At 35.5% G+C, this 57,671-nt stretch carries 62 protein-coding genes (2 of these 62 running past the window's edge); 17 read left to right on the top strand and 45 right to left on the bottom strand.

What is annotated here, in order from left to right:
- From sbcB to cysS, 3 genes are all read right to left on the bottom strand, one after another.
- On the bottom strand, positions 1 to 368 hold the 5' portion of the coding sequence (sbcB, locus tag A6A10_RS03180) for an exodeoxyribonuclease I (RefSeq protein ID WP_121122053.1). Its footprint begins 1,183 nt before the window's first position; the window shows 368 of its 1,551 coding nt (coding positions 1-368); it begins with the start codon at positions 366 to 368; its stop codon lies off the left edge, out of view.
- A 46-nt stretch (positions 369 to 414) separates the two neighbouring features.
- Positions 415 to 891 carry a low molecular weight protein-tyrosine-phosphatase gene (locus tag A6A10_RS03175; protein ID WP_121122055.1) on the bottom strand — a complete coding sequence of 159 codons (477 nt, stop codon included), beginning with the start codon at positions 889 to 891 and terminating at the stop codon, positions 415 to 417.
- 117 nt (positions 892 to 1,008) lie between these two features.
- Positions 1,009 to 2,388: a cysteine--tRNA ligase gene (cysS, locus tag A6A10_RS03170; protein ID WP_121122057.1), complete on the bottom strand. Its 1,380-nt coding sequence runs from the start codon at positions 2,386 to 2,388 to the stop codon at positions 1,009 to 1,011.
- Between the two features lie 142 nt (positions 2,389 to 2,530).
- On the opposite strand from cysS, the gene A6A10_RS03165 reads away from it, so the two are divergent.
- Positions 2,531 to 3,022, top strand: a complete 492-nt coding sequence (locus tag A6A10_RS03165) for a peptidylprolyl isomerase (protein WP_121122059.1) — start codon at positions 2,531 to 2,533, stop codon at positions 3,020 to 3,022.
- A gap of 78 nt (positions 3,023 to 3,100) precedes the next feature.
- On the opposite strand, the gene cpdB is transcribed toward A6A10_RS03165, so the two are convergent.
- The 3 genes from cpdB to gdhA form a co-directional block, all read right to left on the bottom strand.
- Positions 3,101 to 5,080 carry a 2',3'-cyclic-nucleotide 2'-phosphodiesterase gene (gene cpdB, locus A6A10_RS03160; protein ID WP_121122061.1) on the bottom strand — a complete coding sequence of 660 codons (1,980 nt, stop codon included), beginning with the start codon at positions 5,078 to 5,080 and terminating at the stop codon, positions 3,101 to 3,103.
- A gap of 63 nt (positions 5,081 to 5,143) precedes the next feature.
- On the bottom strand, positions 5,144 to 5,608 hold the full coding sequence (locus tag A6A10_RS03155) for a pyridoxamine 5'-phosphate oxidase family protein (RefSeq protein ID WP_121122063.1): 465 nt from the start codon (positions 5,606 to 5,608) through the stop codon (positions 5,144 to 5,146).
- Between the two features lie 163 nt (positions 5,609 to 5,771).
- Positions 5,772 to 7,109, bottom strand: coding sequence for an NADP-specific glutamate dehydrogenase (gene gdhA, locus A6A10_RS03150; RefSeq protein ID WP_121122065.1), 1,338 nt, complete (start codon positions 7,107 to 7,109; stop codon positions 5,772 to 5,774).
- A 288-nt stretch (positions 7,110 to 7,397) separates the two neighbouring features.
- Between gdhA and ubiG the strand changes: the two genes are divergently transcribed.
- Entirely contained in the window at positions 7,398 to 8,120 is a 723-nt protein-coding gene (gene ubiG / locus A6A10_RS03145) for a bifunctional 2-polyprenyl-6-hydroxyphenol methylase/3-demethylubiquinol 3-O-methyltransferase UbiG (protein WP_121122067.1), read from the top strand.
- Here ubiG and A6A10_RS03140 read toward each other — a convergent pair.
- Complete coding sequence (locus tag A6A10_RS03140; protein ID WP_121122069.1) at positions 8,101 to 8,334, bottom strand: YceK/YidQ family lipoprotein; 234 nt, start codon at positions 8,332 to 8,334, stop codon at positions 8,101 to 8,103. The genes ubiG and A6A10_RS03140 overlap by 20 nt on opposite strands.
- Before the next feature lie 142 nt (positions 8,335 to 8,476).
- Between A6A10_RS03140 and leuB the strand changes: the two genes are divergently transcribed.
- Positions 8,477 to 9,556 carry a 3-isopropylmalate dehydrogenase gene (gene leuB / locus A6A10_RS03135; protein ID WP_121122071.1) on the top strand — a complete coding sequence of 360 codons (1,080 nt, stop codon included), beginning with the start codon at positions 8,477 to 8,479 and terminating at the stop codon, positions 9,554 to 9,556.
- A 94-nt stretch (positions 9,557 to 9,650) separates the two neighbouring features.
- Here the strand turns inward: leuB and fadD are convergent, their stop codons facing one another.
- From fadD to A6A10_RS03085, 10 genes are all read right to left on the bottom strand, one after another.
- Entirely contained in the window at positions 9,651 to 11,348 is a 1,698-nt protein-coding gene (gene fadD / locus A6A10_RS03130) for a long-chain-fatty-acid--CoA ligase FadD (RefSeq protein ID WP_121122073.1), read from the bottom strand.
- 11 nt (positions 11,349 to 11,359) lie between these two features.
- Complete coding sequence (locus tag A6A10_RS03125; RefSeq protein WP_121122075.1) at positions 11,360 to 11,788, bottom strand: SoxR reducing system RseC family protein; 429 nt, start codon at positions 11,786 to 11,788, stop codon at positions 11,360 to 11,362.
- Positions 11,788 to 12,762, bottom strand: coding sequence for a MucB/RseB C-terminal domain-containing protein (locus A6A10_RS03120; RefSeq protein ID WP_229583615.1), 975 nt, complete (start codon positions 12,760 to 12,762; stop codon positions 11,788 to 11,790). Before A6A10_RS03120 ends, A6A10_RS03125 begins: the two co-directional genes overlap by 1 nt.
- 83 nt (positions 12,763 to 12,845) lie before the next feature.
- Positions 12,846 to 13,229 (bottom strand): hypothetical protein, encoded by a 384-nt coding sequence (locus tag A6A10_RS03115; protein WP_121122077.1) that lies wholly within the window; start codon positions 13,227 to 13,229, stop codon positions 12,846 to 12,848.
- A 27-nt stretch (positions 13,230 to 13,256) separates the two neighbouring features.
- On the bottom strand, positions 13,257 to 14,006 hold the full coding sequence (locus A6A10_RS03110; RefSeq protein WP_121122079.1) for a copper homeostasis protein CutC: 750 nt from the start codon (positions 14,004 to 14,006) through the stop codon (positions 13,257 to 13,259).
- Positions 13,999 to 16,884: a bifunctional [glutamate--ammonia ligase]-adenylyl-L-tyrosine phosphorylase/[glutamate--ammonia-ligase] adenylyltransferase gene (glnE, locus tag A6A10_RS03105; RefSeq protein WP_121122081.1), complete on the bottom strand. Its 2,886-nt coding sequence runs from the start codon at positions 16,882 to 16,884 to the stop codon at positions 13,999 to 14,001. Before glnE ends, A6A10_RS03110 begins: the two co-directional genes overlap by 8 nt.
- 86 nt (positions 16,885 to 16,970) lie before the next feature.
- Positions 16,971 to 17,267: a YciI family protein gene (locus tag A6A10_RS03100; protein WP_121122304.1), complete on the bottom strand. Its 297-nt coding sequence runs from the start codon at positions 17,265 to 17,267 to the stop codon at positions 16,971 to 16,973.
- A gap of 12 nt (positions 17,268 to 17,279) precedes the next feature.
- Entirely contained in the window at positions 17,280 to 17,735 is a 456-nt protein-coding gene (gene yciA / locus A6A10_RS03095) for an acyl-CoA thioester hydrolase YciA (RefSeq protein WP_121122083.1), read from the bottom strand.
- The gene (locus A6A10_RS03090) at positions 17,725 to 18,273 is read right to left on the bottom strand and encodes a septation protein A (protein ID WP_121122085.1); all 549 of its coding nucleotides are present in this window, start codon (positions 18,271 to 18,273) and stop codon (positions 17,725 to 17,727) included. Before A6A10_RS03090 ends, yciA begins: the two co-directional genes overlap by 11 nt.
- Complete coding sequence (locus A6A10_RS03085) at positions 18,270 to 19,025, bottom strand: hypothetical protein (protein ID WP_154399692.1); 756 nt, start codon at positions 19,023 to 19,025, stop codon at positions 18,270 to 18,272. The genes A6A10_RS03090 and A6A10_RS03085 overlap by 4 nt, the downstream gene beginning before the upstream one ends.
- Positions 19,026 to 19,185: 160 nt before the next feature.
- Between A6A10_RS03085 and yfbV the strand changes: the two genes are divergently transcribed.
- Entirely contained in the window at positions 19,186 to 19,623 is a 438-nt protein-coding gene (gene yfbV, locus A6A10_RS03080) for a terminus macrodomain insulation protein YfbV (protein ID WP_121122089.1), read from the top strand.
- 176 nt (positions 19,624 to 19,799) lie between these two features.
- Here the strand turns inward: yfbV and A6A10_RS03075 are convergent, their stop codons facing one another.
- Genes A6A10_RS03075 through pheS form a run of 4 tightly spaced genes read right to left on the bottom strand, consistent with a single transcriptional unit; the run spans position 19,800 to position 24,056 of the window.
- Positions 19,800 to 20,327, bottom strand: a complete 528-nt coding sequence (locus A6A10_RS03075; RefSeq protein WP_121122091.1) for an NlpC/P60 family protein — start codon at positions 20,325 to 20,327, stop codon at positions 19,800 to 19,802.
- Positions 20,328 to 20,351: 24 nt separating this feature from the next.
- Positions 20,352 to 20,639, bottom strand: coding sequence for an integration host factor subunit alpha (locus A6A10_RS03070; RefSeq protein WP_121122092.1), 288 nt, complete (start codon positions 20,637 to 20,639; stop codon positions 20,352 to 20,354).
- Between the two features lie 21 nt (positions 20,640 to 20,660).
- Entirely contained in the window at positions 20,661 to 23,048 is a 2,388-nt protein-coding gene (gene pheT / locus A6A10_RS03065; protein ID WP_121122094.1) for a phenylalanine--tRNA ligase subunit beta, read from the bottom strand.
- A gap of 24 nt (positions 23,049 to 23,072) precedes the next feature.
- Positions 23,073 to 24,056, bottom strand: a complete 984-nt coding sequence (gene pheS / locus A6A10_RS03060) for a phenylalanine--tRNA ligase subunit alpha (protein WP_121122096.1) — start codon at positions 24,054 to 24,056, stop codon at positions 23,073 to 23,075.
- Between the two features lie 310 nt (positions 24,057 to 24,366).
- On the opposite strand from pheS, the gene A6A10_RS03055 reads away from it, so the two are divergent.
- The 3 genes from A6A10_RS03055 to A6A10_RS03045 all read left to right on the top strand — a co-directional run bounded on the left by A6A10_RS03055 (position 24,367) and on the right by A6A10_RS03045 (position 26,998).
- Positions 24,367 to 25,047, top strand: a complete 681-nt coding sequence (locus A6A10_RS03055; RefSeq protein ID WP_121122098.1) for a TIGR00153 family protein — start codon at positions 24,367 to 24,369, stop codon at positions 25,045 to 25,047.
- 15 nt (positions 25,048 to 25,062) lie between these two features.
- Positions 25,063 to 26,325 (top strand): inorganic phosphate transporter, encoded by a 1,263-nt coding sequence (locus A6A10_RS03050; RefSeq protein ID WP_121122100.1) that lies wholly within the window; start codon positions 25,063 to 25,065, stop codon positions 26,323 to 26,325.
- A 67-nt stretch (positions 26,326 to 26,392) separates the two neighbouring features.
- Positions 26,393 to 26,998, top strand: a complete 606-nt coding sequence (locus A6A10_RS03045) for a TIGR04211 family SH3 domain-containing protein (RefSeq protein WP_121122102.1) — start codon at positions 26,393 to 26,395, stop codon at positions 26,996 to 26,998.
- Between the two features lie 44 nt (positions 26,999 to 27,042).
- Here the strand turns inward: A6A10_RS03045 and iscX are convergent, their stop codons facing one another.
- The 10 genes from iscX to A6A10_RS02995 all read right to left on the bottom strand — a co-directional run bounded on the left by iscX (position 27,043) and on the right by A6A10_RS02995 (position 33,660).
- Positions 27,043 to 27,237 carry a Fe-S cluster assembly protein IscX gene (gene iscX, locus A6A10_RS03040; RefSeq protein ID WP_121122104.1) on the bottom strand — a complete coding sequence of 65 codons (195 nt, stop codon included), beginning with the start codon at positions 27,235 to 27,237 and terminating at the stop codon, positions 27,043 to 27,045.
- On the bottom strand, positions 27,237 to 27,578 hold the full coding sequence (fdx, locus tag A6A10_RS03035) for an ISC system 2Fe-2S type ferredoxin (RefSeq protein ID WP_121122106.1): 342 nt from the start codon (positions 27,576 to 27,578) through the stop codon (positions 27,237 to 27,239). The genes iscX and fdx overlap by 1 nt, the downstream gene beginning before the upstream one ends.
- Positions 27,579 to 27,586: 8 nt before the next feature.
- Positions 27,587 to 29,443, bottom strand: coding sequence for a Fe-S protein assembly chaperone HscA (gene hscA, locus A6A10_RS03030; protein WP_121122108.1), 1,857 nt, complete (start codon positions 29,441 to 29,443; stop codon positions 27,587 to 27,589).
- Between the two features lie 22 nt (positions 29,444 to 29,465).
- A complete protein-coding gene (locus A6A10_RS03025) occupies positions 29,466 to 30,110 on the bottom strand; it encodes a DUF2625 family protein (RefSeq protein WP_121122110.1) in 645 nt (214 codons plus the stop codon).
- Between the two features lie 30 nt (positions 30,111 to 30,140).
- Positions 30,141 to 30,662: a Fe-S protein assembly co-chaperone HscB gene (gene hscB / locus A6A10_RS03020; RefSeq protein ID WP_121122112.1), complete on the bottom strand. Its 522-nt coding sequence runs from the start codon at positions 30,660 to 30,662 to the stop codon at positions 30,141 to 30,143.
- 11 nt (positions 30,663 to 30,673) lie between these two features.
- Complete coding sequence (gene iscA, locus A6A10_RS03015) at positions 30,674 to 30,997, bottom strand: iron-sulfur cluster assembly protein IscA (protein WP_121122114.1); 324 nt, start codon at positions 30,995 to 30,997, stop codon at positions 30,674 to 30,676.
- Positions 30,998 to 31,092: 95 nt separating this feature from the next.
- A complete protein-coding gene (iscU, locus tag A6A10_RS03010; protein ID WP_121122116.1) occupies positions 31,093 to 31,476 on the bottom strand; it encodes a Fe-S cluster assembly scaffold IscU in 384 nt (127 codons plus the stop codon).
- Positions 31,477 to 31,497: 21 nt separating this feature from the next.
- The gene (locus tag A6A10_RS03005) at positions 31,498 to 32,718 is read right to left on the bottom strand and encodes an IscS subfamily cysteine desulfurase (protein WP_121122118.1); all 1,221 of its coding nucleotides are present in this window, start codon (positions 32,716 to 32,718) and stop codon (positions 31,498 to 31,500) included.
- Between the two features lie 50 nt (positions 32,719 to 32,768).
- Positions 32,769 to 33,215 carry an Rrf2 family transcriptional regulator gene (locus tag A6A10_RS03000; RefSeq protein WP_121122120.1) on the bottom strand — a complete coding sequence of 149 codons (447 nt, stop codon included), beginning with the start codon at positions 33,213 to 33,215 and terminating at the stop codon, positions 32,769 to 32,771.
- Positions 33,216 to 33,375: 160 nt separating this feature from the next.
- Complete coding sequence (locus A6A10_RS02995; RefSeq protein WP_121122121.1) at positions 33,376 to 33,660, bottom strand: YfcZ/YiiS family protein; 285 nt, start codon at positions 33,658 to 33,660, stop codon at positions 33,376 to 33,378.
- A 235-nt stretch (positions 33,661 to 33,895) separates the two neighbouring features.
- Between A6A10_RS02995 and A6A10_RS02990 the strand changes: the two genes are divergently transcribed.
- On the top strand, positions 33,896 to 35,338 hold the full coding sequence (locus A6A10_RS02990; protein WP_121122123.1) for a porin: 1,443 nt from the start codon (positions 33,896 to 33,898) through the stop codon (positions 35,336 to 35,338).
- Positions 35,339 to 35,420: 82 nt separating this feature from the next.
- On the opposite strand, the gene A6A10_RS02985 is transcribed toward A6A10_RS02990, so the two are convergent.
- The 5 genes from A6A10_RS02985 to A6A10_RS02965 form a co-directional block, all read right to left on the bottom strand.
- Entirely contained in the window at positions 35,421 to 36,785 is a 1,365-nt protein-coding gene (locus tag A6A10_RS02985) for a sodium-dependent transporter (RefSeq protein ID WP_121122126.1), read from the bottom strand.
- A 29-nt stretch (positions 36,786 to 36,814) separates the two neighbouring features.
- Positions 36,815 to 37,639, bottom strand: a complete 825-nt coding sequence (locus A6A10_RS02980) for a Dam family site-specific DNA-(adenine-N6)-methyltransferase (RefSeq protein ID WP_121122128.1) — start codon at positions 37,637 to 37,639, stop codon at positions 36,815 to 36,817.
- 10 nt (positions 37,640 to 37,649) lie between these two features.
- Positions 37,650 to 38,735 carry a 3-dehydroquinate synthase gene (aroB, locus tag A6A10_RS02975; RefSeq protein ID WP_121122130.1) on the bottom strand — a complete coding sequence of 362 codons (1,086 nt, stop codon included), beginning with the start codon at positions 38,733 to 38,735 and terminating at the stop codon, positions 37,650 to 37,652.
- A 22-nt stretch (positions 38,736 to 38,757) separates the two neighbouring features.
- Positions 38,758 to 39,279 carry a shikimate kinase AroK gene (gene aroK / locus A6A10_RS02970; RefSeq protein ID WP_121122132.1) on the bottom strand — a complete coding sequence of 174 codons (522 nt, stop codon included), beginning with the start codon at positions 39,277 to 39,279 and terminating at the stop codon, positions 38,758 to 38,760.
- A gap of 237 nt (positions 39,280 to 39,516) precedes the next feature.
- Complete coding sequence (locus A6A10_RS02965; RefSeq protein WP_121122134.1) at positions 39,517 to 42,090, bottom strand: penicillin-binding protein 1A; 2,574 nt, start codon at positions 42,088 to 42,090, stop codon at positions 39,517 to 39,519.
- 302 nt (positions 42,091 to 42,392) lie between these two features.
- Here A6A10_RS02965 and A6A10_RS02960 point away from each other — a divergent pair, with 302 nt between their 5' ends.
- The 9 genes from A6A10_RS02960 to A6A10_RS02920 all read left to right on the top strand — a co-directional run bounded on the left by A6A10_RS02960 (position 42,393) and on the right by A6A10_RS02920 (position 48,268).
- Positions 42,393 to 42,938: a type IV pilus biogenesis protein PilM gene (locus tag A6A10_RS02960; RefSeq protein ID WP_147404742.1), complete on the top strand. Its 546-nt coding sequence runs from the start codon at positions 42,393 to 42,395 to the stop codon at positions 42,936 to 42,938.
- A complete protein-coding gene (locus tag A6A10_RS02955; RefSeq protein WP_147404743.1) occupies positions 42,920 to 43,426 on the top strand; it encodes a hypothetical protein in 507 nt (168 codons plus the stop codon). The genes A6A10_RS02960 and A6A10_RS02955 overlap by 19 nt, the downstream gene beginning before the upstream one ends.
- Before the next feature lie 9 nt (positions 43,427 to 43,435).
- Entirely contained in the window at positions 43,436 to 43,954 is a 519-nt protein-coding gene (locus A6A10_RS02950) for a hypothetical protein (RefSeq protein WP_121122141.1), read from the top strand.
- A 9-nt stretch (positions 43,955 to 43,963) separates the two neighbouring features.
- Positions 43,964 to 44,374 (top strand): hypothetical protein, encoded by a 411-nt coding sequence (locus A6A10_RS02945; protein WP_121122144.1) that lies wholly within the window; start codon positions 43,964 to 43,966, stop codon positions 44,372 to 44,374.
- 13 nt (positions 44,375 to 44,387) lie between these two features.
- A complete protein-coding gene (gene pilQ / locus A6A10_RS02940) occupies positions 44,388 to 45,692 on the top strand; it encodes a type IV pilus secretin PilQ (protein ID WP_121122146.1) in 1,305 nt (434 codons plus the stop codon).
- A 78-nt stretch (positions 45,693 to 45,770) separates the two neighbouring features.
- A complete protein-coding gene (nusB, locus tag A6A10_RS02935; RefSeq protein WP_121122148.1) occupies positions 45,771 to 46,187 on the top strand; it encodes a transcription antitermination factor NusB in 417 nt (138 codons plus the stop codon).
- Positions 46,188 to 46,196: 9 nt separating this feature from the next.
- A complete protein-coding gene (thiL, locus tag A6A10_RS02930; RefSeq protein ID WP_121122150.1) occupies positions 46,197 to 47,171 on the top strand; it encodes a thiamine-phosphate kinase in 975 nt (324 codons plus the stop codon).
- 2 nt (positions 47,172 to 47,173) lie between these two features.
- Complete coding sequence (locus tag A6A10_RS02925) at positions 47,174 to 47,644, top strand: phosphatidylglycerophosphatase A family protein (RefSeq protein WP_121122151.1); 471 nt, start codon at positions 47,174 to 47,176, stop codon at positions 47,642 to 47,644.
- Entirely contained in the window at positions 47,645 to 48,268 is a 624-nt protein-coding gene (locus A6A10_RS02920) for a LysE family transporter (protein ID WP_121122152.1), read from the top strand.
- A 79-nt stretch (positions 48,269 to 48,347) separates the two neighbouring features.
- Here the strand turns inward: A6A10_RS02920 and lpxC are convergent, their stop codons facing one another.
- The 9 genes from lpxC to murD form a co-directional block, all read right to left on the bottom strand.
- On the bottom strand, positions 48,348 to 49,268 hold the full coding sequence (gene lpxC / locus A6A10_RS02915; RefSeq protein WP_121122153.1) for a UDP-3-O-acyl-N-acetylglucosamine deacetylase: 921 nt from the start codon (positions 49,266 to 49,268) through the stop codon (positions 48,348 to 48,350).
- A 24-nt stretch (positions 49,269 to 49,292) separates the two neighbouring features.
- Positions 49,293 to 50,555 carry a cell division protein FtsZ gene (gene ftsZ / locus A6A10_RS02910; protein WP_121122155.1) on the bottom strand — a complete coding sequence of 421 codons (1,263 nt, stop codon included), beginning with the start codon at positions 50,553 to 50,555 and terminating at the stop codon, positions 49,293 to 49,295.
- A gap of 42 nt (positions 50,556 to 50,597) precedes the next feature.
- Positions 50,598 to 51,857, bottom strand: a complete 1,260-nt coding sequence (gene ftsA / locus A6A10_RS02905; RefSeq protein ID WP_121122158.1) for a cell division protein FtsA — start codon at positions 51,855 to 51,857, stop codon at positions 50,598 to 50,600.
- Between the two features lie 27 nt (positions 51,858 to 51,884).
- Entirely contained in the window at positions 51,885 to 52,664 is a 780-nt protein-coding gene (locus A6A10_RS02900) for a cell division protein FtsQ/DivIB (protein ID WP_121122160.1), read from the bottom strand.
- Entirely contained in the window at positions 52,664 to 53,575 is a 912-nt protein-coding gene (locus A6A10_RS02895; protein WP_121122162.1) for a D-alanine--D-alanine ligase, read from the bottom strand. The genes A6A10_RS02900 and A6A10_RS02895 overlap by 1 nt, the downstream gene beginning before the upstream one ends.
- Before the next feature lie 45 nt (positions 53,576 to 53,620).
- On the bottom strand, positions 53,621 to 55,048 hold the full coding sequence (gene murC, locus A6A10_RS02890; protein ID WP_121122163.1) for a UDP-N-acetylmuramate--L-alanine ligase: 1,428 nt from the start codon (positions 55,046 to 55,048) through the stop codon (positions 53,621 to 53,623).
- A 96-nt stretch (positions 55,049 to 55,144) separates the two neighbouring features.
- Entirely contained in the window at positions 55,145 to 56,212 is a 1,068-nt protein-coding gene (gene murG, locus A6A10_RS02885; protein ID WP_121122306.1) for an undecaprenyldiphospho-muramoylpentapeptide beta-N-acetylglucosaminyltransferase, read from the bottom strand.
- A gap of 28 nt (positions 56,213 to 56,240) precedes the next feature.
- Complete coding sequence (gene ftsW / locus A6A10_RS02880; protein WP_121122165.1) at positions 56,241 to 57,422, bottom strand: putative lipid II flippase FtsW; 1,182 nt, start codon at positions 57,420 to 57,422, stop codon at positions 56,241 to 56,243.
- Positions 57,422 to 57,671: the 3' portion of a UDP-N-acetylmuramoyl-L-alanine--D-glutamate ligase gene (gene murD / locus A6A10_RS02875; protein WP_121122167.1), read on the bottom strand. The gene runs 1,055 nt beyond the window's last position; 250 of the gene's 1,305 nt are visible here — the last part of the coding sequence; its start codon lies off the right edge, out of view; its stop codon occupies positions 57,422 to 57,424. Before murD ends, ftsW begins: the two co-directional genes overlap by 1 nt.

Here is a 57,671-nt window from a genome sequence, read left to right as displayed (position 1 = left end):
TAACTATACTCATAAGGATCAAAGAAATTACGGAAGAAAGTATAGCGAGTCATTTCGTCATCATAACGAATGCTGTTATAACCCATAATACAGGTATTGGGTTGTGAAAATTCAGCATGAATACGTGCCGCAAATTCAGGCTCAGAAATGCCTTCTTTATTACAAAGTTGAGGAGTAATCCCCGTAACCATTACTGCTTCTGGTGAAGGTAAATAATCAGGCGTTTGTTTGCAATAGAACATCACTGGTTCGCCGACAATATTAAAATCACTATCGGTACGAATCCCCGCAAACTGTGCAGGACGGTCTGAAGCGGGGTTAATTCCAAAACTTTCGTAATCGTAAATAAAGAAGGTTGGCTTATTCATTGGCTATATTGTGGAGTAAATAAGCCCGATTGTAGCATATTGTGCATTAGAGATGATGAGTTTGTTTGATTTTCACCAATAAACTCTCACAACATTTATCTAATAAAGCGTAAGTTTCATCAAAATTGTTGGTGTACCAAGGGTCGGGAATATGATCATATGGTAAATCAGACCGTAGCGTAGTAATTTGGAATAATTTTTCAGATGATTTTCCAAAAAGTTTTTCTAAATCACGCAAATTACTGTCATCCATCGCAATAATATAATCAAACTGATCCCAATCTGATTTTTTGATAGGACGACTGCTAAAACCTTTATTATCAATTTGATGTTGAGCTAATACTTTGGCAGTACCCCGATGCATATCTTCCCCTTCATGCCATCCTGCTGTGCCAGCACTATCAGTAAAAATCAGATTATCTAAGTGTGCCTGTTTGATTTTGTCTCGCATCACATACTCTGCCATTGGTGAACGACAAATATTGCCTAAGCAGACAAATAAGATATTAATTTGTGGTTTCATATTTCCTCGAAAAATCGTATTACATAAAGTAAATAAGCGGTCACTTCCGATCAATATTTTGCAATATTTTTAGAGAAAGTGACCGCTTATCATTCACATTAGAGCTAAATTGAAAAATTACGCTTTACGCCACGTCGTACCATTTGGACCGTCTTCCAAAATAATGCCCATTTCAGTTAATTTATTACGGGCTTCATCAGCAACCGCCCAATTCTTACTTGCACGAGCGTCATTACGCTGTTTGATTAGGGCTTCAATTTCCGCTACTTCATCATTATTCGCATCGCCTTGTAAAAAGACTTCTGGATCTTGTTCAAGTAAACCTAACACGCCCGCAAGTTGTTTTAGACGAGATGCTAATTTATCTGCTTCTGCTTGATTTTCTGCTTTGAGTTTATTGATTTCTCTCGCTAATTCAAATAAAACAGCTAATGCACCCGGAGTGTTAAAGTCATCATTCATTGACTCTTTAAAACTCTCAACATATTGATCGTCTTCTGGCAATGAAATATCTGTTTTACAGCCTCTTAAAGCAGTGTATAAACGCTCTAAGGCTTTACGAGCCAAGCCGATATTTTCTTCACTATAATCTAACAAACTACGATATTGCGCAGTTAAAAAGAAATAACGCACACTTTCGCTGTCGTATTTATTTAAGATATCTCGAATAGTGAAGAAATTGTTTAACGATTTAGACATTTTCTCTTCGTTAATCGTTAACATTCCCGTGTGTAGCCAATAATTGACATACTGATCACCGTGCGCGCAGCAAGATTGTGCAATTTCATTTTCGTGGTGTGGGAACATTAAATCTGAACCACCGCCGTGAATATCAAAGTGATTGCCTAATTCTTTACTGTTCATTGCAGAACACTCGATATGCCAACCAGGGCGACCTTTCCCCCAAGGAGAATCCCAGCTTGGTTCATTCTCTTTCGACATTTTCCACAACACGAAATCCATTGGGTTACGTTTTACGCTTTTCACTTCAATTCTTGCACCTGCTTGAAGTTGCTCTAAGTTCTGACGTGAAAGTGAGCCGTATTTTGGGAAAGTATCAACTTGGAACATCACATCACCATCTTCCGCCACATAGGCATGACCATTGTTGATGAGGGTTTCGACTAACTCAATAATCTCCGCAATATGTTGGGTCGCTCTTGGCTCAACATCTGGACGTAAAATATTCAACGCATCAAAATCTTTGTGCATTTCAGCGATCATACGATCCACAAGCTGATCGGTGGTTTCATTATTCTCGATCGCACGCTTAATGATTTTATCGTCCACATCAGTAATATTACGCACATAGCGAAGGTTATAACCTAAATAACGTAAATAACGGGTAATCACATCAAAAGAAACAAAGGTACGACCATGCCCAAAGTGACAGAGATCATAAACCGTTACTCCACACACATACATACCGACTTGGTTAGGATTGATTGGCTTAAATTCTTCTTTCTCACGTTTTAAGGTGTTATAAATTTTGAGCATAGTTCCTCTATTTTCATTTAGTTGTAAAAATCGCGACAAATATAGCAAATAAGCGGTCAGATTGTGAGATTTTTTTGCAATTTTGGCTAAACTTTTTAATAATACCGCCTTTGTATCTCCCTCTAACTAACAAGGAAACAACATGATTACATTACACACTAACTTTGGTGACATTAAAATTGCATTAAATGCGGAAAAAGCACCAGTAACAGCAGAAAACTTTAAAACTTACTGTAAAGACGGTTTCTATAACAACACAATTTTCCACCGTGTGATTGATGGTTTTATGATTCAAGGTGGTGGTATGGAAGCGGGCATGAAGGAAAAACAAACTCGTGCGCCAATCAAAAATGAAGCAAACAATGGCTTAAGCAACAAACGTGGCACAATCGCAATGGCTCGTACTTCTGATCCGCATTCAGCATCTGCACAATTCTTTATCAATGTTGCAGACAACACATTCTTAGACTTTAAATCAGAAACTATGCAAGGCTGGGGCTATGCGGTGTTCGGTGAAGTTGTAGAGGGTATGGACGTAGTTGATAAAATCAAAGGCGTGAAAACTGGTAACTACGGTTTCCACCAAGATGTACCAAAAGAAGAGGTGATTATTACCTCAGTCACTGTTGAATAATTTACGATAATTAGAACAAGCGGTCAGATTTTACATAATTTTTGTGAAATCTGACCGCTTGTTATCTATCTATAGAATTTATTTACTTAAATCCACGCTATACACCGCAAATCCAACTTCATCATTTTTGATAAATTTCATCGGATATTGTGCTTTTTCTTTGATAAAAGCTTTCGCTTTTTCAGTTGGAGAAGTCTCCACACGAATATCCAATTTCACATCACTAGTAATTGGTGCAATACGCCAGTTTTTATCTGCGCTTGGACTGACTTGTCCATCTTCTTGGCTTTTTGCAGTAATGTAATTAGCAAGAATTTGACGGTTTTCATCTGGTGCAGCAAATACAATATGATCACTACCAGTACCAGGGAATTTATTACCGTAAGCACGATAATTATTGGTTGCAACCAAGAATTCAGCTTTTGGATCTACTGGTTCACCTTGATAAGTTAAACTGATAACACGATGAGATTCTTCATTAATTAAATTACAATCGCCATCATAGCGTGCTAGTTGAGTAATATCATACTGATATTCCACGCCATCAATAACATCAAAGTTATAGGTTCTAAAGCCTGTCCAATCAAGTAAATATTGTGTTTCTTTCTTCGCTGGATCAATTTGATTAAACATTCCCGCGCTACATTCTAACCACTCTTTTAACTCTTCCCCTGTCACTTTAACAATGACTAATGTATTTGGATAGAGATATAAATCAGCAGCATTACGGAAGGTTAAATCACCTTTATCGACTTCGGTATAGCCTGTTGGATCATTTTTACGTCCACCTGCTTTAAATGGTGCACCTGCACTTAATACAGGTAATCCTGCTAATTTTGGTAAACTTTTCACGACATTTTCTGCATAGGCTTTTTGTGCTTGATTGACAATTTGTACCGTTGGATCATCTTGCATTAAAGCTAAATAGCTATACATATTATCGCTTGCTTTACCAATAGGCTGTGAAACAAAAGCTCGAGTTGCTTCATGAACAGGAAATAGTAATGCCGCAACGCCTGGATGATTTTCTACTGTCGAAGCTTTTTTCTCTACATCATAAATTGGACGTAATGCAGCTTGTCCATCTGTCACCACCCATTTATCATTTTCTTTCGCTAACGTCAGATCAACAACACTAATGTTATTCCCCCAATAACCCGCCATACTTTCAGGGACGCCTTTCATTGTACCCTTTTCAATATCAGCATTTGGGGATTCTGAGAACTCTTTATTCGGGAACAAACGATGCGCGTGTCCAAAAATAACAGCATCAATGCCTTCTACATCGGCAAGATAAAACGCTGCATTTTCTGCGCCTTCTTCATAAGGTTCATCTGATGGTCCAGTATGCGCTAATGCGACAATAATATCTGCCCCTTTACCTTTTAAAACAGGAATAAATCGCTCTGCAGTTTTTACAATGTCTCTAGCATCAACTTTTCCATCTAAATTAGCTTTATCCCAAACCATAATTTGTGGAGGAACAAATCCGATATAGCCAATTTTAACAATTTGTTCATTACCTGATTCATCAATAACTGTTTTTTCTTGGATGAAATAAGGTTGATAAACTGGCACATCTGTACCAGGTTTTACGACATTTGCATTGATAATTGGAAAATTAGCCTGCTTAATGGCTGCATTGAGGTATTCCAATCCATAATTAAATTCATGGTTACCTAGCGTACCTACATCGTACTTCATGAAATTCAATACATCAATAGCGGGATTAGATTTACCTTCTTTATAGCCAACGGCAGCTTGATAATCGGCAATAGGATTTCCTTGAATTAAATCGCCATTATCCACTAAGACGCTATTTTTGACTTCCTTCCTTGCTTGCTCAATCAGAGTTGCTGTGCGGGTAAAACCAAATTTATCTGTCGGGGCATCTTTGTAATAATCAAAATCGGTTAAAAAACTATGTACATCTGTAGTCGCAATGACACGTAATTTTACGGCATTTTCCATAGCAGGTAATGCCCAACTGTACCGCTGTGTGCCAAGAACTAGCATTGCACTTGCACCAATTTGAATAAAGCGTCTTCTGTTTATCATTTTATTACTCCAATTAAATGAACTTGCAAACTTTTTATAAAACCCACCGCTTGCAAAATAGGGCTAAATATTTATCTCTTCTATTTCTGATTCTAAATCTGTATCTTCATCTTCAATACGCCATTCTATTGAATTAAAAAAACCTAAAGAATGATCAATCATTCGAATGTATTCCAGTGATATCTCCCAAACAGGTAACTCATCAATTAATCTATGATCATAAAGCGCTTTATACAATTTTCGACCTAATTGAGCTTCATCACCTTCAAGCATAGCTGTTCGCCCAGTAAATTGAATACCTTGTAAAGAAGCATGAAAACGTGTTGGGGTAAATATGGTTCCTGCTACAATTGGATTTTTAAATACAGTTTGAGCATGATGGGTTCTATCACTTGTAACATAAATTAAACGCTTTCGTTCTTCATCAAAAACATAATAATGTGCTGTTGCCCAAGGGATATCATTATGTGTACAAGAAAGGGTAAATAAATACATTTTTTTAATGTAAGAAGCCATCCGCTTTTGCATATTAAGCCTCCTAATATTAAGTAGAATATAGTTAATGACCTTGTGCTTGATAAGCCTTTTAATTCTAACGTAATTAGACTAAATTCTAAAGAATAAAAATGCAGAAGATATAAATATCTTCTGCATAATAAATAAACATTGACTTAAATTATATAAGTAAAGGCTATAACACACCTTGCTCTAACATAGCTGTTGCAACTTTCTTAAATCCTGCAATATTTGCACCATTCACATAGTTTACAAAACCATTTTCTGAGCCATGTTCAACACAGTTTTCATGAATATTTTTCATAATGTCAAATAGGCGTTGATCTACTTCTTCAGTACTCCAAGATAAACGAATTGCATTTTGGCTCATTTCTAAACCAGATGTTGCAACACCACCTGCGTTTGATGCTTTACCTGGTGCATAAAGAATTTTTGCATCAATGAATACATTTACTGCACCTAATGTAGATGGCATGTTCGCCCCTTCCGCCACACAGATACACCCATTTTTAAGTAATGTTTTTGCATCTTCTGTGTCTAATTCATTTTGTGTTGCACAAGGTAATGCCACATCACAAGCGACACCCCAAGGTTTTTGGTCTGCAAAATATTGTAAGCCTTGTTCTTTCGCATATACAGATAAACGTTCACGACGCTCATTTTTCAGTACTAATAAATCTGCTAATTGTTTTTCAGTCATACCATTTTCTGGGAATAACACATAACCATTAGAGTCAGAAACCGTTAATACTTTTGCACCTTTTTGAATTGATTTTTCTGCTGCATATTGTGATACGTTACCCGAACCAGAAATAACAACACGTTTACCTTCAAAACTTTCGCCACGAGTATTTAACATACTTTCAGCAAAATAAACTGTACCGTAACCCGTTGCTTCAGGACGAATTAAGCTACCGCCCCAAGTTAATCCTTTACCTGTTAATACAGAAGAAAATTCGTTGCGTAATTTTTTATATTGACCATATAAGAAACCGATTTCACGACCACCCACACCAATATCACCCGCAGGAACATCTGTATCAGCACCGATATGACGGAATAATTCACTCATGAATGCTTGACAGAAACGCATTACTTCAGCATCAGATTTACCTTTAGGATCGAAATCTGAACCACCTTTACCCCCCCCCATTGGCAATGTAGTTAGAGCATTTTTGAAGACTTGTTCAAACGCTAAGAATTTTAAAACACCTAAATCTACAGTTGGGTGGAAACGTAAACCACCTTTATAAGGACCAATTGCAGAGTTCATTTGTACACGATAACCACGGTTCACTTGTACTTGACCATTATCATCTACCCAAGTTACGCGGAAACTTACAACACGCTCAGGTTCTACGATACGCTCAAGTAAACCGTATTTAGTATATTGTGGATTTTTTGCTAAGAATGGTGCAAGACTACCAAAAACTTCTTCTACTGCTTGGTGGAATGGTGCTTGATTCGGATCACGTTGTTTGATTGCTTGGAAGAGTGCATTTAAGTCGCTCATTGTATACTCCTGTTTTTTTATAATTAGAAATTATTGTGTTTTTTGAATGTAATTAAGTCTATCAATTCAAGTTAAATTTGCAACAATAAATTAGAAAAATTAATACATAAAATTAAAAAAACTAAGCTTAAATGCATATTTTTCACTCAAAGACAAACCTAAAAGACCTTAATCTTGCAATATTTTATAAATTTATTGATAAAAATTAGCAAAATCGCCCTCATTACTAGAAATATAGAGTAAAATTCTTATTACGAATGAGTAGAAATATTTATCATAGGTTTTTTTATGAGTAATGTAGATCAACAAGAATTAGCAAAATTTGAAAAAATGGCAAAAAGTTGGTGGGATCCACAAGGTGATTTTAAACCAATCCACTTACTGAATCCTCTTCGTCTTGCCTATATCAATGAAAAGTCTGAAGGGTTATTCGGAAAAAAAGTTCTTGATGTCGGCTGCGGAGGCGGAATTTTAAGTGAAAGTATGGCAAAAGCTGGTGCTAATGTCACAGGCATTGATATGACAACACATCCATTAGAGATCGCCAAACAACATGCTCAAGAAAATCAACTCAAAATCGACTATCAGCGAATTACTGTTGAAGACTTTCTCGCAAAACATCTAGAAACACAGGCAGAAAAATATGATGTCATCACATGTATGGAAATGCTAGAACATGTGCCTGATCCATTATCAGTAATTAGCAGTTGCCAAAAATTACTTAAACCGAATGGCGTACTTTTTCTTTCTACCATTAATCGTACATTAAAAGCCTATGCCTTAGTGATTATCGGTGCAGAATATGTATTGAAAATGTTACCTAAAGGTACTCATGAATTTGATAAATTTATAAAACCCGCAGAATTACTCTATTGGTGTGACAAGGCAGACTTAGATTGTATTGATATGGTTGGCTATCATTTTAATCCACTTTTAGAAAAATTCTGGATAAATAAGGATGTAAGCTGTAATTATATTGCTACATTAAAACCTATTTCTGACTCAATGTAACAGGTAAAAATAACGTATCTAAAACTAGACTGAGGGGTAAATCGACGACGGCAACCACACTGACAATGCCCCCTTCTTGAATGAACGAAAAATCACGACTTACTCCTGCATAAGGGGTATAGTCGTTTGCCGTAAAACTCAAAATTGTGCCACATCCAGACAAAGATAATACACCCAAAATTACTACCATTAGCCTGTAAGCATTTATTTTCATTTATTCATTCTCCCATCTGCCAATTATCATAACTGAAATAACAGAAAATATGCAAAAAATCTCGGATTTTGTTGTAAAAATGTTTTATATTGTCTTTTTCTTTCATTAATTAAACTAAACACAATAATAAAAGAGGAATGATATGCAAACTTACAATGTAGCAGTCTTAAGTGGTGATGGTATTGGTCCAGAAATTATGGCTCAAGCCATTAAAGTGCTTGATGCTGTCCAACAAAAATATCAGTTTAAATTAAACTACCATCCCTATGATATTGGTGGGATAGCCATTGATAATCATGGTAAAGCCCTACCTGATACGACGCTGAAAGGATGTGAAACTGCCGATGCGATTTTATTTGGCTCAGTAGGTGGACCAAAATGGGAACATCTGCCAGCCAATGAACAACCTGAACGAGGTGCATTACTCCCTCTACGCAAACATTTTTCGCTATTCTGCAATTTACGCCCTGCAACTTTATACAAAGGATTAGAAAAATTCTGCCCACTTCGTGCTGATATTGCCGAAAAAGGTTTTGACATGGTAACAGTGCGTGAATTGACAGGAGGAATCTACTTTGGTCAACCTAAAGGTCGTGAAGGCGAAGGTGCAAACGAAAAAGCGTTTGATACCGAAGTCTATCATCGCTATGAAATTGAGCGTATTGCTCGAGTTGCGTTTGAAACCGCAATGAAACGTAATAAGCATGTCACGTCTGTAGATAAAGCGAATGTATTGATCAGTTCTATTTTATGGCGAGAAGTGGTAACTGAAATTGCCAAAGAATATCCCGAAGTGAAGTTAGATCATATTTATATCGATAATGCGACAATGCAACTTATCAAACAACCTGACTTTTTTGACGTATTACTTTGCTCGAATATCTTTGGAGATATTATTTCTGATGAATGTGCCATGATTACAGGTTCAATGGGAATGTTACCTTCTGCAAGTTTGAATGAGCAAGGATTTGGTTTATACGAACCAGCTGGTGGCTCCGCGCCAGATATTGCAGGAAAAAACATTGCTAATCCAATCGCACAAATTCTTTCTGCTGCAATGATGCTACGTTATAGTTTTAACTTAGACAATGCAGCAAATGCTATCGAATCAGCGGTTCAAAGTGTATTAGCACAAGGTATTCGTACGACAGATTTAGCGGATCAATCAACACCAATTTCAACGAGTGAAATGGGTGATCTTATTGCTCAAGCTATCAAATAATCCTAACAAGCGGTCACTTTACCACTAAAATTTGTAACAAAAAATGCCATTACTGTACGAATTAGTAATGGCATTTTACTCTGGTATGGATTAATTATTTCGCATTTAATTGCTTTTTAATTCTCTCCATCTCTTCATCCCTCAAGACTCGGCGAAGAATTTTTCCAACGTTGCTTTTGGGCAACTCTTCTCTAAACTCAATTTCTCTAGGAATTTTGTAACCTGTTAAATGTTGTTTACAGTATTTACGTAATTCTTCCCGAGTTAATGTTTCATCTTTTTTTGTCGCAAAAACTTTAATACATTCCCCTGATTTTTCATTTGGAATACCGACAACAACGACCTCATTGACTTTAGGATGAGAGGAAATTACCTCTTCAATTTCATTTGGATAAACATTAAAGCCAGAAACGATGATCATATCTTTTTTTCGATCGACAATTCGTAAATTAAGATCTTGCCCCATTTCAACGATATCACCTGTTGCCATCCATCCATCTTTCATAACATCGGCAGTATCTTCTTCTCGTTGCCAGTAGCCTTGCATCACTTGAGGGCCCTTGACCCATAGTTCACCACGTTCACCTAAAGGAACGTCATTCCCAGCATCATCCACAATACGAATATCTGTATTAGGCACGGGGATACCAATAGAGCCTGAATATTCAGTGGAATCACTACGCGTTGCGGCAATCAATGGGGAACACTCAGTCATACCATATCCTTCGATAATATGATTTCCAGTTGCTGCATGCCAACGTTCTGCAACTGAACGTTGTACCGCAGCACCACCACCTACAGTCATTTTCATCCGAGAAAAATTCACTTCCTTGAAGTGCTCATTATTCAACAATGCGTTAAATAATGTATTGACCCCTGTTATCACTGAAACTCGATATTTTTTTAATTCTTTAATGAATCCAGGTATATCTCGCGGATTACTAATTAATAATCCTGTCAAACCTAATTCAATAAATAGTAAGCAATTCACGGTCAATGCAAACACGTGATACATTGGCAAAGCAATAACACCGATTTTACCTTCTCCATTCAGGATTAATGGATCAGCCACCCATTTTGCTTGTATTATATTTGCCACAATACTGCGATGCGTTAGCATTGCTCCTTTTGCCACTCCTGTTGTTCCACCTGTATATTGAAGAAAAGCAAGATCATCAGGCAATAATTCAGGTTTAACATATTGACGCAATTTACCGATACTTAAAGCTTCACGGAAACTTGCTGCATGGGGAAGTTTATATTTAGGTACTAATTTTTTAACATACTTCACCACAAAATTGACTAATGTACGTTTACCAAAAGAAAGCTGATCCCCCATTCTGGTTAAAATTACGTGTTTTACTTCAGTGTTAAATACCACTTTTTCCAGTGTTGCTGCAAAGTTTGAAACCACAACAATTGCCTTTGCACCACTATCATTTAATTGATGCTCTAATTCTCTGGGGGTATAAAGAGGGTTTACATTAACCACAACTAATCCAGCCCGTAATGCACCAAATAACGCAATAGGATATTGCAATAAATTTGGCATCATTAATGCAATACGCTCACCCTTTTCTAGGCATAATTCATTTTGTAAATAAGCAGCAAATGCTCGGCTACGCTCTTCTAACTTACGATACGTAAGCACTTTTCCCATATTAATATAGGCTGGAATATCTGGATGGCGACGTACTGCTTTTTCAAACATTTCAACTAAAGAACTATATTGATTTGGATTAATAGTTGTTGGTGCCCCATCTGGATAGTTTTTCAACCAAATTTTGTCCACGGGATTTCTCCTTAAATTTTTCTCAAAAAAACAGGGATAAATTGTCCCATTGATTTTTTTTGTAATACTTTTTTCATTCCAGCAAACAAGCCTGCTGTACTCATAAACATAATAAGTGCAACCACTAATTCATTATCTATCCATTGTGAAAATAGTAATGCACTCCCGATAAATACAATAAGAGGGATGCCATACATCCCAAAAACACCCAATAATAAATTTCGTTCAGTTAGACCAATTTCAATCTTATCACCAATTGATAAAGTTTCACTTACCTTCAATTCAAATTCTAATGCGGATTTTTCTCCTGCCAAAGCAGATAAAGTACGAGTGCCACAAGCACCACTACTGACACAACTGCCACATCCTACTTTTGGGTCACACACTACGGTTGCAATACCCTTGGAATAATTCACAACCGTTGCATATTCAACCATCATTATTTAGGTTCCCCAATTAATTGGTTTTGCTGAATATCTTGTACAATATGGCGTGCAGAAACTAAAGGTATTTCACCAACAATGACAACGTCCTTATCCCCAAATGTTTGGCTATAAATACTCAATTTTCCTTGTCGCCAAAATTGCTCATTAAAAATGACACCCTTATTCTGTACTAAATATATGGTAAAAGATGCTAACCCATCACTATATAATTGGCTTTCAATTTGCTCATTTTCCATTAATACACCAGATAAATTCTGTGTTCCTGATTTAATTTTTTTAAATCCTCTTGGAATCCATTTTGGATCCCAACTTAGTAATGGAGAATTTTTTTGCTCATCAACAATAACACTCGGTAAAATTAGAGAAGAAATAGGCTCAACGATATATATAAACTGGTCATCAACCGTCGGCTTAAGCACTTTAAATTGTTCTAAAATATTACCATCCCGATCCAATAAATCAGCTCTGAGTAATAAATAATTTTCCTCATCAATCCACACTTCATGTTGATAACGAAAATCATCTTTTGGAACGATTCTAATCACTCTAGCTAAACGATTTGCGATTCTTTCTCTACCGACATCAATAAAATTATATCCATCTAACTGATCAAAATCAGTATATAAAAGTACAGGTAAATTATCTAAAATATGATCACTAGCTAGACTAAATGGCTGAAATTCTCCAAAATAGCTTACTCGATCATCCCTTAAAATAATCTCTTCCCTTGCTTTATCTAGTTGCAATAATTGTGCGTATTCTTTGCCTAAATAATTCGCATGGCGATATCTTAGGGAATCAACTTGCTCTCCCTGCTGCACAAAGTAAAATAACTCATAATTCAGCATTTTATGAGCTATTGTCATTGCATTCAAATAGGCTACGGGTGTTTTAGCAACTTCTGCGAATCCCATAACCGATAGTCCAAATGAAAGTAAGAGTGTAACTACTTTATAAATTTTCATCATTTTCTATTTTATAAAATTAAAGCGGTAAGATTGTAACAAAATTTTGCAAAATTACCTGACAAATTCACTAATTGAGCAGAGAATTACCAACAAGCGTAGCAAAAACGACCGAATCCAAATCCACGCCAATCATCATAATAATGCATTCTCATCCACTCTAACTTTTCTTCAGCAACATGATTCTGTAATGCCAATTTATAACAAGCTTGGAACATTGGATTATTGACCTTTTCTAAATACTGTTTCTCAAAGGCTTTTTGTTCTTCTTCTGTGCGATCAAGAGGTGGATTAAATTTCTCATGCATTAATTCTGCCGTTTGCATATCACATTGTTTGGCTAAATTTACTTGCAATGCTTGCTCTGCTCTAAGTCTTTTTGCATCTCGTATTGCTTGTTGTTCTGGTGTAAGGCTACAAGCGGTAAGACTCACAACAGCCAATCCTAATAAGATGGTTGCTTTGTTCATACTCTATCTCCTATTTGCTGTGCAATTCTATGTTCTATTCGATGTTCTTATTTGATGTAGTATTGCGGATAATTTCTGATGATCTAAGACAGTTAATTTTCTATCTTGTTCTGAATTATCATTTCCCATACTTACTTGATTAGACTGCCTCATTGTACTCCAACGTTCACCTTTTGCCGAAAAATGAATTTGTGGCACTTGAGTGCGTTGGATTATTTCAGACACATTGTCTGCATTAATACCACAGCCCGCCATAATTTGAATCTGATTTTGAGCTTTATTAACTAATTGTTGCAATAAAGGAATACCCTCAAAAGCCGTTTTTGCTTGTCCTGAAGTTAAAATACGATCACACCCAAGATCAATTAATTGAGATAATGCGACAAAAGGGTCATCACAGAGATCAAATGCCCGATGAAAGGTAACTTTCATTCCTTGAGCAACAATTAACAAACGTTTGATGGTTTGAATATCGACTTGTGCTGAAGGAGTTAAAGCCCCAATCACAATATTTTTTATGCCACAAGCCAATGCCATTTCAATATCAGTGATCATGGCTTGAATTTCAGATTCACTAAAAATAAAATCTCCTGCTCTAGGGCGAATCATCACTGCAATAGGAATATTTGATATAGCTACCGCTTGTTTTAATAAACCGTAATTTGGTGTAATTCCCCCCACCGATAATGCTGAGCAAAGCTCAATACGATCAATAGGATATTGATTTGCTGTAATCACGGATTCTAAATTATCAACACAAACTTCGATTTTAGGCATTCACTTCTCGCTGAAATAATCTTTTCCATGTTGATTTGACATAACTACTCTCACGTTCAAATTCTTCACTATCAACAATGGCAGTTTGATTCAAAAGATTAAGATGATGAATTTTATTGCGTAAAGTTGTATAGCAATATTTAAGTTGCTCACTTTCTTCTAGGGAAAGGATACCACTTTCTGCACAGCTTTCAAAAATACGGACATTATCTGACCATACAGCTACTTGTGGTGAAGCATTAGCATAATTCAAGACAAGGTATTGTGCGATAAACTCAATATCTGTAATTCCGCCAAGATCGGTTTTTAAGTGAAAACGCCCATTTTCAGTATGACTTAAATGTGAATACATTTTTGCACGCATATTGCAAATATCTTCCACTAACTGACTGCTTGTTCTTGCTATGCCTAATACATTTTGACGGATGGTTTCAAATCGTTGACGAAGTAAAGATGAACCATAAACCGCCCTTGCTCGCACTAATGCTTGAGATTCCCATGTCCATGCTTCATTTTTTTGATAGTCTTCGTAAGCATCAAAGGTACTGACTAATAAACCCGATTCACCCGATGGTCGTAATCGCATATCGATTTCATACAGCACACCCGCACTGGTATTGAGATTAAAAATACTGTTAATTTTTTGCGCCAGTTTTAAATAAAATTGGTGGCTAGAAATGCTCTTTTTACCCCCAACTGTTTGGCTATTTTCTGGTGCATTATGTAGGAAAACTAAATCCAAATCGGAATTATATCCCAACTCAATTCCACCTAATTTACCATAACCAATCACCATAAAATCTTGTTCATTTTCAGCTAAATGTTCTGGGACACCAAAGCGTTTTGATACTTGCTTCCACGCTAAATTCACCACTGCACCTAAAATAGCTTCCGCTAAATAAGTTAAGTGATCACTAATTTTCATCACCGGCAATACACCTAAAATATCTGCTGAGGCAATATGTAATGTCTGGCTTTGCTTAAACTGACGAAGGGCATCAATTAATGCTTCCTCATCCTCTTCGGGAATACGTATTAAATATTCTTGTAATGTGATTGCATACTCTTCCAAAGGAATGACTTGGGTTAAAGAATTTTGCACAATCAATTCATCTAGCAACATGGGATGACGAGCAATCTGTTCAGCAATCATCACCGATTGACTACATAGGGTAAATAGTTGCGGTAAGATTTGCTCTTTCTCGAGTAACAATTCTAAGTAGGTCGTACGAGTATTGATCTTATCAATAATATTTAAAATTCGAGGTAACAGTGTCAGGTAGTTATTTTGTTGAAAAACTTGATCCACGATCACAGGCAGTAATCTTCTCAATACTTCTCGCCCTCTCACACCAATCGGACGTTTGATCCACTCTTGAAAAGTCGATGAAAAAATCTGAAAAATAGGAGAATAATCCTCTGGTGCTACAGGATATGCAACCAAATTTGTTGCAACATCCTCTTGCGTAATTTGATAATTCAAAATATCTCGCCACATACTTAATTGAAGTGATTGCGAATGATCATCTTCTGAACATTCCTGTTCATCATCTTCGCCAATTAACTCATTAAATATATTTCTAATCTGTAGTTGATAATGTTGCAACTGAATCAAAAATGCTTGCCAATTTTCACACCCACAAATAAAGGCAATACGTTGCTGATCTTGGGGATCCATTGGTAAGGTTTGAGTTTGTTGATCATTGATCGCTTGAAGGGTATTTTCAACTTGTCTTAAAAATAAATAGCCGTCTTTTAAGAGTTCAATTTGCTGTGGAGTTAATAAATTTAATGTGGCTAAATGCGGTAAAACGCTAAGTAAACTACGTTGTTGTAAAATTTTATCTCTGCCACCTCGGATCATTTGAAACGTTTGTACGATAAACTCAACTTCTCGAATACCGCCCGCCCCTAGCTTAATATTATCTTCTAGCCCTCTGCGTAGCACTTCTCTGCTAATTTTTTGCTTCATCTCCCGTAAGGATTGAATAGCACTAAAATCAAGGTAACGACGATAAACAAACGGACGCAGCATCTGCTTTAAATATTTGTGATTGATATTGGTAAGATCTTCACCCAGAATTTTTGCCTTGATCATCGCATAGCGTTCCCAATCTCGCCCTTGCTCTTGGTAATAGTCCTCCATCGCTGAAAAACTCAGTACCAAAGCCCCACTATCGCCAAAGGGGCGTAATCGCATATCGGTACGATATACAAAGCCATCTAAGGTAATTTCATCTAACGCACGAATGAGTTTCTGTCCAAGCCGAGTAAAAAATTTACTGTTATCAATTGATTTTCTTGCTCCAACCGTTTCACCCACATCAGGATAAGTAAAAATTAAATCTATATCAGAAGAAAAATTAAGCTCTCTTCCACCTAATTTTCCCATCCCTAAAATTAGTAATTCTTGTTGTTCGCCGAGTTCATTCATTGGCGTACCGTAATCTTGGCACAAACGCTCAAACAACCAATCTCTTGTAGCTAAAATAATGGTTTCGGCAAGATCGGATAAGGTTTCAAAAATTTGTTGAGGAGTCGCTAAATGATTAGATTGTAAAAAACTTAATTTTGCCATTTCTCTATGGCGATATTGACGTAATATTTTATGCAAACTTTCTTCACCATCAACCGCCTGTAATTTTTGTGATAATTCATTTTTGTATTGTTCTACATTACTTAGGGTTGGAATATTTTGCACCCACTCTATCAATAAATCGGGCTGTTTTTGCAGTTGCTGAAAGACAAAATCAGACATTGCAATTGCAGTGACAAGCGGTTGGATCATCGCTGTTTTTTGCAAATTTTCTGATATCTGATGAAGTGAAAACAACTCTGCCAGTTTTTGCTCTGCGGATAGGAAAAGTGTCGTTTGCATACGAAACCTAAAATTAAGCTAGAAAGGAAGTAAAGGTAGGTTTACAGCATTTATAACCTACCTGTCGCAATATGTTTTAGTGTGATTTAAAACACCTTTTTGAAAGGTTTAATGATAACCTCTCCATAAACACCCGCTTCAACATAAGGATCTTCACTCGCCCACTGCTTCGCCGCTGCTAAAGAATCAAACTGAGCAATCACTGTTGAGCCTGTAAAACCTGCTTCTCCAGGATTTTCATCATCAACCGCTGGATTAGGGCCAGCTGTTAATAAACGCCCTTCACTTTGAAGTTGAGATAAACGCGCTAAGTGTTGCTCTCTCACCGCTAAACGTTGTGCTAACGTATCTGGTAAATCTTGTGCAAAAATCACATAATACATCATACTCTTCTCCTATGAATCTTGAGTAGATAATTCCGCTAAAACAACATCTAATTCCGGATTATTCTCTGTTGGAATCGGTCTTGGGCGACCTTCTTTATCAACAGCAACAAAAGTAAATAACGCTTCCGTCACACAAAAACGATCTCTTGAATTTTCTATTACTTTCTTAATCCAAACTTCGACTTTAACTTTTAGTGATGTACGACCAACTTTTACGCAACGACCATAACAGCAAACAACATCACCAACAGCCACTGGACGTAAGAAAGAGATACTATCAACAGAAGCAGTCACCACCCTACCATGTGCAATTTCTTTAGCTAAAATAGCGCCCCCCATATCCATTCTAGACATTAGCCATCCACCAAAAATATCACCATTTGCATTGGTATCTGTTGGCATTGCGAGAGTTCTTAAGATCAATGAACCATCAGGTTGACGGAGATCTTCTTTATTATTTTCCATTACTTTCCTCTTGTAATTTTAAATGTGGGTATAAATAAATAACGGTGACTAATGTGGCAACAAGGCTTAGACCTGTTAAACCAAATACTTTAAAAGTCGTCCAAATATCATCCGAAAAAAATTGGCTGATAATAATATTAATCACCATACATAATATAAAAAATCCAGCCCAACCGACATTGAGTGTTGCCCATGCTGATTGAGGTAATGTTAATTCTTTACCTAATAAAGCCTGAATAATTGGCTTTTTAAATACAAATTGGCTAACTAGAAGTACGATTGCAAATAGCGCATTAATCAATGTAACTTTCCATTTTAAAAAAACAAGATCATTAAAATATGCCGTTAATAATCCAAATATCACGACAGCAATTCCCATGATCCATTGGGACTTTTCAATCTGTTTATAAAGTACTTTAAGTAAAATAAGTTGAATCACAGTGGCAACAGCTAAAACAATTGCCCCTTCTTGAACACCATAAGTTTTATAAACAATAAAAAATAGAATTAATGGAATAAATTCAAGTAATTTTTTCATATTTTCTCACCTTTTCTTTGAGCAATAGGCAACTCTCGATAAACCTGATAAAAACGGAAGCTAAATATGACCATAAAGACATTAATAAAAGCACTTATTATTGCAATTAATATGCCCATATCTCGATCTAATTGGCTAAGCCAGGCATTGACTAATAATGGGAATAGAGAAGTGATCCCACAAAAGATAAAAAGTAATTTCATTTTTTCTCGGCTCATTGCCCAAGTAAATTTTAAAGTTTCACCTATACTTTTTTTAGGCTCTTCTACTAAATGGACGTAAGTTACCAAGGAATATTTAACAAAAACTAATATTCCAGGCAACATTACAACAACTCCTACCATTATAAAGAACATCATCACAGCAACTCCCATTGAAGAGAAAAGAACTCCTCCAGTAATAATAGACATGCCAGGTAAAGAAAAGATGAGTGCCGGTACAACAGTAACCAAATTTAAAATAGTAACAGGTATAAGTCTTTTTAATGCTTCGTTACCATTGTTCAAAAAAGAATGATATCGCCCAGCATTAATTGATTTAATATTTAAAATCAAAAGGATATTTACCCATATACTCAACAGAGCCCAAATAATAGCGGAGGAAAAAGCCAACATATCAATATCTTCCATTGAAGAAACTGAATGCATACTCTCTGGAGAAACATTGCTATCAGGTAAAAAATATAGAGCAATTATTTGTAAGATAATCAATAATCCAACTCCAAAAAGAGAAAAATTTAATTGATTACGCATAAAATTCCAACTTTCTTGTAGCAATAGCTGAAAATTGATAGGCATGAAGAAATTCCTTATATCAAACTGTCAAAATCGTCGGGAAGTATAGCAACAGTTTAGTTATTTCGCTATGATAGATATTATCAAATTTATAAAGATACATCAGGAAGAAATCAATATGTTTGCCATATTACAAGCAGGGCAAAATTACTTAAATACCTTTCCTAATCAAAAGAAACTGAATCTCTTTTTGCCTGATTATAGATTGATTCGGCTAGTGAAACTTTCATCACGAATTATGCCAGCTTTTGCTTGTTTTGCGATTATTTGGCAATTTAGTTTTGCCGATCCTGAGCAAACCATCACAGCGAATGCTATTATTACATCACTCTTTGCATTAAGTATCCCTTTCCAAGGGTTATTTTGGTTAGGAAAACGTGCAGAATCACCTCTTCCACTCTCTTTGTTAGAATGGTATGAAACACTTCGTCAAAAACTTATTCATGAACAACATAAAAAAATAGGAGATCAAGCGGTACCCTCCTATCAAGATTTTGCAAATTTACTCCAACTTGCAGAAAAGACTTGGGGCGATGCCTACTTTGACGAATTATAGAATAAAAAAAGCCCCTAAATAGGGGCTACTCGGAAAGCAAAATTATTAATTTGGTTGTCTAGTACAACACTTTCTTTTTGTTACTTACAGATTAGTGCAAACAACAAAAATTTTCAAATTTTATTCTATTTTGCCTTCCATTTATTCGTAAATTTGTGATCCACATCGCATTTTATCTATACACGACGAGCTTGCCAGTAGGTTTTACTCCAATAAGGTGAATTCAAGTCTGAATAAATAACGCCCCCCTTTGTTGAAGCATGCAGAAACTTGCCATTCTGAGCATAAATACCCACATGATATCCATTTGGCCCTCTACCTGTTTTAAAGAAAACTAAGTCTCCAGGCTTCAAATCAGATTTAGCAACTTTACTTCCTTCTTTGACTTGATCCCTCGTCATTCTAGGTAAATTCAATCCAAATAATTCACGAAATGTAATTTGTACAAATGCTGAACAGTCTATTCCATTCTTTGTCGTACCGCCAAGAACATAACGAGTACCCTTCCACTCCTCTTGCTGCTCACTTAGGCTACTAATAACAAAAATAGGATCTGCAACACTACCTTGAGAAAACCCATAGGAATCAGCTTTCTGCACATTCATATGATTTGAAGAAACTTTCCTCTCTATCGTATTACTACTACATCCCACTAAAGCTACTGCAGATACAAGACTTAATAGGGTTATTTTATTAATAATCATTTGTTATTTATCCTATGAAATACATTACCTTGAATGCTCTACTCTTTCACGAAATTTTTGCCCTGGTTTAAAAACCACAACACGACGTGCAGAGATAGAAACATCTTCTCCTGTTTTTGGATTACGGCCTGGTCTTGATCGCTTATCTCTCACAGAAAAGTTACCAAATCCTGATAATTTAACCTCTTCACCATGCTCTAGTGCAACACGAATTTCTTCAAAAAATTGCTCAACAAACTCTTTCGCCATACGTTTGTCTAGCCCACATTTTTCTACTAAATTTTCTGCAATTTCAATCTTGGTCAGTGACATAACTAATCCTTAATCTAAAATCTAATCTCTTAGACAAGCATTAAAACGTTGTGCTAATGCTTCTACTACAAATTGAACTACTGCATTAATTTGATCTTCTTCAAGTGTTTTTTCTGTATCTTGAATCACTAAACTGATTGCTAGACTTTTCTTACCTTCAGCTAAATTCGCACCCTGATACACATCAAATAAATTTACAGCAACAAGTTTCTCTCCGCCAGCTTCTCGACAAGTCTCTAGAATGTCACCCGCTGGTACATGATTATCTACGACAATAGCAATATCACGTTTGTTCGCAGGATAACGAGAAATTTCTTTACCTTGAGGAATAATTTTTTCCATTAATGCAGAAGCTAATAATTCAAAAACAACTGGCTTACCTGATAAACCTAATGCCTGAACAATTTTTGGATGAACTGTTCCAATAAAGCCAATCTCTTTCCCCTCTAACACAATCGCAGCGGATTGCCCTGGATGGAGCGCAGAGAATGTTTTAGCAACGAAACTTACTTTACCTCGTATAGAAGTTAAAGAAAGTACACGCTCTAAATCACCTTTTAAATCAAAAAAGTCCACCGATTCTGATTTCTGTTCCCAATAAACTGATTTTTTATCGCCAACAATAGCACCACCTAATACCATTTCTTGACGAATTCCGCTTTCTGCTGAATCATCAGGAATAAAACGTAGCCCATGCTCAAAAATACGGACACGATTTTGCTGACGATTTTGGTTGTACTCAATCGTAGTAAGTAATCCTGATAATAAGGAAACACGCATTGCAGACATTTCACTCGAAATAGGATTTGGTAAAATTAATGCGTCTTGTTCTGGGTGTAATAACTGTTGAACTTTAGGATCGACAAAACTGTAAGTAACAACCTCTTGATAATCACTATCTACTAATGCAGTTTTAAGTCGAGAAACGTCTAATAATTTCTCCGGGATTGCACGCATTTTTAAATGTGCTAAAGGCGCATTATTTGGAATACTGTTGTAACCATAAATTCGAGCCACTTCTTCGATTAAATCTTCTTCAATTTCAATATCAAAACGCCAACTAGGAGATTGAACTGTCCAGCTATCATTTTGGAAAGTTGCACTCAAACCTAAACGTTCAAAAATATCATTAACGACTTCTGTCGATACATGATGGCCGAGTAATGAATCTAATTTTGAACGACGAAGAGTGACTTGGTTTGATTTTGGTAAATGTTGCTCACTGACAGACTCAACGATTTCACCCGCTTCACCACCGCAAATTTCAAGTACTAATGCTGTCGCTCTTTCCATCGCTTTACGTGCTAATTCAGGATCTACACCACGCTCAAAACGGTGTGATGCATCAGTATGTAAACCATATTGTCTTGCTCGACCAGTAATCGCTAATGGGGCAAAAAATGCAGACTCTAAAATGATGTCTTTTGTTTCAGTACTTACGCCACTCTCTTTACCGCCAAAAATTCCTGCCATTGCAAGCGGTCCGTTCTTATCTGCAATTAGCAAAGTATTTACTTGTAATTTTGCTGTTGAACCATCTAATAAAACAAGCTCTTCACCTTCTTTCGCCATTCTCACTTGAACAGGTTGGGCAACTTTATCCATATCAAACGCATGCATAGGCTGACCTAACTCAAGTAAACTTAAATTAGTGATATCAACGATCGGATCAATTGAGCGAATGCCACAACGACGTAATTTTTCTTGTAACCATAATGGTGAAGTTGCATTAACATTGACATTCTTAACCACTCGCAATAAATAGCGAGGGCAAGCTTCTGGTGCTTGTAATTCAATTGATACCTTATCACTAATTGTTGAAGTAACGGGGTCAATAGCGGGTTCACTAACCTTCACTTGATTCACTACACCAACTTCACGAGCAATACCTGCGATACTCAAACAATCTGCTCTGTTTGGTGTTAAGCTAATTTCAATAACTTTATCGTCTAAATCTAAGTATTGTCTGAAATCAGTACCGATTGGCGCATCAGCTGGTAATTCAATAATTCCACTATGATCTTCTTTAATGCCAAGTTCAGAATAAGAACACAGCATACCCTCAGATGGCTGACCACGTAGCTTTGTTTTTTTAATTTTAAAATTACCCGGTAAAACTGCACCTTCTATAGCACAAGCTACTTTTAATCCTTTACGGCAATTAGGTGCGCCACAAACGATATCGAGTAAACGCTCACCACCAACATTTACTTTAGTGACTCGCAATTTATCGGCATCAGGATGTTGCTCACATTCCACAACCTCACCAACTACCACACCATTAAATTCACCGGCTACTGACTCGACACCATCAACCTCTAGACCTAGCATGGTGATTTGGTCACATAATTGCTCTGTATTAATTTGAGGATTTACCCACTCACGTAACCAAGATTCACTGAATTTCATTTATCTATCCCTTATTTTTTTATTCTATTTAAACTGCTTTAAAAAACGTAAATCATTTTCAAAGAACGAACGTAAATCAGTTACGTTATAGCGAAGCATTGTTAGACGCTCAACGCCCATACCAACCGCAAAACCTGAATACTCATCTGGATCAATACCCACATTACGTAAGACATTAGGGTGTACCATTCCACAACCTAATACTTCAAGCCATTTGCCATTTTTACCCATTACATCAACCTCAGCTGAAGGTTCAGTGAATGGAAAATAAGATGGGCGGAAACGCACTTCTAAATCTTCTTCGAAAAAACTACGTAAAAAATCGTGGAGTAAACCTTTTAACTCGGTGAAATTTGCGTGTTTATCAACATAGAGTAATTCAATTTGATGGAACATCGGTGTATGTGTCTGATCGTAATCATTACGATACACACGACCTGGTGCAATAATACGAATAGGTGGCTTAACTTTTTCCATTGTACGAATTTGCACACCAGAAGTTTGAGTACGCAATAAGCGTTGAGCATCAAACCAAAATGTATCGTGATCAGCTCTTGCTGGGTGATGTGCTGGAATATTTAATGCATCAAAATTATAGTAATCCGTTTCAATTTCTGGTCCATTCTCAACGCTGAAACCTAATTCAGCAAAGAATTTTGCTACACGTTCAATCGTGATTGAAACTGGATGCAACCCACCTAATTCTGTTGTTCTACCAGGTAAACTAACATCAATAGATTCATTTGCTAATTTTGCATTTAACTCAGCTTCTTCTAATTCTGCCTTCTTAATATTTAATGCATCTTGAGCTTTCTGTTTTGCTTCATTAATTTTGGCACCCACTTTTGGACGATCTTCAGCAGAAACATCTCGTAGTCCTTGCATTAAAGCAGTGAAATGCCCTTTTTTCCCAAAATATTCAACACGAATTGCATCAAGTTGATTAATCTCTTTTACTGCCGAAATCGCTTCTATTGCCTGTGAAACGATATTCTCTAGGTTTTGCATACCCATCCTCTAAATTTATGTTTAAAAATAATACAAATACCATTATATTGGTAATATGTCTCAGATACTAATACTTCTATCAAAATTTGTAAATTCAAAAATCATCAAATATATAACTAACTCATTGATTTTAATCCATAAGAATTATTTTATTTTCACAGTTAATTTAGTAATTAAATTTTTATTTTTGGTCAAAAACAGTTGGATAATCATCCAATTGCTATTAATAAATTACTTTTAGTTCGTGATCTTCATTTCAACATCAAGTAAAATCGAACCAAAATTCACTAGTAAACTGGGAGATAGCCTTATGGCAATGAATAATATTTTAGGATTATTCGCTCATTCACCACTAAAACCACTACAAAAACATTCTCAAAAAGTGACTGAATGTTGCGGATTATTAGTCCCTTTTTTCACAGCTACCTTTGAAAACAATTGGGAAGATGCAGAACATATTCGTCGTCAAATTATCGATCTAGAAAGAAGAGCTGACTCATTGAAACGTGAAATTCGACTAAAATTGCCACGTGGATTATTTATGCCAGTTGAAAGAACAGATTTACTTGAACTCGTAACTCAGCTCGACAAACTTGCTAACTATTCCAAAGATATTTCTGGACGAGTAATTGGGCGTAGATTACTAATACCTACAGAAATGCAAACCTCTTTTTTACATTTTCTTGCACGTAGTTTAGATGCAACTAAACAATCAGATAAAGTCATTAATGAAATGGATCAATTGCTTGAAACAGGATTTAGAGGAAGAGAACTCAATTTTGTTAATAATATGATCTTAGAACTAGACACCATTGAAGATGATACCGATCAATTACAAATTGTGTTGCGCAGATCATTATTAAGTATTGAAGACAAATATAACCCGATTGATATTGTGTTTCTCTATAAAATTATTGAATGGATTGGAGTACTCGCAGATCAAGCTCAGCGTGTTGGGTCTCGAATTGAATTAATGCTAGCTCGCTCATAATACGAGGAAAATATCATGGAAATGATTCATCAATACGGCTTTATCCTTTTACTGATCACTGCTATGTTTGGTTTTGTTATGTCTTTCGGGATTGGGGCAAATGATGTAGCTAATGCAATGGGAACTTCCGTAGGTTCTGGAGCGATTACCCCAAAACAAGCAGTTTATATTGCATTAGTCTTTGAATTTATAGGGGCGTATTTGGCAGGTGGCGAAGTAGCTGAAACGATAAAGAGTGGCATTATTTCAGCAGATGCTTTTGCTGGACGACCAGATATTTTAATTTTAGGCATGATGTCATCTCTATTTGCTGCTGGTCTTTGGCTCACTATAGCCTCTCATAAAGGATGGCCTGTTTCTACCACTCATTCAATTATTGGAGCAATAGTCGGCTTTGCTTGTATCACCATTGGAACAGATGCTGTTCAGTGGGGGCAATTTAGCGGAATTGTTGGAAGCTGGTTTATTACACCTTTTCTTGCTGGTATTGTTGCATTCCTTATTTTTATCTCTACTCAGAAATTAATATTTGATACCTCAAATCCATTAAAAAATGCTCAGAAGTATGCTCCTCTTTATGTCGGTATGACTATATTCATTATTTGTATCGTCACACTTGATAAAGGTTTAAAACATGTTGGTTTAGATCTTAGTTATGGACAGACTCTCCTCATTGGTCTTATTTTATTAATTATTTCAACTATAATCTGTTTCTTATATCTCCGTAGCCAAAGCTTCCTTGATAGAGTTAAAAAAGGTGGATTTGACGGTGTGGAAAAAGTATTTAATTTACTCATGATTATTACCGCTTGTGCGATGGCATTTGCTCATGGCTCAAATGATGTGGCAAATGCAGTAGGCCCTCTCGCCGCAGTGGTATCAATTGTAGATAATGGTGGTATCATAGAAGGCAAAACTGTAATGGCACCTTGGATTCTCCCATTAGGAGCAACTGGTATTGCTCTTGGGTTAGCTATTATGGGAAGTAAAGTAATGAGCACTATTGGTACAGGCATTACTGATCTCACACCCAGCCGAGGATTTGCTGCTCAATTTGCGTGTGCTATTACTGTAGTTCTTGCTTCTGGCACGGGATTACCGATCTCAACGACTCAAACATTGGTTGGAGCTGTTTTGGGAATTGGATTTGCTCGTGGGATTGCTGCACTGAATTTAGGTGTTATTAGAAATATTGTTGCATCTTGGGTCATCACACTTCCAGCAGGTGCAATTCTTTCTATTATTATTTACTACATTCTTAGTATGATTTTCAACTAAACTTCAGCTAAATAAAGAGAAGTACAATTACTGTATTTCTCTTTATTTTTTATATAGGATTCTAATCATGCAAAAAATATTCTCTATTCTATTAGGTAGCTTAATATGTATAACTTCGCTGCCAATATTCGCTGAAACACTGTATGTCACTGATAACTTACATACCTATTTGAGAAGAGGTGCGGGTGATCAATATAAGATATCAGGCACAATTCAGGCAGGTGAACAGGTTTCAGTATTAGAAAAGAGAGATCGTTATTCATTAATTCGAGATGCAAAAAATAGAGAAGCTTGGATTTTGAATAGTGAACTTTCCACGACCCCGAGTTCAAAAGAATTAATACCGCAACTTCAGCAACAAATAGAAGAGCTGACGGTTAAATTAAATAAAATTGATGGTGATTGGCAACAACGCACAGCAGAAATGCAAAGACGAGTACAACAGTCAGATCAACAAAGTAGTGAATTACTCGACCAAAATGCCAGATTAAAGAGAGAGCTTGATATTCTAAAAAATAAAAATCGAGATCTAGAAACAATGCAAGATGCTGAATCCCGTGAGATTATGATTCAATACTTTATTTATGGGGGCAGTGTCCTTGGGGCTGGATTACTACTTGGGTTACTTATTCCCGTTTTTATACCTCGTCGTAGACGTAATAATGGATGGTAGCAGACAGTAAGCAAAAAATAAGGTGGGAAACTCCCACCTTATTTTTATTCATACTCTTCAATCCATTTTAATAAAATTGCTTCTAAAATAGATTCATTTGATTTTTCAGGATCATCATCAAACCCTTCCAAATCACAGATCCATTGATGCAAATCTGTAAAACGTACAGTTTGCGGATCTAAATCTGGGTCTCTGTCATACAAAGCCCATGCGATTTCCTGTGCATCTGTCCATTTCATTAGTGTGCTACCTCATTGACTTGATTTAGATTATATTTAGGAATATCCACCACGACATCTTCTTCACCAATAATACTTTGGCAAGACAAGCGACTCTCCATTTCTAGCCCCCATGCTTTATCTAGCATATCTTCTTCTTGCTCACTTGTTTCATTCAGAGAATCATACCCTTCCCGAATAACAACATGGCAAGTCGTACACGCACAAGAACCATCACATGCACTGTGGATCTCCACGCCTGCATTGTGAGCAATCTCAAGTAGATTGTCCCCAGGCTGTGCATCCACCACCATTCCTTCTGGGCAAAATTCTTCATTAGGAAGAAAAATAACTTTTGGCATAATATCCTCTATTTAATAATTTCATCAACAGCTTTACCTGCTAATGCTTTTTGAATTGATAAATTCATTCGTCTCGCAGCAAATGCTTGGGTTGCAATATCAACATCTTTGATGCCTTGTTGAATTGCTTGAAGATCAGTGCCTTTCTTCGTTTCAATTAAACGCGCTAATTCACTTTCAATAGACTTAAATTCATCAATAGATAATAATTGCTCACCATGTTCTTGTAAGGCAACTATGACACTATCAATCACTCGATCAGCATCCACTCTGACTTCTGCTAATTGGCGAGCTTCAATATCTTCTTTGGCATTGCTCATTGAAGAGCGGATCATTTCCGTAACCTCTTCATCTGTTAAGCCATAAGAAGGCTTAATTTGAATCGACGCTTGAACCTTGGTTGATTTTTCCATTGCCGTTACGCTCAATAAACCATCGGCATCAACTTGGTAAGTCACTCGAATATGTGCTGCCCCCGCCACCATTGGTGGAATACCCCTTAGGGTAAAACGACCTAATGAACGACAATCACTTACTAATTCACGTTCGCCTTGTAATACATGGATTGTCATGGCTGTTTGACCATCTTTAAACGTAGTAAATTCTTGGGCTTTTGCGACAGGAATTGTAGTATTTCGTGGAATAATTTTCTCCACTAATCCGCCCATTGTTTCGATTCCTAATGATAACGGTACAACATCTAGCAATAACATTTCAGAATCTGGTTTATTGCCCACTAAAATATCAGCTTGAATTGCCGCACCTAATGCCACAACTTTATCTGGATCAATTGAAGTTAAAGGCTCTCTACCGAAAAATTCGCCTACTTGTTCTCGTACAAAAGGAACACGAGTAGATCCGCCAACCATGACCACTTCTTTTACATCACTTGTTGTAATACCCGCATCTTTTAATGCTCGGCGACAAGTCATCAAAGAGCGTTTTACAAGCGGTTGGATCAGTTGATTAAATTGTAAACGGGTAATCTCACCTTCCCAATTTGCAAAATGCAGTGAATAACTATCCGCTTGTGATAATGCAATCTTAGCTTCACTGGCTAAAGTTAATAATTCGCGTTGCTGATGAATACCATCAACGTTTACACCCGCTTGCTCTGCGATCCAATTTGCTAATAAATGGTCAAAATCATCTCCACCTAGAGCAGTGTCACCACCTGTCGATAGCACTTCAAACACACCACGACTTAATCTTAAAATAGAGATATCAAATGTACCACCACCTAAATCGTAAACAGCGATAACCCCTTCTTGCTCACTATCAAGCCCATAAGCAATGGCTGCAGCCGTTGGCTCATTAAGTAATCTCAATACATTAACCCCCGCTAAACGTGCAGCATCTTTGGTACTCTGACGTTGTGCATCATCAAAATAAGCAGGCACTGTGATCACGACACCAGATAATTCACCACCTAATCGTTTTTCTGCCAAAGTATTCAAATGTTGTAGAATATCTGCTGAGACTTCAACAGGACTTTTTAAGCCTTGTGCAGTTTCAATGAGCGGTAACCCATTTTCACTTTCAATAAATTTATAAGGCGATTTTTTATCGGATTGCTGAACATCCACTAAGCTACGTCCAATCAATCGTTTTACAGAAATTACAGTGTTTTGAGGATCGATACTTGCTTGTGCAAAAGCTTCCACTCCCACGATTTTATGACTTGGGGAATAATGAACAACTGAGGGGACAAGAGCTCTCTCTTTCTCATCTAATAATACGTTCGCTTGACCACTTCTTATACTTGCGACAAGCGAATTCGTTGTACCTAAATCGATCCCAACCGCTAAACGATGCTGATGAGGCGCTGCTGTTTGACCTGGTTCTGCAATTTGAAGTAATGCCATTGATTTATATCTCTTTTTTTATTTAATTAACGGAATAGCCGAAACTGTATTTATCATCATTAGTGAATGTCGATTGATAATGTCGCTCTATAGGCTGTAATACTTTGGTATCACGATTAATCACCTGATCACCTCTTACCGTTTGAATGTCTGATTGCCAATTTTTCCAACGTAATGCGTGATAAAAACTACCAATATCAGCAGTTAATGCCCAGCCGATAAATTGTGAATAATTCAAACCGATACTTTCCCATTTTTGTTTTGTAGGGTGATAGTAATAAACCATTCCAACCTTTTCACCTAGTCCGCCACCATTAATAGCAAAATAGCCACCAATAACATCATCTGCCACTAATAAATGTAATGGTCTTTCACCTGATGACTCAAATGTTTTACCAAAATTCCACTCGAAAAAACCTCTGGGAAGCTTTGGACTACCTGATCCAAGAATCCGTAACCAACCATTATCAATGAGAATACCACCTGTTTCATAAATAATGGATCCTAACGGAGTTTTAGTTGAAAGTTGCATTCCAACCAATTCTTTACCCGCTGACTCAACATCTTTAGGTAAAATTTCATATTGATTTTTAGCAGAGTCGAACCACGAATGCATAATTTTCCAAGCGCTGTTTTCTTTATCTAATAATTCTTCTAAGGTTTTCATATGAATCAATTTTATATCGCTAACTTACACTCAATAATCAAATAACTTTTCTTCAACTTGCTCTATTTCGACCATTAATTTCTTGATAAAACGTAATTTATCAGTAGTTAATGAGGCTTGAGCCCATTGTTGCTCATTGAGTTCTTTTTCTAATTGCATCAAGATAGATTGCTGTATATTTTCTATTTCTGAAGTAAACGCAGATAATTCATCTTCATTTTTTTCTGCCTCAATCTCTTCTAATTTTTCTCGCCATTCCATCTGCTGCATTAAAAAAGTGACATCATTCGTACTTTTCTGCTCAACATCTTGCTCTGCATTCGTATAATATTGAATAATCGCTTCCGCTCTTAAGATGGGATTTTTTAACACTTGTAATGCATCATTAATTTCTGCTGACTTTTGCATAGCCAATCGCTGCTCTTGAGCTGAGTGTGCAACAAAATTATCAGGATGCAATGACTTTTGTAAGGAGAGATAACGCTCAGAAAGTAAAGTCGTGTCTACGCTAAATTGTACTGGCAACTCAAAAAGTGAAAAAGGATTTAACATTTTATGCTCTCCTAAACATGGAAACTTTCACCACATCCACATTCATTTTTGACATTAGGATTGCTATATTTGAATCCTTCATTTAATCCTTCTTTGACATAATCTAATTCTGTGCCATCTAGGTAAACTAAACTTTTAGCATCAACAATAATCTTTACGCCATGCTGTTCAAATACTTGATCATCTTCATTTAATACATCAACAAACTCTAAAACATAAGCTAAGCCAGAACAGCCCGAAGTTTTTACACCTAACCGCAAACCAATTCCTTTGCCTCTATTATCTAGAAAAGTTCTTACTCGATTTGCGGCGGTTTCTGTCAAAATAATACTCATACTTTATCCTCTGCGAATGAATTAAATCAAAATACCAAAATAAAAGCGGCCAGATCTTGCAAAAAAATCACAAAAACTGACCGCTTATCTAAAAATTATTTCGTATTTTTTTCTTTATAGTCAGCAATCGCTGCTTTAATTGCATCTTCAGCTAAAATTGAACAGTGAACTTTCACTGGTGGTAATTCTAATTCTTCTGCAATTTGACTATTTTTAATGGATGCAGCTTCGTCTAATGATTTACCTTTTACCCATTCTGTAATCAAAGAGCTTGAAGCAATCGCAGAACCACAGCCATAAGTTTTAAAACGTGCATCTTCAATGATACCACTATCATTTACTTTAATTTGAAGTTGCATTACGTCACCACAAGCTGGTGCGCCAACCATACCCGTTCCAACATCCGCTGATTTTTTATCTAATGAACCCACATTTCTTGGGTTCTCATAATGATCGATAACTTTATCACTATATGCCATTTTTAAATTCCCCTCTTGTAATTAGTGGTGTGACCATTCAATTGAATCAAGGTCAATACCCTCTTTATGCATATCCCAAAGAGGTGATAAGTCACGAAGTTTAAGTACTGCTTGCTTAACAAGATCAATCGTATAATCAATCTCTTCTTCTGTTGTCCAACGTCCTAATGAAAAACGAATTGAACTATGTGCTAATTCATCATTGCGACCTAATGCTCGAAGAACATAAGATGGTTCTAAACTTGCTGATGTACATGCCGAACCAGAAGAAACTGCGATATCACGTAATGACATCATCATAGATTCACCTTCAACAAAGTTAAAGCTGATATTCAAATTGCTATCAACTCGTTTGCCTTCTTCCATTGAACCATTGACATAGACTTCTTCCATGTCTTTAAAGCCATTGTATAAACGGTCACGCAATGCTTTAATTCTCGGCATTTCTGTTGCCATTTCTTCCTTGGCAATACGATATGCTTCACCCATACCCACAATTTGGTGTACAGGAAGTGTACCTGAACGCATACCACGCTCATGACCACCGCCATGAATAATTGCCTCTAAACGTACTCTTGGTTTACGACATACATATAAGCCACCGATACCTTTAGGCCCATATAATTTATGGCTAGAGAATGACATTAAATCAATATTTAATGCTTTCACATCAACAGGTACTTTACCGACACTTTGCGTTGCATCTACATGGAAAATAATCTTTCTTTCTCTACACATTTTTCCAATTTCGGCGATTGGTTGAATAACACCAATTTCGTTATTCACATGCATAACGGAAATTAAAATAGTATCTGGACGGATCGCTGCTTCTAATTTTTCCAAATCAATCAAACCATCTGCTTCAGGATCTAAATAAGTAACCTCAAAGCCTTCACGTTCTAATTGACGACAAGTATCTAGTACTGCTTTATGCTCTGTTTTAACAGTAATAACATGTTTACCTTTTGTTTGGTAAAAATGTGCTGCGCCTTTTATTGCTAAGTTATCCGATTCTGTTGCACCTGACGTAAAAACGATTTCTCTTGAATCTGCACCAATTAGGTCTGCAATCTGATTGCGAGCAACATCAACTGCTTCTTCTGCTTCCCAACCAAATTTATGTGAACGAGATGCAGGATTACCAAAAATCCCATCTTTGGTCATATATTCCATCATTTTTTTTGCAACACGCTCATCCATTGGCGTTGTTGCAGCATAATCTAAGTAAATTGGTAATTTCATTGTTACTCCTGAACGATAAGTAAGATTACATTAATTTGAATCATTACTTTTTAGTGGCTGTGATCATGGCAGTGAGAGATAGCACAATTGTGATCACTATGCTCTTCAATCAATTCTTCCAAGGTGATTTTATGTAAAAATCCTTCTATCTGATCCTCTAATCTTTCCCATAAAGAATGGGTTAAACATAAATTATTGTTACTGCAATTACCATTACCTTTGCATTTTGCGACATTAATGCTTTCATTTACAGCAGCAATAATCATACCAATATTAATTTCTTGAGGTGATTTACCTAATTGATAACCACCACCAGGGCCTCGAACACTATTAACGATGCCTTCCCGACGTAATTGAGCAAATAACTGTTCTAAATAAGAGAGAGAGATAGATTGACGTTCAGAAATATCCATTAGGCTGACAGGCAATGACTTGCCATGTAGCGCAATATCCAATATTGCAGTAACTGCATAGCGTCCTCGAGAAGTTAATTTCATACTTCAACCTTATATTTAAGAATGACTAATCAATAATGTAAATTCTATATACCATACTAAATTAGTCAAGTATTTTGAAGGAATCACAGAAAGGTTTTGCAAATATGTAAAATAGATTTTATCAATAAATACTATTTATTAACTGTTGTTAAAGTAGAAACTAACGAGTTGAAAGTTGAAAAATCATTGCTTCAGCTTGGCAACTAAAATCAAAATTAGCCTGTAATTGGTATCCACTTTCAGTTTTAACAATGTCACTAGTAATAGAACACGGATCTGACTCAGCGGCTTTAGCTTTACTTGTCAGATAAGATAATGCATCTTCTGCTTCAGATTTTTCACTATATATTTGGGTAAAATTGACAGAACAATCACTATTATCAATCACTGTCCCAACATCCACACAACAACACATAGGACTTTCATTTGCTTTATATTCAGACATATTTTCTCCTAAAACCGATATAAAATACTACCGTCATTAATTTTACTCTCCTTATAAAATAACATCAAATCCAATTATCAACCTTTTTAATAACTGGTCGGAACTCTTCTTATTTCCACTGAATTTCATTGATTGACTACAAGTAAGTACCTAAAATCATAGTGATTTGTTTACTCTATTTAATAACAACATAGTTTATTAAAAATATTCCTAATAATTAATCTTAAGGGGCTTTATGACAAAGTTTACTCAAACAACTATCGCATCTTTATTATCTATTTTTGCAGGTGGAGCATCAGCAGCAGCATTTCAATTAGCAGAAATTTCAACATCAGGGTTGGGTCTTGCGTATGCAGGTAATGCTGCTGTAGCAGATAATGCATCTGTAGTTGCCAGTAATCCAGCATTAATGACAAAATTTAAAAATATTGAAATTTCAGCTGGTGGTGTATTAGTTGACTCAGATGTGAATATTAATGGAAAATTCACTTCGTCTCCTGCTACTGCTAATCAAGAAAATATTGTTCCAAATGCAGTTGTTCCAAACGCATATATTGTAGTACCAGTAAATGATCGTTTTGTTGTGGGTGGAGGAATGAATGTTAACTATGGCTTAAAGTCAGAATATACCCCTAACTACAATGCTGGTTTCTTCGGTGGGAGAACAGAACTATCAGCAATTAATCTAAATCTTAGTAGTGCCTATAACTTAGGTTATGGTTTTAGTATCGGGATTGGGCTTGATGTTGTTAAGGCAAAAGCTGAATTAGAAAGAAATTTAGGATTATTAGGTAAAGCTGTTGCTCTTAGGGCGCAACAAAACGCACAACAAGCTGCTATGGCGGCACAACAAGCTGGAACTGTAGCACAAGAATACCTTAATGCTGGACGTACCCAAGAAGCACAAATTGCAATGGCACAAGCACAGCAATTTGCAGCACAAGCAAGCCAAGCAGCAGTAATAGCAAGAAATTATGCTTCAATAGAAAATAAAACTATCATTCACAAACTAACTGGAGATAAATGGGCTCTAGGATGGAATGTAGGATTATTATACGAACTTAATCAAGCTAATCGTATAGGGGTGTCTTATCACTCACCAATTAAAATCAAATTTAAAGGTGAATATTTAAACACAGTATCAATGCCTATTCCAAATGTTGTAGAAATGGATAATATAACTGGTGGAGTAACAATGCCTGGAGCATTAACTCTTAAACTACCATCATTTTGGGAAATTTCAGGCTATCATAAATTAACAGATAAATTAGCTTTTCAATATAGCTATAAAAGAACAAATTGGAGTACATTTAAAAGCTTAGAAGCAACTAGCCTTCAAACTGGAAATACCTTATTCCATAAAACTGAGAATTTTAATGATGCATCAAGAATTGCGGTCGGTTTTTCTTATGATTTCACAGAAAAATTAACTGTACGTACAGGTATTGCTTATGATGAAACCGCAAGTATTAGCAATCCATCTATTTCTATTCCTGATACAGATCGTACATGGTATTCAATTGGGGCGACATATAAATTTACACCAAATATTTCTGCTGATCTAGGTTATTCATACCTCAAAGGAAGCAAAAATAACTTTACTGAAGATGGGCTTGTAGAGTTTAAAACAACCGCTAAAGCTAGCCTTTATGGTTTAAATATTAACTATAAATTCTAATTTACCTTATAAAGAAAGACCAAGTTTAAAAGCTTGGTCTTTTTTTATCATTAACCCAACATACTACTGATATTCAATTTAATTACAACGAACTAAAGAAAATAATTGTGATGATAATAGGAATAATATATTTCACATAATTAAACCATAGCAATGTAAATAATTTTCCTGCTCCAAGCTCTTCTTTTGCTTCATCTTTTAAAACAAAACCAACAAAGATGGCACTACCTAATGCAGTCAATATAAATAGAATATTGCCACTAATATAATCAAAGGCATCAAAAATACTTTTTCCCATGATAGTGACATCTTTCCATCTGCTGTCTCCTAATATAGAAGGAATATTCCCCAAAACAAAAATAGCACCTAAAGTGACTAATATCGCCATTTTACGTCCCATTTTAGTTTTTTCTTGCAGCGCAGTAATGATCACTTCACAAATAGTTAAGGAGGTAGTCAGTGCTGCAACAATCAGTAAACTAAAGAAAATAATCGAAAAAATAGTACCGCCCCACATATGAGAAAATACGATAGGTAAACTTTGGAAAACTAACGTTGGTCCAGAATTTGGAGCAATACCAAAACTGAATAATGAAGGGAAAATCATAAAACCTGCCAATAAAGCAATAAAGGTATTTAATACCCCCGTAATCATGGCTGTTTTTACTAAATTCTCTTTTTTATCTAAATAACTCGATAAGGTAATTAATACGCCAAATCCTAAACTCAATGCAAAAAATACTTGTCCTAAGACAAAAACAAACAGCTTCGGCGTAATTTTTGAGAAATCAGGCATAAGATAAAAGCGAATACCTTCCATTGCACCAGGCAAAGTGACATTTCTAATTACCATAATAATCAGAAAAATAAATAATAAAGGCATTAAATATTTTACGGACTTCTCAATACCATCCACAATTCCTTTTGCAAGAATCACATAATTTACAATAACAAAAATTGCAGTATAACCAATAATGGCAAGTGGACTATTAAAGATACTATTTTGAAAATAAATTGATGCAGTATCAACCGAAATAGGTGATGAAATATCTAAAGCTCCCGTAATAAAGCTAATAATATAATTAATGACCCATCCACCAAGAACCATGTAATAAGCAAGAATACCAAACGCACCTAATAATCCCATATAACCTAATATTTTCCATGCTGGATGAATATTACGACCATTTATTCTTCCCGAAAAAGCATCTATTGCATTCACTTTAATTCGTCGTCCAATTACATTCTCAACCAGAATCATTGGAATTCCAATTACAATCATAGCAAGACAAAAAAGCATAACATAAGCGCCACCACCATTCTCACCTACAAGATAAGGAAAGCGCCAAGTTGCACCGAAGCCAACAGTAGCTCCAGCTACAGTCATAATATATGCCAAACGGTTTGACCAAGACTGTCTTTCTATACGATTTTGTTGTTCTATCATTTGTACTCCAAATAAAATTCTTGTAATAACTAAGAAAAAAGTGCAAAAAGTTCATCAACCTTTATACGAGAATGTGACTTCTGCCCAATGTGTCGTTGCACTTTAAAAGTTGTAAGTTCAGCATTTTTATATATTTCTCTAGTGAATGCTGTATCATGATTAGAAATTAGTACGGGAATATTTTTATCTTTTGCCTTTTCAGCATAATATGCTAATAATTTTTGGTTCTCTAGACTAAATCCACCGCCGGCATATTGTGTGAAATTACTTTCTTGCTCAAGGGGTGCATAAGGTGGGTCACAATACACAACACAATCTTCCATATTCTCTAAAAGATATTCAAACGTTTGCTCAAACCCAGCGCAAATAAATATTGCGTGTTGAGCTTTCTCTGCAAAATATCGGAGTTCTTTTTCTGGGAAATAGTGCTGAGCATATGAGCCAAAAGGTACATTAAACTCGTGTTTCTGGTTATAACGACATAACCCATTAAAACCAAATCGATTTAGATAGAGAAATAAGACCGAGCGTCTAAATACATCATTTGATGAATTAAACTCTTGGCGACACTGATAATAAAACAGAGGAGTATTGGCTTGAGAATTTTCAAAAAGCGATTTTGCATCCGAAAGATAACTCTCTACATCTTGTTTTATAATATTAAATAGATTGATAAGATCGGGATTAATATCAGCTAGCACATAACGTTCAAATTCTGTATTTAAAAAAACCGATCCAGCCCCAACAAATGGCTCAACTAAGCAAGATTTATTTGGTAAATGACGAGCAATATCTTCAATTAAGCGATACTTTCCTCCTGCCCACTTCAAGAAAGCTCTTTGCTTAGTATTCATATTTACTTAATTATTCAACAAAATGAGAAATAGCTTGTATCACTTTATCTTCTGAAACATTTGTCGCGATATAAGCAGAGCCGAGAGACTTTAATAGAATAAAACGTAATTTACTACCCAATACTTTTTTATCACGTTTCATATAAGGTAAATACTCATTTGAAAGCATACCATCTGGAGAATATGTTGGTAAATTAGCTCTAGCAAGTAGCAATTCTAGTCTAGCTACTTCTTTTTCCGTAATATCGCCATTCAAATGAGATAATGCAGCTGCCTCTAACATTCCGACTGCAACAGCTTCACCATGTAACCAATTTCCATATCCTAAATGAGCTTCAATTGCGTGCCCAAAAGTGTGTCCAAAATTTAATAAAGCACGTTCACCATTTTCTTTTTCATCTTTTGCAACAACCATCGATTTTAGCTGACAGCAACGCTCAATACAATATGCAAGCAGTGATGATTCTAAGCTCACAAGACCATCTATATGGTCTTCCAACCATTCAAAAAATTGAATATCAAAGATTGCACCATATTTAATCACTTCAGCCAATCCTGCACTAATCTCTCTTTTGGGTAAGGTATTTAGTGTGTTGATATCAATAATTACAGAAATAGGTTGATAAAATGCACCGATCATGTTCTTACCTAATGGATGGTTAACTGCCGTCTTTCCTCCTACGGATGAATCAACTTGTGCTAATAATGTTGTTGGAATTTGAATAAATCTCACTCCACGCTGATAAGAAGCTGCTGCATACCCAGCAATATCACCAACTACACCACCACCTAATGCAATAATTGTTGTATCTCTATTATGATTTTTTTCAAGTAAAGTGGTAAAAATTAAATTTAATGAATCCAGTGTCTTATACTGTTCACCATCTGGTATAAGAACATGATCAACAATACATTCTAATTGGGATAGTGTGTTTTCAACTGTTGCAAGGTGATATTTGGCAATTGTAGGGTTGGAAACAATCATTACTCTATCTCCAGATTTGAGCGGATAAAAACTCTCAATCTTATCTAATAGATTTTCACCGATAGAAATAGGATATTTCCTATCCTTTAGCTCAACATCGACTGTTAACATTACAACTCCCTTTTCATTATATTTATTGCAAATTATCGATCATTTCAATGATCTTAGTTGCAACAACTTTTGCTGTTTGTTCATCTGTCTGTAAGGTAATATCTGCGATTTCTTCATACAATGGATTACGTACTTTCGCAAGCTCTTGTAAGATCTGATAAGGATCTTCATTTTGTAGCAATGGTCGCTTTTTATCTCGCTGAGTACGCTCAAATTGTTTATCAACGGATGTTTCTAAATAGACCACGATACCACGAGCAGATAAAGCATTACGATTGTCCTTAGAAACAACAGATCCCCCTCCTGTCGAAAGAACTAATCCTTGAGAATGCGTTAATTCATTAATAACCCGCTCTTCACGCTTACGAAAACCTTCTTCCCCCTCTATATCAAAAATCCAGTCAATATCAGCACCAGCTCGTTCTTCAATTACAGCATCAGAATCTAAAAAATCCATATTTAGCATTTGTGCTAGCTGACGCCCAATTGTACTTTTACCTGCTCCCATAGGACCGATTAAAAAAATATTACGTTTTTCTGCCATTCTTTTTTTCTTTTCATATTTAAAGATTAATAACCTAATTTGTGGTAAAAATGTCGAAAAAACAGACCGCTTGTAAAAACAAGCGGTCTGTTATGAGTTAAAATTTACAAAAAAGTGATTATAAATAATACACTTATATACTAATTAAACCACAAATCGCCCAAAGAGAAAGATGGATGCCATTATCGCAATAAACCACCCTTCTTTTCAACCTAAACTGTACCTATCTCGTAAAATTTAGAATAATTCTTGGCTCCCTGTTCCATTTGAGGTTCCTGAGTTCGGTAATCCTAAACGAGGGTTACCATTATCAATTTGATAACCTTTCTCAATAATAAATCTTCTTGTTGGTTCAGTCCCTTTAATAAAGTATTCAGTCAAACTATTACCTAAAAATCCTGTAGATGCATCAATTTTTGCAGTCACAATATTTGGTGGCAATATTTCTTTTCTTTCAGATTTATCTTTTAATGCTGATTTCATATAACCAATCCAAGCGGGTAAAGCTGTTTGTGCTCCTGCTTCTCCTCTACCAAGATCACGCTTATTATCATCGAAACCAACATAAACAGTAGTAACTAAATTAGCACCAAATCCTGCATACCAAGCAATTTTTGAATTATTAGTTGTCCCAGTTTTTCCACCAATATCCTGACGTTTGATTTGACCAACAATACGATGCCCAGTCCCTCTCCAACCTTGACCTGGTTCACCAGTAATCGCTGTATGTAAGGCGCTCCTCATAAGAAAAGCTATTTCACCACTAATAACGCGTGGAGCATGACGTTTTTCTTGAGAATTCAATCCAGACTCTACCATTAAACTTGGCATCTCGTCTTTTTGAATCATATTTATATCAAGGCCAGGAATAATATCTGTTACATCATCTATATTAACATCATGAACAGGCGATTCTTCAATTTTAATAAAGTCAAAATAATTAGGTTCAGGATAAACAACAGGAATATCATTACAAGTTAAACAAGCCATAGCAGGATTCGCCTTAAATATTTCCTGACCATTTCCATCAACGATACGCTCAATTAAATAAGGTTCAATCAAATAACCACCATTATCAAATGTGGCATATCCTCTAGCCATTTCAAGAGGAGTAAAAGAAGCAGCACCAAGCGCCAAAGCTTCCGTTGCTTGATATTGTTTTCGATCAAACCCAAAACGTTGTAAATAATCAGCGATATAGTCAACTCCTGCCATTTGAACTGTTCTAACCATCATGACATTTTTTGATTTACCCAAACCTACACGCAAACGCAACGTACCTTCATAAACATTAGGTGAATTTTTAGGTGACCATGGCTTTTGCCCCTTCTTTACAATTGTAATAGGTTGATCACTTAAAGTCGTTGCCAAACTTAATCCCTTATTTAAAGCAGCTGCATAAATAAATGGTTTTATAGAAGAACCAACTTGCACCAAAGATTGAGTTGCACGATTAAAACGGCTTTGTTCGAAACTAAATCCACCTACAATGGCTTCTATTGCACCATTATCACTATTTAATGAAACTAGAGCAGAATTTACCTCTGGAATTTGTCCTAATTCCCAATTTCCAGATCTATCTTGTTTAACCCAAATTTGTTCTCCTGTATGAATTACATCACTGACAGAAGTAGGAGTTTTCCCTTTAGCTGAGTCACTAATAAATTTTCTTGCCCATTTCATACCCCCTAATTTTAGCTCTACTTTTTCGCCATTATTCAATAAAATATTGGCCTTGTCTTTTGCAGTACTTAACACTGCAGCACCAATAAAAGGTATTGAATTTGGTAATTTACTCAAGTGATCAATAATAGTTTCTTCATCCCAAGCTTCTTCATTTGGTTTCCAAAGTTGCTCTGCACCTCTCCAACCATGACGGCGGTCATAATCAATTAAATTATTTCGTAGAGAGTTTTGCGCTTCTCTTTGATCATCCGACAAGACAGTGGCATATACTTGGTACCCCTTAGTGTATGCTGCTTCTTCACCATACCGTTTTACCATTTCTTGACGAATCATCTCTGTCACATAATCTGCTCTGAATTCTAAAGATGCGCCATGAAATTTCGCATTAATCGGTTCAGCTTTAGCTTGTTCATACTGCTCTTGAGTAATTTTTCCTACGTCTAACATTCTTCCCAATACGACATTACGACGATCTTCTGCCCTTTTCACTGAAAATAATGGATTCATTGTCGATGGTGCTTTAGGTAATCCAGCAATAATTGCAATTTCAGATAAAGTTAACTCATTTAAATCTTTTCCAAAATATGTCTTAGCTGCGGCAGCAACACCATAGGAACGATAGCCCAAGTAAATCTTATTAAGGTAAAGCTCTAAAATTTCATCTTTAGTTAAGTTCTGCTCTATCTCTACAGCTAAAATAGCTTCTTTAATTTTTCTTTCTATTTTTCTTTCAGGAGAGAGGAAAAAATTTCGAGCTAATTGCTGAGTAATGGTACTCGCACCTTGTTGATCTCCATTAGCAGAACGCCATATAGCACGTAAAATACCTTTAGGATCAATACCTTTGTGTTCATAGAAACGAGCATCCTCAGTTGCAATAATTGCATCAATTAAAGCTGTAGGAATGTCACTCAACTTAACAGGAATACGACGTTCTTCACCAACCTCACCAATTAATTTTCCATCAGCAGTAAATATCTGCATTGGTCGCTGTAATTCTACAGTTTTTAAAGTTGCTACATCTGGTAAACCTTGTTTGAAATGCATGTAACCTAAACCTGCAACAATGCATCCCAGAATAAATAATGTAAGAAAACTACTAAATATAATTTTTACGATCTTCATCGAAAAAGACCCTTTTAACAAATGACTAAAACTAAATTTGCACCCAATATATGCAAATACTTTGAATAAACAGGTTAATTATAAGCTAAAACTTAACAAAAAGCTGTTTTTATCGCTTAATCTTTTATAAATAACGAGTAATCATGCTGAAAAAACTCTTAAACATCAATATATCAGAATCCACAAGCACTCCTATACAAATAGGTATTAGTGAAAATGATCTCTATTATTGTGTGTTATATATACAAAACAGAACAATACGCACTCTTTGGGTAAACAAATCCAAATCTTTAAAATCTACGTTGCTTGATATACAAGATAGCGAGGATCTCCCCAAAAAAGTTACGATCATCAGACCAGTACCTCATCACTATATTTGGCGAAAATATGTCTTTTTCCCTCATCATTATTCTGATGAAATGTGCTATAAGAAAATCATAGAAATTCTTAAGATAGAACTTCCTGTCGATTTAGAGGATGTCTTTTTTGACTATTATGTTGAAAAAAATCACTCTAAATCAGCAATCAGAACAATCATTTATGCATTACGTAAAGAATTTGCTCACTCCCTATTTATCAATGAACTCACAATTTTAGATTGTGAATTATACTGTTACTTAAGAGCATTCCACTACTTATCCTCTGTTCCATACGATACTGTACACAAAAATTACTATAAGTTCAGAAATTCTATTGTTCAATTCCAATTAGATAAATTACTCATACAAGAAAATGGTGATGTACTAAATGTTCTAACGATAGAACACATAAACGAATCTGAGAAAATTCTAGACCTCGATATGTATTTATTAGCATTGGGAGCATGTTTATGGAATGGCAAGGTATAAATTTAACCGATCATAATGCTAAAAAATGGGTTAATAAATCCAAATCAAATATATTAATAATGGTAACCTTTATATTTACTTTATTCACCTTTACTTATTTTTCATATATATATCAAAGAGATATATATTTAGACTACATAACTATAAAAAATAAAAACATAGCATATAAAGAAAAAATGAAAGAAATAGAAAATAATATTATAAGCATTTCCAAAAAAAGCACCATAAGAAAAGAATATATCCCAAGAGAAAAAATTTCAGAATTAACAAATTATCTAAAAGAAATAAAAACATCTGGTTCTTTATCAACCGTTGAAATACATAAAAATAGTGATCAAACCCTACTTGTCTTAGAGGGCAAAGTAAATAACAGAGAAGAATTCAAAAAAATAGAAGAACAATTAAAGACAAGAAAGTATAAATATACTATTGAGAACTTTCAAACAATAGATGATCATAGAATATTATTTTCAATATCAATACATTAAAATAAAATTATGCAAAAAACATTAAAAAAACTGTATACATCACCAACAAAGAAAAAATATAAAATAATTAACATTATTAATAAAAAACGTATACAGATGATATTAATTATAATGCTGATAACGATTACCTTATCAGCAACAAACTACTTTAGATTAAAAAACATGCTAAATAAAGAACTAGAAATACAGGAAAGCTATCAAGAAAAATTAAAAAATAAGTCAATAATATTATCCAAAGCATATAAAAAAAACCAAGAAAAAAGCAAAAAAACTGGTAGTATATCTATTATTGATAGTAAAATTAAAGAAATAATAATAAAAAATGGAGGAAAGTTAAATAATTTACAATGGTATTTTGGTGATAGCCAAAAGATAAATGTAATATCAACCCAAAACAGTAAAAAATCTATCAACATCATACAAGATATAAATAAAATAAAACACCTAAAATTTACTGAACTAATATTATCCAAAACCGGTATAAATAAATCTATCGAGTTAGATATAACATTAACAATTATCCCCTAAGGAAATTATATGCAAAAAACCATTCTTACTTTTCTTTTTATTATATTAAATATCACTATAGCTTATGCTGATCCATTCTATGATGAAGAAGATATAAATGAAGAAGTTAAAAAAAATGAAGAAATTATACTAAAAAATGAAAAATCTCATTTAAACTGTAATAAAGAGGACAACCTAGAAACTATAAATATAGTAGAAAAATTTCAAGAATTAAAACTAATAGGGATCATTAGTATAGATGATAACTTTACAGGGCTCTTACTAAATGATGCTTTAAGAATTATTGAGCTAAAAAAAGATCAAATGATAGAGCCGTCAAAAATACAAATTATAGATATAAACTCAAAAGAAATAGAATATATAGATTGGGGTAAAAGCAATAATTGCAAAACACCAATAAAGATAAAATTAGCCATATAGTAATAGAGGTAAAATGAAATACTTTAATCTAATCACCATATTTTTTATTCAGACTGCATTTTCATCATCAATTACTATCTCTTTAAAAGATGCCCCAACAAAAGAAATACTCTCTTACCTTGCTATAGAAACGGGAAATAATATTATTGTAAAAGATAATATAGACTCAAACACAACTTTATACATAAAGCAAAGTGATTTTAATAAAATTATCAATCAGATAGCAATAATAAATAATTTGTCCATACATAAAAATGATAATATCTATATGGTTTCAAAAGAGGAAAAACCTCTGAATACCTTAGATGACAATCTTAATCAAAGTGTTCCTAATATTACGAATATTCCAGATACTTCTATATTTCTCAAAACAAAAACAATCAAGTTATATCATTCTAAAGCCTCAAAGATTATTGAATCTATCACAAAAGGTAATGGAAATATTTTATCTGAAGCTGGCTATTTGCATTTTGATGATAGAAGTAATCAAATCATTATAAAAGATACTGAAAAATCAATTAACACTATATCTCAATTGATAAAGCAACTTGATATGCCAATCCCACAGATAGCAATCGAAGCTAGAATAGTGACTATTAGCAGTGAAAACTTAAAAGAATTAGGTGTTAGATGGGGGCTATTTTCTCCCACGGATCAACATCACTCCTTTGCAGGAAATCTTGAAGGGAATGGAAGTGTGGTCAATAATCTTAATGTAAACTTTCCTGTCAGCAATGCTGCCTCTGCTGTTTTACAAATTGCGAAAATCAATGGCAGAGTGCTTGATCTAGAACTAAACGCATTAGAACGTGAAAATCATGTTGAAATTATTGCAAGCCCTCGTTTATTAACCACGAATAAGCAACAGGCCAGTATTAAACAAGGTACTGAAATTCCTTACGCTATTTATGATAAAAAAAGCGAAACAACAGATGTTGAATTTAAAAAAGCCGTACTAGGCTTAGAGGTTACTCCTCAGCTTTCTAGAAATAACCAAATTTTACTGGATTTACTTGTCACTCAAAATGCCCCTAACAGCCAACAAGGTGTAAATGAACTCACAACTATAGATAAACAAGAATTAAAAACACAAGTGATTGCTCATCATGGTGAAACCATCGTATTAGGAGGAGTATTTCAGCACCTTATTTCAAAAAGTGAAAATCGAGTACCAATATTAGGTAGTATTCCTGTTATAAAGCATCTATTTAGTCAAAGTAGAGATAAAATATCAAAACGAGAACTCATTATATTCGTCACACCTTATATCATAAACCCGCAATCAACAGTAAAAATCAAGAAATCTGCGCATAAATGAGATGAACTATGATAGAATGCTCGGCTATTTTTAATCTTAGGTAAATACTGAATATTTACGCTATAAATTTGAGGTTTTATGAAAGTTTCTCCACGTCGTCGCGCAAGAGAATGTGCAGTTCAAGCAATTTACTCTTGGCATATTTCACAAAATGAAATTGAACAGATTGAACTATCCTTCGTTACTGATCAAGATATGAAAGGGGTTGATATGCCTTATTTCCGAAAATTATTACGTGGAACAATAGAGCATATTGAAGATATTGATCTATCACTTCTCCCTTACTTAGATCGTGATGAAAATGAAGTCGATCCTATAGAACGTTCAATTCTACGTATGTCTGCTTATGAATTACAATATGAACTGGACGTACCTTATAAAGTCGTCATTAATGAAGGTATAGAAGTAGCGAAAGTATTTGGCTCAGATGATAGCCATAAGTATGTAAATGGTATACTAGATAAACTTGCTATTAAAATTCGCAATAATCGTTAAGGATTAAACATGGGTGAATTTGATCTAATTGCAAAATATTTTTCAAAACATAAGCAATTATCCCGCGAAGATATCATGTTATCTATTGGGGATGACTGTGCAGTTACCCAAATAAAATCAGGGCAAAATATAGTAATTACAACAGATACATTAGTTTCTGGCACGCATTTTTTGCCAACCATATCACCCTCTGATTTAGCTTATAAATCTGTAGCTGTTAACCTTAGTGATCTCGCAGCAATGGGATCTACTCCTCTGTGGGCATCTCTTGCCCTTACCCTTCCAAATATTGACAATGATTGGTTATCTGAATTCAGCAATAGCCTATTTAATATTTTAGATCACTATAATGTTGCTCTAATTGGTGGAGATACAACTAAGGGGCATTTATCTATAACATTGACTGTTCAAGGTGTACTTGAACAAAATCAAGGGTTATTTCGACACAAAGCACAAGTTGGAGATTTGATTTTTGTTTCAGGAAATATAGGTGATAGCGCAGCAGGATTAGACTTATTATTAAATTATTCAGAAAATAACTATAGTCAAGAAGAGCAATACCTTATTCGCCAACATCTACATCCTATTTCACAAGTAGAATTAGGAAAAGTATTAACTTCATATAGCCAATGTGCGATTGATATTTCTGATGGACTCATTGCAGATCTCAAACATATTTTAAATCGTAGTCAGTGTGGGGCTGAAATATATATTGAAAATTTACCGTTATCATCAACACTTGTTGCACGCTATGGAAAAAAACAAGCTGAACAGTTTGCTTTAACAGGAGGAGAGGATTACCAATTATGTTTCACAATCTCACCAGAAAAACTGAAGACGCTAGAAAAAGTATTAATGGAAAAAGGGTTTAACTGTACTTGTATCGGAAAAATCACGAATCAAGTTAATGAAGTAAAATTATTCGATAAAGGCAATGCAATTATATTGCCTCAACATATTGGTTTTGATCATTTTAATAAATAGTCATGAAATTTAATTTAAAAAATCCCATTCATCTGCTTGCTGTAGGTTTTGGATCCGGTTTAATTAAACCAGCGCCAGGCACATGGGGATCTCTACTAGGCACGTTAATTGCAATATTGATATGGAATCTCACCGCTTCCACTACATTTTTTGTTATTTTTACCATAGTATCGTTCTCATTAGGTTGCTATATCTGTCAAAAAACAAGCGACGATATACAAACTCATGATGATGGACGTATTGTTTGGGATGAAATTGTCGCTATATTTTTTATATTCAGTTTTCTACCACAATATACTGTCACTTATTACATTCTAGCTTTTATTATATTTCGTATATTTGATATTTGGAAACCTTACCCAATTCGCTACATTGACAATCATGTTTCTGGCGGGTTAGGTATTATGCTTGATGATATAATTGCAGCAGTCTATACTAGTTTTACTCTATACTGTTTTTTTAGGATTTTATAAATGTGGACAATATTCTTTGTACAACTAGCAGGATTAATTAGTCCTGGTCCTGATTTTTTATACGTCACCCGCAAAGCGATGGGAGATTCTAGAAAAAATGCTATATTAGCCAGTTTAGGCATAACACTTGGTATTGCCTTCTGGTCACTACTTGTTTTATTTGGATTAGCTGTAATTAATAATACCATCCCTAACTTTCAATACATCTTAATGTTATTTGGGGGAGCTTACTTAGCTTATGGCGGATTAAAGATGGTGCAAGTCACCAAAAATACCCAACTCTCAGATAAAAAAACTGAAGAAAAACAATCGATCTGGAAAGAAATATTAGGTGGATTACTGATAAATCTTTCTAATCCAAAGATCATCATCTTCTTTAGTAGTGTTCTTTCTGGTTATGTATCCAATTTATCAAGTATACAAGATATTTTATTGGTTCTACTTATATTAACAGGTAGCGGCTTTGCTTATTTTACGCTTGTTAGTATTCTATTTTCCCATCATAAAATTCAATTATTTTATACTAAATACAACCATTATTTAGATAATATAGCAGGGATTGTGTTTATAATTTTTGGTGTGAGTTTAATTTATGAAGGACTTATAACTCTATTCTTTAGCTAAAAGAGAACGAGAAATCCGAATCAATTGATTCGGCTTTTTGATAAAATGATATAAAAATAGAGAAAAGGGAGATAACCTACTATATAAGTACTCTATCCTTGATTTCATACTCATAAGGAACTTGAGCCTTATCATTGAAGGTTACAAATTCCCACGAACTTTGAGTAGCTAATACTTTACGAAGTAATTTATTATTTAATCCATGACCTGATTTATATGCACTAAAATCACCTAAGATATTATGTCCGCACATAAATAAATCGCCGATAGCATCTAACATTTTATGTCTTACTAGCTCATCTTTAAAACGTAAACCATCTTCATTCAAAATACGGTAATCATCTAATACAATTGCATTATCTAAACTACCACCTAATGCAAGTCCCATTGATTGAAGATATTCAACATCTTTCATGAATGTAAAAGTTCTAGCACGACTGAGTTGCTGAATAAAATTTTGAGCAGATAATTCCATCTTATAATTTTTTACATCTTTAGTAATCAATGGATGTTGGAAATCAACTGTAAAATCTAATCTTAACCCATCATTATAAGGCTTAAACTCCGCCCACTTATCGCCATCTTCAACTCTTATTGATTCCTTAATACGAATAAACTTTTTAGGGGAATCTTGTTCTTCAATACCAGCATCTAGTAACAAATAAATAAATGGACTAGAACTCCCATCCATTATTGGAATTTCTGGTGCATCAACTTCTACAATTACATTATCCAATCCTAAAGCTGACATTGCAGCACTCAAATGCTCAACAGTAGAGATTCTCACACCATCATCATTCATCATACAAGTACATAAAGTAGTATCTCCAACCATATCAGCACTTGCAGGAAAATAAACTGCTGGTTCTAAATCTGTACGGGCATATAAAATACCCGTATTTGCTGGAGCTGGACGTAATGTCAAAGTTACTTTTTTACCACTATGTAAACCAATTCCAGTTACTTTTACCACTTTTTTAAGTGTTCTTTGCTTAATCATATTCTATCCTTCACTGGTATCAAACTATCGCTGTCCATTTCTCATAAAACCAGGTATTGAACTTGGTGAGAAAACTTGATCACTATCCACTTGTTGTGGCTTATGCGATGACTGTTGTTGATTTTGATGATTGAACTGATTCTGTTGCTGTGAATATCCACTACCCATATTATTTACAAATGAAGGAGAACCAATTTGACCTTGATGAGGCATTGTTTGTCCATGTAAATTATTCGGTTGTCCGCCCATATGTTGCTGTGGAGTTGCTCCTTGATTAGGGTATCCTGTCATTCTTGGAGGAACAATCTCTTCTGGTTGCCCAATCCCCGTTGCAACTAAAGTTACTCTAATTTTCCCTTCCATTTCTGGATAAAATGCAGAACCAAAAATAATAGCCGCATCAGGATCAGAAAAACTTGTTACATACTCCATAATAGTATTAACTTCTGCAAGTTCAATATCAAAACCAGAAGAAATATTAACCAAAATACCTTTTGCTCCTGATAAATCTACATCTTCAAGTAATGGACTTGCTACAGCTTCCTTAGCAGCATTTTCAGCACGATTCTCACCTTCCGCAATACCAGTTCCCATCATCGCTCGTCCCATTTCAGACATAACTTTCTTCACATCAGCAAAATCGACATTAACTAATCCTTCCGACGTAATCATATCTGTAATGCCTAATACGGCATTACGTAGTACATCATTTGCGACACCAAATGCTTCATTAAATTTAACATTTTTAGGTAGAACTTTTAGTAGTTTATCATTTTGAATGATAATAAGAGAATCAACATGTTTAGCTAACTCTTTAATGCCTTGCTCAGCGTAATTAGAACGTTTTCTTCCTTCAAAAGAGAAAGGCTTAGTAACAATCCCAACAGTTAACGCGCCTTCTTGTTTAGCAATCTCTGCAATAACAGGAGCAGCACCCGTTCCAGTACCCCCCCCCATACCTACAGCTATGAAAACCATATCCGCACCAGCAATCATGTTTGTTAAAGCATCTCTATCTTCTTCTGCTGCTTGATGTCCTACATTAGGATCGGCTCCGGCTCCCAAGCCTTTAGTTACTGCAGCACCAATCTGAATAGTATTTCTGACCACACTACTACGTAAAACTTGAGCATCCGTATTAACCGAAAAAAATTCAACACCACCAACGCCTTCACTCTCTGATTGACTTCCAACCATATGATTTAATGCATTACCACCACCGCCACCGACGCCGATAACTTTAATGACCGCATCTTGTGTGGTATCAAAGACAACTGGTTCAAACATGTTTATTCTCCCTAAAACATTAACTCTTACTGTTAATATCTATTAAAAATTCTTTTTTATCCAACCGATTACTTCAAACACTTTGCTTACAACGCCACTTCCTGGAATCGGCTGTTCTCTATCCTCACTCGGAGAGTTATAGTGGCTGTATTGTAGTAGTCCTAATACTGTAGCATACTGTGGCTTATTTACATAATCTGTTAATCCTGTAATATTTAATGGATATCCTATTCTTACCTGAGATCCAAATACAGACTTAGCACATTCTACAATATCTTCGATTTGAGAACCACCACCTGTCAACACAATTCCTGCAATTAATTCTTGTTTTATACCTTTTTGATACAATTCATTCCTCAATTGAGTCAATTCACTTGCTACAACACCTAACAGGTCCGTATAACACTGAGATGTAATATTGGACAACTGAGCTTTGGTAAAAGTTCTTGGTGCTCTACCACCCAATCCTGCCACTTCTATTTTCTTTTCAGGGAAATGAGAAGGTGGAGATACGGCACTTCCATATTGAACCTTGATATTTTCAGCTTCATTGCGTGATGTCGTCAGCATATGTGCAATATAATCCGTTACATTATTCCCCCCAAATGGGATAACTTTACTAAATCGTAACGCTCCATCAGTATAAACAAGCACATCCATTGTACCGCCACCAATATCAATTAAACATACACCGAGTTCTTTCTCATCTTCTGTCAAAACAGAGTAACTAGAAGCTAAACCTGAAAATACAATTTGATCAATTTTTAATTTACTTCTTTCTACTGCATTTTTCAAATTTCTCAACCAATCATTATGACAAGCAATCAAATGAACTTGAGCATGTAAACGCATACCAGATAATCCTAACGGATTTTTAGTTGCTGGTAATCTATCTACTTTATATTCCTGAGGAATAATATGTAACGTTTCTACGCCATCAGGAAGTTTTATTGAACGAGCCAAATGAATGGCACTATCTAGATCATCTGGTCTAACTGATCCTGATAAGGATGCTGAACCACTCTCATTTAATCCAGCAATATGCGCTCCAGATAAGGCTAGCGTTACTCCAATAATTTTACATTCTGAAATAGATTCAGCTTCCTCAATGGCTCTCTGTATTGATCCTACTACAGCATCTAAATCTACGACACCACCACCTTGTACACCTTTTGAAGGGCTTACACCAGATCCAATCACATTAATCACACCATCAGGTAGAACCTCACCAACAACAGCAACAATTTTATGTGTGCCAATTTCCAACCCTACAACAATTTTAGATTCTGCTACTTTCGTCATATTATCATCTATTCTCAAAATTATTATTTATCTTTGGATAAATCCTACTGAGGCGCCATGTTCATAACGTAAATCGACGTAAGATAAACGCTTTTCTTCTGGAATCTCAATTTCTGGAAAAATCGTTACAAATCGATCTATCTTGGGTAACCAATCCCCTCTTCCTAGTCGTAATTCAACTTGATTATCTAACACTATACTCCAAGATCCTCTAATATCCATAGAGATCGATTTAAGTACTAACTTACGTGATTCTAAATCTTTTTGTATTTTATACCAAGCATCTAATACTTTTTTTGAAGAAATATCAGGTCCATAAAATGCAGGGAGTTGTTCTGAATCAAATCTATCTTTAGGTAGATCAAATACAACTCCTTGCTGCGAAACTAAATGCTCATCATTCCAACGAGCAACAGGAACATGCTCTAACAAAGTAATACTTAATCGATCTGGATAAATTTTTCTAACAGAAACATCTCTTATCCAAGAGAGAGATAAAAATCGATCTTTTAACTCTTGAATATCTTGCCCAAAATACCCCTTCAGATCTGGAGCTTCAGACAAAACCCCTCGAATATCAGCATTTGTTGTAAATTTTGTTTTATGTGTCAATGCATATGATTTTATTGGCGAACTATCAAGTAATGATAACCAATTATTCCATTGATTATAAACACCATATGCAAGTATTAAACATAATACTACAATAATAGGTTTAATAAAATTAAACCAACTTCTAGAACGCTCAGGCTGACTCAAGTTAGTTCGAATCACTGAGGTTGGTTTCTTACGAAACACCTTTGCCATTAGATACTCAACTCCAATACTTTCTCAACCAATCGTTCAAAACTGTATCCAACTACGGCTGCTGATTTAGGGAAAATACTATGACTTGTCATGCCCGGTGAGGTATTTACTTCAACCAATCTAAACTGGCCTTGCGCATCTTCCATCACATCAATACGACTCCAACCTTTACACCCCACAACGTCATAGGCCGCTTTAACTAATTTTGCAACTTCTTGCTGACGTTCATCAGATAATACAGGACAAATATATTGCGTATTATCAGAAACATACTTTGCATGATAGTCGTAAAACTCACCATCAGGCACGATTTGTACAGCTGGCAATACCTCACCATCAAGCACAGGCACGGAATATTCCGCTCCCGCTAAATTTTCTTCTACAAGCACAATTGAATCATATTTAAGTGCTTCTTCAATAGCAGGGACTAATTGAGATTCCTCTTTTACTTTACTTACACCTACACTCGACCCTTCACTCGCTGGTTTTACAAATAAAGGTAATCCTAATTTTGCAATAATTTCTTCGGATCTTACCGCTTGTCCACGTCTAATAACTACCATATCAGCCGTAGGTAAACCCACAGCATTCCATAATAATTTGGTTCTGAATTTATCCAAAGTAACCGCAGATGCCATCACTCCACAGCCAGTATATGGAATACCCAACTGCTCTAATGCACCCTGCAACACCCCATTTTCACCAATGCCACCATGCAATATATTGAATACACGTTGAATCCCATTTTCTTTTAGTTTTTCAATTGGATAAGATTTTGTATCAATTCCTTCAACGTTATATCCAAGCTGTTTTAGTGCGCCTAAGACTGCTTCTCCAGATGCAAGAGAAACTTCACGCTCAGCTGATTCTCCACCAAATAAAACCGCTATCTTTTCATTTTTTAAATTCATTATATATAACCCTTAGACATTTTTTGTCGCAATATTTTTTTATAATTACTTTTTCCAATTTTCAGCCAAATCTCTGGATAATTTACTCACATTACCTGCACCTTGTGCCAAAATTAAATCACCATCTTGAATTAATCTATCGAGTACGTCTCCTAATTGAGATGTATCTGATACTAAAATAGGATCCACCTTACCTAAATTACGAATAGAGCGGCATAAGGTTTTGCTATCTGCACCGACTATTGGTACTTCGCCTGCTGGGTAAACATCTAACATCACTAAGGCATCAACTTGAGATAAAACCTGCACAAAATCATCAAATAAATCTCGAGTACGGGAATAACGATGAGGTTGGAATACCATGACAATGCGCTTATTTTCCCATCCTTGTCGTGCTGCCTTAATGGTCACATCAACTTCCGTAGGATGGTGACCATAATCATCAACGAGCATTACTTTTCCATTAGGGCGAATAAACGAACCTAACTGATCAAATCGACGACCTGCACCTTGGAAATCAGCTAAGGCTGCTAAAATGGCTTCGTTAGGAATACCTTCTTCCTTAGCGACAGCTAATGCTGCTGTGGCATTCAGTGCATTATGTTCCCCAGGGATATTAAGTAACACATCAATACGTTCGCCAGTTGGGCAAATCACAGTGTAGTGCCCTTGAAAACCTGTTTGATGATAATCTTCAATGCGATAATCAGCCTGTTCGCTAAATCCATAACTTATAACCTGACGACCAATTTTGCTTGCAATTTCCATCACAACTTCATCGTCAGCACACATTACGGCTAAACCATAAAAAGGCAAATTACGTAAAAAACGCACATAGGTGTCTTTCATTTTTTCAAAATCACCACCATAGGTTTCCATATGATCTGGCTCGATATTGGTTACAACAGAAACCATTGGTTGTAAATGTAAAAATGAAGCATCGCTTTCATCTGCCTCAGCAATTAAATAACGGCTTGCACCCAAATGTGCATTTCTCCCAGCTGACTTGACTAATCCACCATTTACAAAAGTTGGATCTAATTTTGCTTCCGTGTAAATCATTGAAATCATAGCTGTTGTAGTTGTTTTTCCATGAGTACCAGCAATAGCTATCCCATGGCGGAAACGCATAATTTCAGCCAACATCTGTGCACGTTGAATCACTGGAATACGCGAAGCCTTAGCGGCAACGACTTCAGGATTATCCTCCTTAATCGCACTCGAAATAACAACGACACTTGCCCCAATAATATTTTCACCATTATGTCCAATGAAAATCTCTGCTCCAGCTTGAGATAAATGTTGTGTTACTGGACCATCTGCAAGATCTGAACCACTAATTTTATACCCTTCATTAAGCAATACCTCTGCAATCCCACTCATTCCAGCCCCACCGATTCCAACAAAGTGGATGTGTTTGACACGACGCATTTCAGGTACTAATTTTTTAATTTTATCTTGGTAATTGTTCATGGGTTTGAATATTCCTTCAATATCTTTATGTGGATGCAGATTTACAAAAAAATCTTATTAACTTACCGCTTACTAGCCTACAAATAATGACAACAGCTACAAACTTTCTTCAATAATGACTTCTGCCACGCGTTTAGCTGCTAAAGGAGCTGATTTTTTTCTAGCAAGCACCGCCATTTCTGTCAGTCGATCACGGTCATTTATCAAGGGTTCTAACACTCTTTGTAAATTCTCTGGTGTAAACTCAACTTGTTCAATAATGATTGCAGCATGTGATTGAGCCAAATAATCTGCATTTAAAAATTGTTGTCTATCTTTATGTTGGAAAGGCACAAACACAGCAGGTAAACCCGCAGCCGCAATTTCACTTACAGTTAAAGCACCAGAGCGACAAATCACTAAATCCGCCCATTCATAAGCGGCTTTCATGTCATCAATAAACTCACTCGCAATTCCGTTACCTGCCGATTGATATATTTCTGCTACGCCACTTAATTTCCCTTTTCCAACCTGATGACTTACAAAAACCTTATCGCCCAAATTTTTAGCCACTTGAGGTACAGTTTTGTTAATGACTAACGCACCTTGGCTTCCTCCCATTACCAATATGTTGATGGGATGATTTTTATCTTGAAAACGTTCTTGAAAACGTTGTTCAGGTTCTTTTATGGTAAATAAATCTTGTCGAACCGGATTTCCAACCACTTCTGCTTGAGGAAAGGCCGTTGGAAAGGCTTGTAAAGTTCTTTTGGCAAAACGAGATAACCAACGATTAGTTAGCCCAGCCACTGCATTTTGTTCATGTAAAATAATTGGCACACCACAAAGTTTTGCCGCAATTCCACCCGGACCAGAAACATATCCGCCCATTCCTAGAACCGCATCAGGCTTGTAATGCTTAATAATTTTTCTTGCTTGTAATACTGCTCTAAAAATAGCAAAAGGTGCAGTTAATAACGCCTTAATCCCCTTCCCTTTTATTCCTGAAATTTGAATAAACTCAATAGGAATCCCATGTTTGGGAACCAAATCGGCCTCCATTCTATCTTTCGTGCCTAACCAACGAATTTCCCAGCCTTGTTGTTGCAATTCCCTTGCCACTGCAATAGCAGGAAAAACATGCCCTCCTGTTCCGCCAGCCATCACTAAAAGTTTTTTTGCCATGTTAATTCCCATTTTTTCATTTTTTAATTTATTCATGATCATTTAGATGAGCATGCCCGATTTTTTCTAGTCTATTTTCATGATCAATTCGAACTAATATCGCTACTGCAATTGCCATAATAATTAAACTTGAACCACCATAACTAATTAAAGGGAAGGTTAGCCCTTTAGTTGGGAGTAAACCTGACGCTACACCTAAATTTACAAAACCTTGAATAAAAATCCAAACTCCTATGCCAAAAGCAAAGAATCCTTTAAATCGTTGCTCTAAAATCAATGCTTCTTTACTAATTTTTAATGCTCTAAATGTTAAAATAACCAATAAAGAAACAATAACTAAAATTCCCAATAATCCAAATTCTTCACCAACGACTGCCATTACAAAATCGGTATGTGCTTCAGGCAAGTACTCCAATTTTTGTACTGAATTTCCTAATCCTCTTCCCAAAATTTCACCTTGGCCAAATGCCATTTGTGAATTAGATAACTGAAATCCATCACCATAAGCATCAGCAAAAGGATCCATAAATGAAGTTACACGTCTTAATCGGTATTCAGATGTTAAAATTAAAAAACCAAAAATAACAAAACCTGTTATACCTAAAAATAAGAATTGTAATTTTTTAGCTCCCATAATGAATAACATCGCAAAAGTTATGACAAATATAACGGCAGTACTCCCTAAATCTGGCTGCCATAATAATAATCCACTAAATAATGCCAAAATCATCATAGGGCGAATGAAACTTAAATTATGGGTTCTCATTTCATCAAATTTTCGCACATAAAAATTTGCGAAATAGCAAATCACTGAGAGTTTTGCTAACTCTGCAGGCTGAAAATTAATTGGCCCCATAGGGATCCAGCGTCTTGCCCCATTAACATCATTACCAATAATTAATACAAGCAATAAAAGGAATAAAGAACCAACAAAAAAGGCGACATTCCATTTTTCCCACAGCGTACTCGGAATTTGAATAAAAAAAGCAAAAGCACCAATTGAAGCCATAACATAAAAAGCATCACGCAATGCAAAATAAAAAGGATCATTATAATAACGCGTGCTTACAGGAATAGAAGCGGACGTTACCATCACAAATCCAATCATTAATAATCCTAAAAATAACCAGATAAGCGTCCGATCATACAAGGCATTTTTAGGCGTCAATCTGAACCACTTTGCCCATTCTTGCTTTACTGTTTCAAGCATTATGATTCCTCTCCTTGTGCTAATTCAGCAAACACCTTGCCTCGCACTTCAAAATTAGGGAACTGGTCCAAACTTGCACAAGCAGGGGAAAGCAACACCATATCGCCTGCTTTTAATTGAGGACGAATTTGCTCGATTGCTTCTTGCATAGTCTCAAGTAATACACTCTGATTGGTTAATTCCGCTAATTGTTTACCATCTCGACCGAAACAATAGCAAATAATATTAGGTTGGTTGATTAGCGGTTGT

The organism is Otariodibacter oris (assembly GCF_009684715.1).
Lineage (GTDB): Bacteria > Pseudomonadota > Gammaproteobacteria > Enterobacterales > Pasteurellaceae > Otariodibacter > Otariodibacter oris.
This window is presented reverse-complemented; position numbering and strand designations above follow the sequence as displayed.

What these genes read in the sequence shown, in the direction of transcription:
- aroB (WP_121122130.1), bottom strand. Translation starts at nt 38,735, where the DNA reads ATGTTAACAGTCGATGTTGAGCTAAAGGATAGGAAATATCCTATTTCT.
- A6A10_RS03115 (WP_121122077.1), bottom strand. Translation starts at nt 13,229, where the DNA reads ATGAACAAAGCAACCATCTTATTAGGATTGGCTGTTGTGAGTCTTACC.
- ftsZ (WP_121122155.1), bottom strand. Translation starts at nt 50,555, where the DNA reads ATGTTTGAACCAGTTGTCTTTGATACCACACAAGATGCGGTCATTAAA.
- fdx (WP_121122106.1), bottom strand. Translation starts at nt 27,578, where the DNA reads ATGCCAAAAGTTATTTTTCTTCCTAATGAAGAATTTTGCCCAGAAGGA.
- hscA (WP_121122108.1), bottom strand. Translation starts at nt 29,443, where the DNA reads ATGGCATTACTTCAAATTGCAGAACCAGGTCAAACAGCAGCGCCTCAT.
- cysS (WP_121122057.1), bottom strand. Translation starts at nt 2,388, where the DNA reads ATGCTCAAAATTTATAACACCTTAAAACGTGAGAAAGAAGAATTTAAG.
- murG (WP_121122306.1), bottom strand. Translation starts at nt 56,212, where the DNA reads ATGGCAAAAAAACTTTTAGTGATGGCTGGCGGAACAGGAGGGCATGTT.
- ftsA (WP_121122158.1), bottom strand. Translation starts at nt 51,857, where the DNA reads ATGACGAAAGTAGCAGAATCTAAAATTGTTGTAGGGTTGGAAATTGGC.
- hscB (WP_121122112.1), bottom strand. Translation starts at nt 30,662, where the DNA reads ATGTTAAATCCTTTTTCACTTTTTGAGTTGCCAGTACAATTTAGCGTA.
- A6A10_RS03075 (WP_121122091.1), bottom strand. Translation starts at nt 20,327, where the DNA reads ATGATTATTAATAAAATAACCCTATTAAGTCTTGTATCTGCAGTAGCT.
- A6A10_RS02900 (WP_121122160.1), bottom strand. Translation starts at nt 52,664, where the DNA reads ATGGCAAAGGTGTTTCGTAAGAAACCAACCTCAGTGATTCGAACTAAC.
- iscX (WP_121122104.1), bottom strand. Translation starts at nt 27,237, where the DNA reads ATGAAATGGACAGATGCACAGGAAATCGCATGGGCTTTGTATGACAGA.
- glnE (WP_121122081.1), bottom strand. Translation starts at nt 16,884, where the DNA reads ATGCAAACGACACTTTTCCTATCCGCAGAGCAAAAACTGGCAGAGTTG.
- A6A10_RS02965 (WP_121122134.1), bottom strand. Translation starts at nt 42,090, where the DNA reads ATGAAGATCGTAAAAATTATATTTAGTAGTTTTCTTACATTATTTATT.
- gdhA (WP_121122065.1), bottom strand. Translation starts at nt 7,109, where the DNA reads ATGAGCGACTTAAATGCACTCTTCCAAGCAATCAAACAACGTGATCCG.
- A6A10_RS03025 (WP_121122110.1), bottom strand. Translation starts at nt 30,110, where the DNA reads ATGAAAACCTTAGAAGAATTATTAGATAAAGAAAACAGCGCTTGGAAA.
- A6A10_RS02950 (WP_121122141.1), top strand. Translation starts at nt 43,436, where the DNA reads ATGCAAAAAACATTAAAAAAACTGTATACATCACCAACAAAGAAAAAA.
- murC (WP_121122163.1), bottom strand. Translation starts at nt 55,048, where the DNA reads ATGAACAATTACCAAGATAAAATTAAAAAATTAGTACCTGAAATGCGT.
- A6A10_RS03055 (WP_121122098.1), top strand. Translation starts at nt 24,367, where the DNA reads ATGGCAATGAATAATATTTTAGGATTATTCGCTCATTCACCACTAAAA.
- yciA (WP_121122083.1), bottom strand. Translation starts at nt 17,735, where the DNA reads ATGGAAAATAATAAAGAAGATCTCCGTCAACCTGATGGTTCATTGATC.
- A6A10_RS02945 (WP_121122144.1), top strand. Translation starts at nt 43,964, where the DNA reads ATGCAAAAAACCATTCTTACTTTTCTTTTTATTATATTAAATATCACT.
- iscA (WP_121122114.1), bottom strand. Translation starts at nt 30,997, where the DNA reads ATGAGTATTATTTTGACAGAAACCGCCGCAAATCGAGTAAGAACTTTT.
- A6A10_RS03175 (WP_121122055.1), bottom strand. Translation starts at nt 891, where the DNA reads ATGAAACCACAAATTAATATCTTATTTGTCTGCTTAGGCAATATTTGT.
- yfbV (WP_121122089.1), top strand. Translation starts at nt 19,186, where the DNA reads ATGTTTGCCATATTACAAGCAGGGCAAAATTACTTAAATACCTTTCCT.
- A6A10_RS03125 (WP_121122075.1), bottom strand. Translation starts at nt 11,788, where the DNA reads ATGATGGTTGAATATGCAACGGTTGTGAATTATTCCAAGGGTATTGCA.
- A6A10_RS02920 (WP_121122152.1), top strand. Translation starts at nt 47,645, where the DNA reads ATGTGGACAATATTCTTTGTACAACTAGCAGGATTAATTAGTCCTGGT.
- pheT (WP_121122094.1), bottom strand. Translation starts at nt 23,048, where the DNA reads ATGAAATTCAGTGAATCTTGGTTACGTGAGTGGGTAAATCCTCAAATT.
- A6A10_RS03005 (WP_121122118.1), bottom strand. Translation starts at nt 32,718, where the DNA reads ATGAAATTACCAATTTACTTAGATTATGCTGCAACAACGCCAATGGAT.
- A6A10_RS03155 (WP_121122063.1), bottom strand. Translation starts at nt 5,608, where the DNA reads ATGCAAAAGCGGATGGCTTCTTACATTAAAAAAATGTATTTATTTACC.
- A6A10_RS02895 (WP_121122162.1), bottom strand. Translation starts at nt 53,575, where the DNA reads ATGAATTTAAAAAATGAAAAGATAGCGGTTTTATTTGGTGGAGAATCA.
- ftsW (WP_121122165.1), bottom strand. Translation starts at nt 57,422, where the DNA reads ATGCTTGAAACAGTAAAGCAAGAATGGGCAAAGTGGTTCAGATTGACG.
- A6A10_RS03110 (WP_121122079.1), bottom strand. Translation starts at nt 14,006, where the DNA reads ATGCCTAAAATCGAAGTTTGTGTTGATAATTTAGAATCCGTGATTACA.
- A6A10_RS02980 (WP_121122128.1), bottom strand. Translation starts at nt 37,639, where the DNA reads ATGAATACTAAGCAAAGAGCTTTCTTGAAGTGGGCAGGAGGAAAGTAT.
- A6A10_RS03090 (WP_121122085.1), bottom strand. Translation starts at nt 18,273, where the DNA reads ATGAAAAAATTACTTGAATTTATTCCATTAATTCTATTTTTTATTGTT.
- pheS (WP_121122096.1), bottom strand. Translation starts at nt 24,056, where the DNA reads ATGCAAAACCTAGAGAATATCGTTTCACAGGCAATAGAAGCGATTTCG.
- A6A10_RS02990 (WP_121122123.1), top strand. Translation starts at nt 33,896, where the DNA reads ATGACAAAGTTTACTCAAACAACTATCGCATCTTTATTATCTATTTTT.
- pilQ (WP_121122146.1), top strand. Translation starts at nt 44,388, where the DNA reads ATGAAATACTTTAATCTAATCACCATATTTTTTATTCAGACTGCATTT.
- A6A10_RS02985 (WP_121122126.1), bottom strand. Translation starts at nt 36,785, where the DNA reads ATGATAGAACAACAAAATCGTATAGAAAGACAGTCTTGGTCAAACCGT.
- cpdB (WP_121122061.1), bottom strand. Translation starts at nt 5,080, where the DNA reads ATGATAAACAGAAGACGCTTTATTCAAATTGGTGCAAGTGCAATGCTA.
- A6A10_RS02955 (WP_147404743.1), top strand. Translation starts at nt 42,920, where the DNA reads ATGGAATGGCAAGGTATAAATTTAACCGATCATAATGCTAAAAAATGG.
- A6A10_RS03045 (WP_121122102.1), top strand. Translation starts at nt 26,393, where the DNA reads ATGCAAAAAATATTCTCTATTCTATTAGGTAGCTTAATATGTATAACT.
- A6A10_RS02995 (WP_121122121.1), bottom strand. Translation starts at nt 33,660, where the DNA reads ATGTCTGAATATAAAGCAAATGAAAGTCCTATGTGTTGTTGTGTGGAT.
- lpxC (WP_121122153.1), bottom strand. Translation starts at nt 49,268, where the DNA reads ATGATTAAGCAAAGAACACTTAAAAAAGTGGTAAAAGTAACTGGAATT.
- A6A10_RS03120 (WP_229583615.1), bottom strand. Translation starts at nt 12,762, where the DNA reads ATGATGAAAATTTATAAAGTAGTTACACTCTTACTTTCATTTGGACTA.
- nusB (WP_121122148.1), top strand. Translation starts at nt 45,771, where the DNA reads ATGAAAGTTTCTCCACGTCGTCGCGCAAGAGAATGTGCAGTTCAAGCA.
- A6A10_RS03000 (WP_121122120.1), bottom strand. Translation starts at nt 33,215, where the DNA reads ATGAAATTAACTTCTCGAGGACGCTATGCAGTTACTGCAATATTGGAT.
- A6A10_RS03050 (WP_121122100.1), top strand. Translation starts at nt 25,063, where the DNA reads ATGGAAATGATTCATCAATACGGCTTTATCCTTTTACTGATCACTGCT.
- A6A10_RS02925 (WP_121122151.1), top strand. Translation starts at nt 47,174, where the DNA reads ATGAAATTTAATTTAAAAAATCCCATTCATCTGCTTGCTGTAGGTTTT.
- A6A10_RS03140 (WP_121122069.1), bottom strand. Translation starts at nt 8,334, where the DNA reads ATGAAAATAAATGCTTACAGGCTAATGGTAGTAATTTTGGGTGTATTA.
- A6A10_RS03070 (WP_121122092.1), bottom strand. Translation starts at nt 20,639, where the DNA reads ATGTCACTGACCAAGATTGAAATTGCAGAAAATTTAGTAGAAAAATGT.
- A6A10_RS03085 (WP_154399692.1), bottom strand. Translation starts at nt 19,025, where the DNA reads ATGCGTAATCAATTAAATTTTTCTCTTTTTGGAGTTGGATTATTGATT.
- A6A10_RS03100 (WP_121122304.1), bottom strand. Translation starts at nt 17,267, where the DNA reads ATGTATTATGTGATTTTTGCACAAGATTTACCAGATACGTTAGCACAA.
- leuB (WP_121122071.1), top strand. Translation starts at nt 8,477, where the DNA reads ATGCAAACTTACAATGTAGCAGTCTTAAGTGGTGATGGTATTGGTCCA.
- iscU (WP_121122116.1), bottom strand. Translation starts at nt 31,476, where the DNA reads ATGGCATATAGTGATAAAGTTATCGATCATTATGAGAACCCAAGAAAT.
- thiL (WP_121122150.1), top strand. Translation starts at nt 46,197, where the DNA reads ATGGGTGAATTTGATCTAATTGCAAAATATTTTTCAAAACATAAGCAA.
- A6A10_RS03165 (WP_121122059.1), top strand. Translation starts at nt 2,531, where the DNA reads ATGATTACATTACACACTAACTTTGGTGACATTAAAATTGCATTAAAT.
- aroK (WP_121122132.1), bottom strand. Translation starts at nt 39,279, where the DNA reads ATGGCAGAAAAACGTAATATTTTTTTAATCGGTCCTATGGGAGCAGGT.
- ubiG (WP_121122067.1), top strand. Translation starts at nt 7,398, where the DNA reads ATGAGTAATGTAGATCAACAAGAATTAGCAAAATTTGAAAAAATGGCA.